This is a genomic window from Achromobacter sp. FW305-C-13, from assembly GCF_058783475.1.
On the sequence record NZ_JBYSYN010000004.1, the window covers coordinates 567,160 to 621,365 of the forward strand.

General features: G+C 66.1%; 58 protein-coding genes (1 of these 58 running past the window's edge). 38 read left to right on the top strand and 20 right to left on the bottom strand.

Annotated features, from left to right (window positions below; genetic code table 11):
* The 4 genes from AC3WMU_RS26155 to AC3WMU_RS26170 all read right to left on the bottom strand — a co-directional run.
* Positions 1 to 704: the 5' portion of an MFS transporter gene (locus AC3WMU_RS26155; RefSeq protein WP_006226717.1), read on the bottom strand. 694 nt of this gene lie to the left of the window's left edge; the window shows 704 of its 1,398 coding nt (coding positions 1-704); its start codon is at positions 702 to 704; its stop codon lies off the left edge, out of view.
* On the bottom strand, positions 704 to 2,077 hold the full coding sequence (gene glmU, locus AC3WMU_RS26160) for a bifunctional UDP-N-acetylglucosamine diphosphorylase/glucosamine-1-phosphate N-acetyltransferase GlmU (RefSeq protein WP_492283168.1): 1,374 nt from the start codon (positions 2,075 to 2,077) through the stop codon (positions 704 to 706). Before glmU ends, AC3WMU_RS26155 begins: the two co-directional genes overlap by 1 nt.
* A gap of 66 nt (positions 2,078 to 2,143) precedes the next feature.
* Positions 2,144 to 2,947 carry a PhaM family polyhydroxyalkanoate granule multifunctional regulatory protein gene (locus AC3WMU_RS26165; protein ID WP_424625670.1) on the bottom strand — a complete coding sequence of 268 codons (804 nt, stop codon included), beginning with the start codon at positions 2,945 to 2,947 and terminating at the stop codon, positions 2,144 to 2,146.
* 42 nt (positions 2,948 to 2,989) lie between these two features.
* Positions 2,990 to 3,637, bottom strand: coding sequence for a glycine zipper 2TM domain-containing protein (locus AC3WMU_RS26170; protein WP_454675989.1), 648 nt, complete (start codon positions 3,635 to 3,637; stop codon positions 2,990 to 2,992).
* A gap of 131 nt (positions 3,638 to 3,768) precedes the next feature.
* Here AC3WMU_RS26170 and AC3WMU_RS26175 point away from each other — a divergent pair, with 131 nt between their 5' ends.
* A complete protein-coding gene (locus tag AC3WMU_RS26175; protein ID WP_006224576.1) occupies positions 3,769 to 4,005 on the top strand; it encodes a DUF3717 domain-containing protein in 237 nt (78 codons plus the stop codon).
* On the opposite strand, the gene AC3WMU_RS26180 is transcribed toward AC3WMU_RS26175, so the two are convergent.
* The 5 genes from AC3WMU_RS26180 to AC3WMU_RS26200 all read right to left on the bottom strand — a co-directional run bounded on the left by AC3WMU_RS26180 (position 4,006) and on the right by AC3WMU_RS26200 (position 8,109).
* Entirely contained in the window at positions 4,006 to 4,611 is a 606-nt protein-coding gene (locus AC3WMU_RS26180; protein ID WP_006224575.1) for an SCO family protein, read from the bottom strand. It abuts the gene before it with no gap.
* 17 nt (positions 4,612 to 4,628) lie between these two features.
* Positions 4,629 to 5,522, bottom strand: a complete 894-nt coding sequence (gene cyoE / locus AC3WMU_RS26185; RefSeq protein WP_006224574.1) for a heme o synthase — start codon at positions 5,520 to 5,522, stop codon at positions 4,629 to 4,631.
* A 13-nt stretch (positions 5,523 to 5,535) separates the two neighbouring features.
* Complete coding sequence (locus AC3WMU_RS26190; RefSeq protein WP_006224573.1) at positions 5,536 to 6,570, bottom strand: COX15/CtaA family protein; 1,035 nt, start codon at positions 6,568 to 6,570, stop codon at positions 5,536 to 5,538.
* A gap of 69 nt (positions 6,571 to 6,639) precedes the next feature.
* Positions 6,640 to 7,221 (bottom strand): SCO family protein, encoded by a 582-nt coding sequence (locus tag AC3WMU_RS26195; protein WP_006224572.1) that lies wholly within the window; start codon positions 7,219 to 7,221, stop codon positions 6,640 to 6,642.
* 84 nt (positions 7,222 to 7,305) lie between these two features.
* The gene (locus AC3WMU_RS26200) at positions 7,306 to 8,109 is read right to left on the bottom strand and encodes an SURF1 family protein (protein WP_280027269.1); all 804 of its coding nucleotides are present in this window, start codon (positions 8,107 to 8,109) and stop codon (positions 7,306 to 7,308) included.
* 36 nt (positions 8,110 to 8,145) lie between these two features.
* Here AC3WMU_RS26200 and AC3WMU_RS26205 point away from each other — a divergent pair, with 36 nt between their 5' ends.
* Positions 8,146 to 8,346 carry a twin transmembrane helix small protein gene (locus AC3WMU_RS26205; RefSeq protein WP_006224570.1) on the top strand — a complete coding sequence of 67 codons (201 nt, stop codon included), beginning with the start codon at positions 8,146 to 8,148 and terminating at the stop codon, positions 8,344 to 8,346.
* Between the two features lie 127 nt (positions 8,347 to 8,473).
* Here the strand turns inward: AC3WMU_RS26205 and AC3WMU_RS26210 are convergent, their stop codons facing one another.
* The 5 genes from AC3WMU_RS26210 to coxB form a co-directional block, all read right to left on the bottom strand.
* Positions 8,474 to 9,349: a cytochrome c oxidase subunit 3 gene (locus AC3WMU_RS26210; protein ID WP_006224569.1), complete on the bottom strand. Its 876-nt coding sequence runs from the start codon at positions 9,347 to 9,349 to the stop codon at positions 8,474 to 8,476.
* A 37-nt stretch (positions 9,350 to 9,386) separates the two neighbouring features.
* A complete protein-coding gene (locus AC3WMU_RS26215) occupies positions 9,387 to 9,611 on the bottom strand; it encodes a DUF2970 domain-containing protein (protein WP_006224568.1) in 225 nt (74 codons plus the stop codon).
* Positions 9,612 to 9,620: 9 nt separating this feature from the next.
* Positions 9,621 to 9,746, bottom strand: a complete 126-nt coding sequence (locus AC3WMU_RS26220) for a cytochrome oxidase small assembly protein (protein WP_006224567.1) — start codon at positions 9,744 to 9,746, stop codon at positions 9,621 to 9,623.
* A gap of 31 nt (positions 9,747 to 9,777) precedes the next feature.
* A complete protein-coding gene (gene ctaD / locus AC3WMU_RS26225) occupies positions 9,778 to 11,385 on the bottom strand; it encodes a cytochrome c oxidase subunit I (protein ID WP_006224566.1) in 1,608 nt (535 codons plus the stop codon).
* Between the two features lie 102 nt (positions 11,386 to 11,487).
* Complete coding sequence (gene coxB, locus AC3WMU_RS26230) at positions 11,488 to 12,645, bottom strand: cytochrome c oxidase subunit II (protein WP_035213042.1); 1,158 nt, start codon at positions 12,643 to 12,645, stop codon at positions 11,488 to 11,490.
* 290 nt (positions 12,646 to 12,935) lie between these two features.
* Between coxB and AC3WMU_RS26235 the strand changes: the two genes are divergently transcribed.
* Positions 12,936 to 13,742 (top strand): NUDIX hydrolase, encoded by an 807-nt coding sequence (locus tag AC3WMU_RS26235; protein WP_492283169.1) that lies wholly within the window; start codon positions 12,936 to 12,938, stop codon positions 13,740 to 13,742.
* Between the two features lies 1 nt (position 13,743).
* Here the strand turns inward: AC3WMU_RS26235 and AC3WMU_RS26240 are convergent, their stop codons facing one another.
* Positions 13,744 to 16,467, bottom strand: a complete 2,724-nt coding sequence (locus AC3WMU_RS26240) for a cation:proton antiporter (protein WP_492283170.1) — start codon at positions 16,465 to 16,467, stop codon at positions 13,744 to 13,746.
* A gap of 242 nt (positions 16,468 to 16,709) precedes the next feature.
* Between AC3WMU_RS26240 and AC3WMU_RS26245 the strand changes: the two genes are divergently transcribed.
* A complete protein-coding gene (locus AC3WMU_RS26245) occupies positions 16,710 to 17,501 on the top strand; it encodes a phosphodiesterase (RefSeq protein ID WP_492283258.1) in 792 nt (263 codons plus the stop codon).
* A gap of 317 nt (positions 17,502 to 17,818) precedes the next feature.
* On the opposite strand, the gene rpoH is transcribed toward AC3WMU_RS26245, so the two are convergent.
* From rpoH to fghA, 3 genes are all read right to left on the bottom strand, one after another.
* Positions 17,819 to 18,739, bottom strand: a complete 921-nt coding sequence (rpoH, locus tag AC3WMU_RS26250; protein WP_377785555.1) for an RNA polymerase sigma factor RpoH — start codon at positions 18,737 to 18,739, stop codon at positions 17,819 to 17,821.
* 155 nt (positions 18,740 to 18,894) lie between these two features.
* Positions 18,895 to 19,584, bottom strand: a complete 690-nt coding sequence (locus AC3WMU_RS26255) for a hypothetical protein (protein ID WP_006224560.1) — start codon at positions 19,582 to 19,584, stop codon at positions 18,895 to 18,897.
* A 99-nt stretch (positions 19,585 to 19,683) separates the two neighbouring features.
* Positions 19,684 to 20,550: an S-formylglutathione hydrolase gene (gene fghA / locus AC3WMU_RS26260; protein ID WP_492283171.1), complete on the bottom strand. Its 867-nt coding sequence runs from the start codon at positions 20,548 to 20,550 to the stop codon at positions 19,684 to 19,686.
* A 232-nt stretch (positions 20,551 to 20,782) separates the two neighbouring features.
* On the opposite strand from fghA, the gene AC3WMU_RS26265 reads away from it, so the two are divergent.
* From AC3WMU_RS26265 to AC3WMU_RS26290, 6 genes are all read left to right on the top strand, one after another.
* Positions 20,783 to 21,541 (top strand): hypothetical protein, encoded by a 759-nt coding sequence (locus tag AC3WMU_RS26265; RefSeq protein WP_006224558.1) that lies wholly within the window; start codon positions 20,783 to 20,785, stop codon positions 21,539 to 21,541.
* A gap of 414 nt (positions 21,542 to 21,955) precedes the next feature.
* Positions 21,956 to 26,695: a glutamate synthase-related protein gene (locus tag AC3WMU_RS26270; RefSeq protein WP_492283172.1), complete on the top strand. Its 4,740-nt coding sequence runs from the start codon at positions 21,956 to 21,958 to the stop codon at positions 26,693 to 26,695.
* An 8-nt stretch (positions 26,696 to 26,703) separates the two neighbouring features.
* Positions 26,704 to 28,170, top strand: coding sequence for a glutamate synthase subunit beta (locus AC3WMU_RS26275; RefSeq protein ID WP_006224556.1), 1,467 nt, complete (start codon positions 26,704 to 26,706; stop codon positions 28,168 to 28,170).
* Positions 28,171 to 28,293: 123 nt separating this feature from the next.
* Entirely contained in the window at positions 28,294 to 28,866 is a 573-nt protein-coding gene (locus AC3WMU_RS26280) for a chromate transporter (protein ID WP_006224555.1), read from the top strand.
* Positions 28,863 to 29,390: a chromate transporter gene (locus tag AC3WMU_RS26285; protein WP_280027264.1), complete on the top strand. Its 528-nt coding sequence runs from the start codon at positions 28,863 to 28,865 to the stop codon at positions 29,388 to 29,390. Before AC3WMU_RS26280 ends, AC3WMU_RS26285 begins: the two co-directional genes overlap by 4 nt.
* Before the next feature lie 135 nt (positions 29,391 to 29,525).
* A complete protein-coding gene (locus tag AC3WMU_RS26290) occupies positions 29,526 to 30,164 on the top strand; it encodes an OmpW/AlkL family protein (protein ID WP_006224553.1) in 639 nt (212 codons plus the stop codon).
* Here the strand turns inward: AC3WMU_RS26290 and AC3WMU_RS26295 are convergent.
* Entirely contained in the window at positions 30,161 to 31,024 is an 864-nt protein-coding gene (locus tag AC3WMU_RS26295; protein WP_280027263.1) for a LysR family transcriptional regulator, read from the bottom strand. The genes AC3WMU_RS26290 and AC3WMU_RS26295 overlap by 4 nt on opposite strands.
* Before the next feature lie 64 nt (positions 31,025 to 31,088).
* On the opposite strand from AC3WMU_RS26295, the gene AC3WMU_RS26300 reads away from it, so the two are divergent.
* The 26 genes from AC3WMU_RS26300 (at position 31,089) to AC3WMU_RS26425 (ending at position 51,287) form a co-directional block, all read left to right on the top strand.
* Entirely contained in the window at positions 31,089 to 32,312 is a 1,224-nt protein-coding gene (locus tag AC3WMU_RS26300; RefSeq protein ID WP_492283173.1) for a YbfB/YjiJ family MFS transporter, read from the top strand.
* 25 nt (positions 32,313 to 32,337) lie between these two features.
* Positions 32,338 to 33,315 (top strand): Bug family tripartite tricarboxylate transporter substrate binding protein, encoded by a 978-nt coding sequence (locus AC3WMU_RS26305; RefSeq protein WP_280027260.1) that lies wholly within the window; start codon positions 32,338 to 32,340, stop codon positions 33,313 to 33,315.
* 17 nt (positions 33,316 to 33,332) lie between these two features.
* Positions 33,333 to 34,394 (top strand): NAD(P)H-dependent flavin oxidoreductase, encoded by a 1,062-nt coding sequence (locus AC3WMU_RS26310; protein ID WP_492283174.1) that lies wholly within the window; start codon positions 33,333 to 33,335, stop codon positions 34,392 to 34,394.
* 283 nt (positions 34,395 to 34,677) lie between these two features.
* Positions 34,678 to 35,514 (top strand): ABC transporter ATP-binding protein, encoded by an 837-nt coding sequence (locus tag AC3WMU_RS26315; RefSeq protein ID WP_006224548.1) that lies wholly within the window; start codon positions 34,678 to 34,680, stop codon positions 35,512 to 35,514.
* Positions 35,511 to 36,299, top strand: a complete 789-nt coding sequence (gene mlaE / locus AC3WMU_RS26320; RefSeq protein WP_006224547.1) for a lipid asymmetry maintenance ABC transporter permease subunit MlaE — start codon at positions 35,511 to 35,513, stop codon at positions 36,297 to 36,299. The genes AC3WMU_RS26315 and mlaE overlap by 4 nt, the downstream gene beginning before the upstream one ends.
* 12 nt (positions 36,300 to 36,311) lie before the next feature.
* Positions 36,312 to 36,812 carry an outer membrane lipid asymmetry maintenance protein MlaD gene (gene mlaD / locus AC3WMU_RS26325; protein ID WP_006224546.1) on the top strand — a complete coding sequence of 167 codons (501 nt, stop codon included), beginning with the start codon at positions 36,312 to 36,314 and terminating at the stop codon, positions 36,810 to 36,812.
* An 80-nt stretch (positions 36,813 to 36,892) separates the two neighbouring features.
* On the top strand, positions 36,893 to 37,693 hold the full coding sequence (locus tag AC3WMU_RS26330) for an MlaA family lipoprotein (protein WP_280027257.1): 801 nt from the start codon (positions 36,893 to 36,895) through the stop codon (positions 37,691 to 37,693).
* Between the two features lie 38 nt (positions 37,694 to 37,731).
* Positions 37,732 to 38,361, top strand: a complete 630-nt coding sequence (locus tag AC3WMU_RS26335; RefSeq protein ID WP_006224544.1) for an MlaC/ttg2D family ABC transporter substrate-binding protein — start codon at positions 37,732 to 37,734, stop codon at positions 38,359 to 38,361.
* A 173-nt stretch (positions 38,362 to 38,534) separates the two neighbouring features.
* On the top strand, positions 38,535 to 39,347 hold the full coding sequence (locus tag AC3WMU_RS26340) for an ABC transporter ATP-binding protein (protein ID WP_006224543.1): 813 nt from the start codon (positions 38,535 to 38,537) through the stop codon (positions 39,345 to 39,347).
* The gene (locus tag AC3WMU_RS26345; protein ID WP_492283175.1) at positions 39,344 to 40,156 is read left to right on the top strand and encodes an ABC transporter permease; all 813 of its coding nucleotides are present in this window, start codon (positions 39,344 to 39,346) and stop codon (positions 40,154 to 40,156) included. The genes AC3WMU_RS26340 and AC3WMU_RS26345 overlap by 4 nt, the downstream gene beginning before the upstream one ends.
* A 5-nt stretch (positions 40,157 to 40,161) precedes the next feature.
* Positions 40,162 to 40,407 carry a BolA family protein gene (locus tag AC3WMU_RS26350; protein ID WP_006224541.1) on the top strand — a complete coding sequence of 82 codons (246 nt, stop codon included), beginning with the start codon at positions 40,162 to 40,164 and terminating at the stop codon, positions 40,405 to 40,407.
* Positions 40,407 to 41,675 carry a UDP-N-acetylglucosamine 1-carboxyvinyltransferase gene (gene murA, locus AC3WMU_RS26355; protein WP_006224540.1) on the top strand — a complete coding sequence of 423 codons (1,269 nt, stop codon included), beginning with the start codon at positions 40,407 to 40,409 and terminating at the stop codon, positions 41,673 to 41,675. Before AC3WMU_RS26350 ends, murA begins: the two co-directional genes overlap by 1 nt.
* A gap of 151 nt (positions 41,676 to 41,826) precedes the next feature.
* Positions 41,827 to 42,501, top strand: a complete 675-nt coding sequence (gene hisG / locus AC3WMU_RS26360) for an ATP phosphoribosyltransferase (protein WP_006224539.1) — start codon at positions 41,827 to 41,829, stop codon at positions 42,499 to 42,501.
* Positions 42,502 to 42,554: 53 nt separating this feature from the next.
* Complete coding sequence (hisD, locus tag AC3WMU_RS26365; protein WP_492283176.1) at positions 42,555 to 43,859, top strand: histidinol dehydrogenase; 1,305 nt, start codon at positions 42,555 to 42,557, stop codon at positions 43,857 to 43,859.
* Complete coding sequence (gene hisC, locus AC3WMU_RS26370) at positions 43,856 to 44,962, top strand: histidinol-phosphate transaminase (RefSeq protein WP_492283177.1); 1,107 nt, start codon at positions 43,856 to 43,858, stop codon at positions 44,960 to 44,962. Before hisD ends, hisC begins: the two co-directional genes overlap by 4 nt.
* A gap of 1 nt (position 44,963) precedes the next feature.
* Positions 44,964 to 45,551: an imidazoleglycerol-phosphate dehydratase HisB gene (gene hisB / locus AC3WMU_RS26375; protein ID WP_006216836.1), complete on the top strand. Its 588-nt coding sequence runs from the start codon at positions 44,964 to 44,966 to the stop codon at positions 45,549 to 45,551.
* Between the two features lie 33 nt (positions 45,552 to 45,584).
* Positions 45,585 to 46,283, top strand: coding sequence for an imidazole glycerol phosphate synthase subunit HisH (hisH, locus tag AC3WMU_RS26380; protein WP_280027253.1), 699 nt, complete (start codon positions 45,585 to 45,587; stop codon positions 46,281 to 46,283).
* Positions 46,284 to 46,339: 56 nt separating this feature from the next.
* Entirely contained in the window at positions 46,340 to 47,080 is a 741-nt protein-coding gene (gene hisA, locus AC3WMU_RS26385) for a 1-(5-phosphoribosyl)-5-[(5-phosphoribosylamino)methylideneamino]imidazole-4-carboxamide isomerase (protein WP_006224535.1), read from the top strand.
* A complete protein-coding gene (hisF, locus tag AC3WMU_RS26390; RefSeq protein ID WP_006224534.1) occupies positions 47,077 to 47,898 on the top strand; it encodes an imidazole glycerol phosphate synthase subunit HisF in 822 nt (273 codons plus the stop codon). Before hisA ends, hisF begins: the two co-directional genes overlap by 4 nt.
* 1 nt (position 47,899) lies before the next feature.
* Positions 47,900 to 48,304 (top strand): phosphoribosyl-AMP cyclohydrolase, encoded by a 405-nt coding sequence (gene hisI / locus AC3WMU_RS26395; protein ID WP_006224533.1) that lies wholly within the window; start codon positions 47,900 to 47,902, stop codon positions 48,302 to 48,304.
* On the top strand, positions 48,301 to 48,651 hold the full coding sequence (locus AC3WMU_RS26400; RefSeq protein WP_427958389.1) for a phosphoribosyl-ATP diphosphatase: 351 nt from the start codon (positions 48,301 to 48,303) through the stop codon (positions 48,649 to 48,651). The genes hisI and AC3WMU_RS26400 overlap by 4 nt, the downstream gene beginning before the upstream one ends.
* A 17-nt stretch (positions 48,652 to 48,668) precedes the next feature.
* A complete protein-coding gene (locus tag AC3WMU_RS26405; RefSeq protein WP_006224531.1) occupies positions 48,669 to 49,037 on the top strand; it encodes a histidine triad nucleotide-binding protein in 369 nt (122 codons plus the stop codon).
* Between the two features lie 14 nt (positions 49,038 to 49,051).
* Entirely contained in the window at positions 49,052 to 49,279 is a 228-nt protein-coding gene (tatA, locus tag AC3WMU_RS26410) for a Sec-independent protein translocase subunit TatA (protein WP_006216828.1), read from the top strand.
* Between the two features lie 72 nt (positions 49,280 to 49,351).
* Positions 49,352 to 49,996: a Sec-independent protein translocase protein TatB gene (gene tatB / locus AC3WMU_RS26415; protein WP_424625676.1), complete on the top strand. Its 645-nt coding sequence runs from the start codon at positions 49,352 to 49,354 to the stop codon at positions 49,994 to 49,996.
* A complete protein-coding gene (tatC, locus tag AC3WMU_RS26420) occupies positions 49,993 to 50,787 on the top strand; it encodes a twin-arginine translocase subunit TatC (RefSeq protein WP_006224529.1) in 795 nt (264 codons plus the stop codon). Before tatB ends, tatC begins: the two co-directional genes overlap by 4 nt.
* An 83-nt stretch (positions 50,788 to 50,870) precedes the next feature.
* Complete coding sequence (locus AC3WMU_RS26425) at positions 50,871 to 51,287, top strand: helix-turn-helix domain-containing protein (protein ID WP_280027250.1); 417 nt, start codon at positions 50,871 to 50,873, stop codon at positions 51,285 to 51,287.
* Between the two features lie 20 nt (positions 51,288 to 51,307).
* On the opposite strand, the gene AC3WMU_RS26430 is transcribed toward AC3WMU_RS26425, so the two are convergent.
* Positions 51,308 to 52,477, bottom strand: coding sequence for a trypsin-like peptidase domain-containing protein (locus AC3WMU_RS26430; RefSeq protein ID WP_006224527.1), 1,170 nt, complete (start codon positions 52,475 to 52,477; stop codon positions 51,308 to 51,310).
* 20 nt (positions 52,478 to 52,497) lie between these two features.
* On the opposite strand from AC3WMU_RS26430, the gene AC3WMU_RS26435 reads away from it, so the two are divergent.
* Both AC3WMU_RS26435 and AC3WMU_RS26440 read left to right on the top strand, forming a co-directional pair.
* On the top strand, positions 52,498 to 53,274 hold the full coding sequence (locus AC3WMU_RS26435) for a Nif3-like dinuclear metal center hexameric protein (protein ID WP_492283178.1): 777 nt from the start codon (positions 52,498 to 52,500) through the stop codon (positions 53,272 to 53,274).
* Between the two features lie 274 nt (positions 53,275 to 53,548).
* Positions 53,549 to 54,175: a glutathione S-transferase family protein gene (locus AC3WMU_RS26440; RefSeq protein ID WP_492283179.1), complete on the top strand. Its 627-nt coding sequence runs from the start codon at positions 53,549 to 53,551 to the stop codon at positions 54,173 to 54,175.
* Positions 54,176 to 54,206 lie beyond the last annotated feature (31 nt).

Here is a 54,206-nt window from a genome sequence, read left to right on the forward strand (position 1 = left end):
TCCACGCCCGAAATGAAGACGCCCAGCGTCGCCATGCACAGCAGGGCGCTGACCCAATCCAGTCTCACGTCGTTGCGCGGCACTTCGGGCAGATGGCGCAGGCCGAACATGGCCAGCACGCAGATCGGCAGGTTTACCGCGAAAATCCACGGCCAGGGCGCCACCGACAAGATGGCGGACCCGATGGTGGGGCCCAGCACCGACATCACGGCCACCGTGGTGGCGTTGATGCTGATGCCCCGGCCCAGCATTTTCAGGGGATAGATATTGCGCACCAGGCCGCCGAACATGCACATCAGCGTCGCCGCGCCCACGCCCTGGAAAACGCGCGCCGCGGTCAGCTGCCACAGCGTGCCGGCCAGCGCGCACCCCAGCGAAGCCAGGGTGAACAGCATCAGGCCGAAGGTGAACATGCGGCGAAAGCCGATGCGCTCGGCCAGCGCCGACAGCGGCAGCAGCGTCATCACCACCGCCAGGTTGTAGGCGTTGACGACCCAGACGGCTTCGGCGGGCGAGGCGTGCAGATCGACGGCAATGGTGGGCAGGGCCACGTTGGCGATGGTGGTGTCCAGCACCGACAGGCTGATGCCCGTCATCACCGTGGCCGCCGCCCAATACCGGCGCGGGGCCGGCAAACCGTCGGGCGGGGCGGGTTTGGCGCCGCCGCCCTGGGGCGTGTCCTTTGCGGCGTCGTTCTCCGCCATCACGACTTCTTGACCGGACGCTGCCAACCCTCAACGGTGAGCTGTTTCGCGCGCGACACGGTCAGCTTGTCGGCCGGTGCGTCGCGGGTCAGGGTAGTGCCGGCGCCCAGGGTCGCGCCACGGCCCACGCGCACGGGCGCCACCAGCTGCGTATCCGAGCCGATGAAGGCGTCGTCCTCGATGATGGTGCGGTGCTTGTTGACGCCGTCGTAGTTGCAGGTGATGGTGCCGGCGCCCACATTCACGCGCTCGCCGATGTCGGCGTCGCCGATGTAGGCCAGGTGATTGGCCTTGCTGTCGGCGCCCAGCACGCTCTTCTTGATCTCGACGAAGTTACCGACGTGGCTGCGGTCGCCCAGCTCGGCGCCCGGACGCAGGCGGGCATACGGACCCACGCGCGCGTCGCGGCCCACTTCAGCCTGCTGCAGATGGCTGAACGCTTCGATCTGCGTGCCCGCGCCGACGGTCACGTCGCGCAGGACGCAGTGCGGGCCCACGCGCACGCCATCAGCCAGCGTCACGGTGCCTTCGAACACGCAGCCCACGTCGATGAACACGTCGCGTCCGCAGGACAGCGTGCCGCGCACGTCAAAGCGCGCCGGGTCGGCCAGCGTGACGCCGGCTTCCAGCTGGCGGCGCGCCTGCTCACCCTGCCAGCGGCGTTCCAGTTCGGCTTGCTGCACGCGGCTGTTCACGCCCAGCGTTTCCCAGCCCGCGCCGGGTTGGGCCGCGCCCACCGGCACGCCATCGACGACTGCCAGCCCGACCACATCGGTCAGGTAGTACTCGCCCTGGGCGTTCTTGTTGTCGATGCGGGTCAGCCAGTCTTTCAGCTTGGCGGTCGGCGCGGTCAGGATGCCGGTGTTCACTTCCTTGATGGCGTGTTCGGCTTCCGAGGCGTCTTTGTGTTCGACGATGCGGCACACGTTGCCCTGGGCGTCACGCACGATGCGGCCGTAGCCGGTGGAGTCCGCCAGCACTTCGGTCAGTACCGCTGCGCCCGAAGCGCGCGCGGCCAGCAGGCGTTGCAGCGTGTCCGGCTGCACCAGCGGCACGTCGCCATACAGCACCAGGGTCACGTCGTCCTTGCCATCGCCTTCCAACAACAGCGGCACCGCCTGCTGCACGGCGTGGCCGGTGCCTTGCTGCGGCTGCTGGAGCACGAAGTGCAGATCGGCCTGGCCCTCGAACGCCTGTTTGACGCGGTCGGCGCCATGGCCCACCACGACGATGATGCGCGCCGGCTTCAGTTGGCGCGCGCTGTCCAGCACATGGGCCAGCATGGGCTTGCCCGCCAGCGTGTGCAGCACTTTGGGAAGGTCGGACTGCATACGTTTGCCCAGTCCGGCGGCAAGGATCACTACATTAAGCATAAGTTCCAGGAAAGGTTGGGACAGTCGAGCGGCCTTGCGGCCGTCTCGTGTGTCGATTGAAAAGGGTCAGGGCTTGCCGTCGGCAGGCCCCGTTTTCTTGGCGGTCTTGGCCGCAGATTTGGCGGCGGGCTTGCGTGCCGCGGGCTTGGACGCCTTGGCCTCGGTCTTCGCGGCGGACTTGGATTCGCCGGGTTTGGCCTTGGCATCCGCCCCCGGGTCCGCGCCGGGCGCGGCGGGATTGGCCGGCATGGACGCCGCGGTGGCCGAAGCGATCTGGTTGAACTGCTGCTGCAGCAGGTCCCACCAGGCCTTGGACGCCGATTGCGCGGCGGCGCCCATCTGTTCGCTCATGCCTTGCATGGCCGATTCCGGCCCGGCCTTGTCCGCGGAGGCGTCCGCCTCCTTGCCGTCCGGATCCTGCTGGGCCTTGTCTTGCCCAGACGGCGGATTCGATGCCGGCTTGGCGGCGGCCTTGGGCGCGGGTTTCAAGCCCAGCACCACTTCCAGCGGAGACGCTGCGCCGCTGTCACGGACCGCGCCCAGGTCCATGTTGGCCGCGCTATCCACAAACGCGCGCAGCGTGCTGATGGTGGAGCGCTGCACTTCCATGCCCTGGATGGTGGAAGACAGCATCGACAGATTCATGCGCAGCCAGTTTTCCACCGAGCGCAATTCGGCGATGCGGCGGTCCAGGTCTTCAAGGTTCATGGGAGGCGCCATCGGCAGGCTGCTGGCCAGGCCGCCCGGCCCGGTCAGGCCGGCCCAGGCCTGGCGCATCATTTCCATGCTGGCCAGAAGGGGATTGCCCGACAGGTCGGAGTTCTGTCCCATGCCAGGAAGGACGAACGGATTCGTGAATTGGTCGCTCATGCCAGGTCTCCCCAAATACGGATGGTTTCCGCCGGCCGCCGGTCAACCCGGCAGCAGCTGATTATTCTCCACGCGCACACGGTCGCCCGAGGCAAAGGCGAACGGCTGCGCGCTACGGAACTGGCGCGCACTACCGTCGCCCATGCGGACCGTGAGTTCATAGTGCGTCACCGTTTGTTGCTGTCTGATATTACGCTCAACTTCACGGCCTGCCAAAGCGCCGCCGACCGCGCCCAGCACGGTCAGCGCCGTCTTGCCGCTGCCTCCGCCAAACTGATTACCCACAACGCCTCCCACCACCCCGCCACCGATGGTGCCGACCAGATGATCGCTATTGTCCTTCACAGGCACCTGCACCTGGCGGACCGATTCCACCACGCCGCAGCTCTGGCAAGCCTGCTGAGCCGGTGCAGGGGCCGCAGGACGGGGCGCCGCAGCCGAGGCCGGGCGGCCGGTCTGCGCCGGGGCGGGCGCGGGCGGCACGGCGGCCTGGGGCGCAGGCGCCAGGTTGGCGCTTTCCGGGCCGGCGCCCGCCACGGGCGCATCCGCATGCGGATTGGCCGACGGCGAAGGCAACCAGCCCAACACCGCGGCCACGCCCACCGCGCACATGACAATCACGGCAATCGCCGCCGCCGCGACCAGCGGATGCAGGCCGCGGCGCGGGTTCTCGATTCGGGTGGTATTCATGAAGAAGCTCCATCGTAACTAACCGGCATCGGTATAGCACCCGGGCGCGGTTTCGGCATGTTGCGATGGTGACGCTTCTTTGCAGGCGCAAGCCCGGTGGACAGGCCATCCCATTCGTGGACAATAGGCGCATGGATTCCATTTCCCTGCCCCAGCTCGAACAGGCGATCAACTATTGGCGCAACGTCTCGCCGTCGGTCGGCGAGGAATCGCGCCTGTGCCCCGAAGCCGCGGCACTGGCCACGCCCTACGCCTTGATGATCATTTCGCACCGGCACGACATCGCGGTCGCCGAACTCAATGAAAAAGCCCAGGCGGCGCTGGCCGGCTGGGCTGCTTCAGGCGCGCGCGCCCCGTCCAATCCCTGATCAGCCTTTGAGCAGCGCCTTGATGTCGTGCGTCAGGGCATCCACGCCCAGGTTGTTGTTGGCCAGCACGCGGGATTCGCCCTTGCCGTCCAGCAGGTAGAACGCGGCGGTGTGGTCCATCGTGTAGTTGCCGTCCTTGGTCGGCGCCTTGGCGTAGTACGCCTTGAACGACGCGGCCGCCTTCTTGACCTGGTCCGGCGTGCCGGTCAGGCCCAGGAAGCGCGGATCGAAGGCCGTCACGTACTGCTTGAGCACTTCCTGCGTGTCGCGCTCGGGGTCCACCGTGATCAGCAGCACCTGCACGCGATCGGCGTCCGGACCCAGATTCTTCATGACTTCGGTCAGTTCGGCCAACGACGTGGGGCACACGTCCGGGCACTGCGTGAACCCGAAGAACACCACGACGACCTTGCCGGCGAAGTCGGACAACTGGCGCGTCTTGCCGTTGGTGTCGGTCAGCTCCATGCCGCGGCCCAGCTGGGTGCCGCTGATGTCGCTGCCTTTGAACGTGGGCGCGCTTTCACCGCAAGCGGCAAGAGCGGCGGCGAAGGCGGCAGCAGCGCCGAAGCGCAGGGCCAGCCGGCGGCTGGCGGAAAACACGGACATCAACAACCTCCAGGGGGTCAGCGCAGCAGGCCGACCCAGTGGTCCACCAGCAGGGCGCCGAACAGCAGCGCCAGGTAGAGAATGGAAAAACGGAACATGCTGCGCGCCAGCTGGTCGCTGTAGGCGCGGTACAGGCGCCACGCATACGAGACGAACATGCCGCCCAGCACCAGGGCCGACAACAGATACAGCTCGCCGCTCATGCGGATGGCGTAGGGCAACAGCGTCGTGGCCACCAGCGCAACGCTGTACAGCAGGATATGCAGGCGTGTGAACTGGTTGCCGTGGGTGACCGGCAGCATAGGCAGGCCGGCCTTGGCGTAGTCATGGTTGCGGTACAGCGCCAGCGCCCAGAAGTGCGGCGGCGTCCAGATGAAGATGATCAGCACCAGCACCCAGGCCTCGGCCGGCACCGAGTCCGCCACGGCGGCCCAGCCCAGCGCCGGCGGCATCGCGCCCGACAGCCCGCCGATCACGATGTTCTGCGGCGTACGCGGCTTGAGGATGACGGTGTAGATGACGGCGTAGCCCACAAAAGTGGCGAAGGTCAGCCACATGGTCAGGGGGTTCACCAGCGTATACAGCACGAACATGCCCGCGCCGCCCAGCAGGCCAGACAGGCTCAGCACCTGGAAGGCCGAGATGGTGCCCTGGGCGGTGGCGCGGCGCGCGGTGCGCAGCATGCGCGCGTCGACTTCCTGTTCGATCAGACAGTTGATGGCGAAAGCGGCTGCGGCAAGCAGCCAGATGCCGAGCGTGCCGAACAGCACGCGGCGCATATCGGGAATGCCCGGTGCGGCAAGAAACATGCCGATGACTGCGCAAAACACCGCCAGCTGCGTGACGCGCGGCTTGGTGAGTACGAAGTATTGGCGGAACAATCCGGGTTGAGGAGCGGCAAGACTGGTCATAGTGGACCCTATTTTAAACGCGCACCGAATTGGGGCCATAGCCCCCCGCCGGTGCGCGTCCCGCCGTGGACAAACGCACCATCAGCACCACCGCAGCCAAGGTCAGCCCGGCGGCGCCCCCATTGTGCAGCACGGCGATCAGCAGCGGCCACTGGAAGAAGATGGTGGTCAGGCCGGTGAACAACTGCGCGACCAGCAGCGCCAGCATCAGCGTGGCGGGGCCGCGTAGGCCGGGTTCGGCCCGCAGCCGCCAGGCCAGCGTGCCCAGGTACAGGAACACGACGAAGGCGAAGTTGCGGTGCACCCAGTGGATCGCGGTCAGCGCCGGCTGCGAGATCATCTCGCCCGAGGGCAGTTCGCCCAGGCCGCGGATCACCGAATAGCCGCCGTGGAAGTCCATGTCCGGCACCCACTGCCCGTGGCACATGGGGAAATCCATGCAGGCCAGCGCGGCATAGTTGGTGCTGACCCAGCCACCCAGCGTCACCTGCACCAGCAACAGCCCGAAGCCGACTGCCACCCACGGTTTCCACCGGGCAGCCGCGGCGCCGATGGCCAGATGCGGGCGTTCGCGGGCCGATAGCCACGTCATCAGCGCCAGCACCGACAGCCCGAACACCAGATGGGAGGTCACCACGGCCGGCATCAGCTTGTGCGTGACGGTCCAGGCGCCGAACGCGCCCTGCACGCACACGGCCACCAGCGTCGTGATGGCCAGCGCGGGCGAACGGCCCAGTTCGCGGCGATAGCGCCACGCCATGTAGACGATGCCGATGATGAGCATGCCCAGGATGGTTCCGACGTAGCGGTGGATCATTTCGATCCAGGCCTTGGACATCGTCACCGGCCCGAAGGGCATCGCCTGGGACGCCTGGTGGATGTCGCCCTGCGCGCCCAGCGGCGTCACGCTGCCGTAGCAGCCCGGCCAATCAGGGCAACCCAGGCCCGAATCCGTCAGGCGCACGAAGGCGCCGAACATGATCAGGTCCAAGGTCAGGAACCAGGTGAAAAAAACAAGTTTGCGGTACCGCGCTTTGATACGTTCCATTTCCCTAAACCATGACTCTGCCGCGCCGCGCGGATCCCGCGGCACTCGGCCATCCCACTATCGGTGGGGTCACCCTATCCTCGAGTTATAGACCAGCTTGCTGATGTCCTTGCGCACTTTCACGCCATCGGCCTCGGCAGGGTACTGCATCATGAGGTTGCCCAGCGGGTCGATCACCCAGATCGGCTCCGGCAGCCCCGGCTGGCCGGCGGCCGCATCCCGCGCCAGCAGGTAGCGCGCCAGCTGGTCCGGGTCGGCGCGCAGCATGACCGTGCCCTTGTAGGCTTCCAGCACCTTGTCCGGCACCGGCGCATTGTCGGTGATGAACCAGACGCGCGCCAGGCGGTCCACGTTCTTGCCCTGGCTGGCGTGGCTGTTGCGCGTGATGTAGAGCTTGCGGGCGCAGCTTTCCGGGCAGGCCGCGCCGTCGGCCGTCACCAGCAGCCACTTGCCTTTCAGGCTTTGCAGGTCGAACGGCTTGCCGTCCAGCGTCGTCAGTTTCAGGTCGCCCGCGGCCGGCATGGGGCGCTGCGGCGACACCAGGGTGCCGTAATTGCTGGAATCCGCCGGCCACCACTGCGGGTTCATGTACACCACGAAGGCGGCCACGATCGGCGCCAACGAACACAGGAACACCAGCAGCATGGGCATCAATGAGCGCTTGCGTGCCGGTTTGTCAGGTGAAATTTCGCGAGCCACTTTATATCCTGGATGATTCATTCATTGACGTGCGCATCAGGCCCGAGGGCCGCTCTGCGCGCGTTGGCGCATGCGCTTGATGGCGCCCCCCAGCACCACCAGCCATGCGATGGCGGCTATCAGACCAAACGCGAACCACTGCACGGCGTAAGACGTGTTCTTCTGGAAATCCACCGACGGCTGCGGCCAGTCGCGGACCAGGCCGTCGGCGGCGGCCGGGTCTTGCCCGGTCTGGCTGAGCACGACCGGCAACAGGTTCAGCCCGGTCGCGCGGGCATAGTCGGCAAGCGGCAGGTTCTGCACCTGCGGCACGCTGCCGCCCGCCACGGGCAAGGCGCGAGGCAACGCGGACTGGTCCTGCCCGCCCATCGACCACAGCTCAAACATGCGTGGCACGCGGTCGGAGAGTTCGCCGGTGATGGTCTGCATGCCTTCTGGCGTGGCCGGAAGCTGCGGTTCGCCCTGGCCCTGGATCACCCGCGGCAGCCAGCCGCGCAACACCACCACCGCCTGCCGCGACGACACGTCCAACAGCAGCGGCGTGGCCAGCCAATAGCCGGGCCTGCCGTCGTGGTTGCGGTTGTCCAGCAGTACACTGAATTGCGGCAGCCACGCGCCGCTGGCCTGGGCCACGCGCCACGCGGTCATGTCGTCGGAAGGCGTTGCCGGGGTCAGCATCAGCGGCGCCTGCTTGCGGCCCGCCTCGATCGCCGCCAGAATGGCGCGTCGCTCGTCGCTGCGACGCAACTGCCATTGCCCCAGCGACACCAGAATCACCACGGCGATGCCAAGCAGGAGTAGGGCGGCTACCGTGTAGCGGGTTGAATGCGGTCGGGCCATGTATCGTTGCTAACTCTGTTTTGTCCGGAGACCACCATGCGCGTTTTCGTCGTACTGGCCTTCATCGGCATTCTGGCCAGCCTGGCATCCGCCCTGGTCTACCTGATGCGGGACAAAGGCACTACCAGCCGTACCGTCAATGCGCTGACGGTGCGCATCGGGCTGTCGGTCGCCCTGTTCCTGTTCGTGCTGTTCGCCCATCACATGGGCTGGATCGAAAGCACCGGGCTTAGATAGGCCCGCGGGGCATCGGTTCCCGCCCCCATCGCAACAAAGCGCGATCGGCGCCCGGCATTGTCGCCGCCTGGCCCCCTATCGCGCTTTACCCGCCCTGCGCCGCAGAGCGGATCCGTGCCCCCCTGCGTCAGAACCAGTAGACGAACAGGTACAAGCCCAGCCACACCACGTCCACAAAGTGCCAGTACCAGGCCGCGCCTTCAAAACCGAAGTGGTGGTCGGCGGTGAAATGGCCCCGGATCAGGCGGATCAGGATGACGGTCAGCATGGTGGCGCCCAGGATCACGTGGAACCCGTGGAAGCCTGTCAGCATGTAGAAGAGCGAGCCGTACGCGCCCGAGTTGAACTTCAGGTTCAGCTCCGTGTACGCGTGGTGGTATTCGGCGGCCTGACAGGCCACGAAGATGAAGCCCAGGATGACCGTGGCGGCCAGCCAGAACATCGTCTTGCCGCGGTGGTTCTCGCGCAGCGCATGGTGGGCGATGGTCAGCGTGACGCCAGAGGACAGCAGCAGCGCGGTGTTGATGGTGGGCAGCCAGAACGGGCCCACCGTCTGGAACTGTTCGACCACGCCGGCCGGACCGAAGTTGGGCCAGGCGGCCTTGAAGTCGGGCCACAGCATCAGGCGGTGATCGATGTCGCCCAGCCACGGCGTGGTGATCGTGCGCGTGTACCAGAGCGCGCCGAAGAACGCGGCGAAGAACATCACTTCCGAGAAGATGAACCAGCTCATGCCCCAACGGTACGAACCGTCGATGCGCTTGCTGTTCATGCCGGCTTCGGATTCCTGGATGGCGTCGCCGAACCAGTAGTACAGCACGACGATCAGCCCGATGAATCCCGCCAGCACGGACCATTTGGCCCAGCTGACGCCGTTGATCCAGGCTGCGGCGCCCAGCCCCATGAACAGCAGCGCCACCGCCGTACGCACGGGGTGCCCCGAGTCGGCGGGCACAAAGTAGTACGGTGCCTCTTTACCTTGAACCGAGTGGCTTGCACTCATGGCTTTCTCCCTGGTACAGATTTTTAGATTAAGTGATTCAAGTCAGGCTGGAAACCGCCCAACGCACAATTAATACCAGCACAGTAACGAAGATTGCCGCTGCCAGCAGCCCGGCCACGATCACGTGCACCGGGTTCAGCCTGGCGCTGTCTTCCCGGTAGCCCGCGCCCTTGCGCACGCCGAAGAACCCCCACGCCACCGCCTTCATCGTCTGAAGGAAACTCAGCTTGCGCCGAGTGGTTTCGTGCAGGTCGTCGCTCATGGCCTTGGCCTAGCCGACCGCGTTGCCGGTCAGCAGCGCCGAACCCCGCAACACGGTCCAGGCAAACACAGCAAGGACGAAGGCCAGCAGAACGAGTCCTGCGATTTTGTTGCGGCGGCGCTGCTCGGGTGTCATTGCTGTGCTACCTGGAACATGAAAGGCGGGTTCACTTCACTTCGGGCGGGGTTTCGAAGGTATGGAACGGGGCGGGCGACGGCACCGTCCATTCCAGCCCTTCGGCGCCTTCCCACGGTTTCGCGGCGGCGACTTCGCCCTTGCCCATGTAGCAGCGCAGGATCGCCCACAGGAAGATCAGTTGCGACAGGCCGAACCAGAACGCGCCAATGGTGGCCATCTGGTGGAACGTCGTGAACTGCGCGGCGTAGTCGGCATACCGGCGCGGCATGCCGGCCAGACCCAGGAAGTGCATCGGGAAGAAGGTCACATTGAACGAGATCAGCGTCGACCAGAAATGCAGCTTGCCCAGCTTTTCGCTGTACATGCGGCCGGTCCACTTCGGCACCCAGTAGTAGGCGCCGGCAAACAGCGCGAACAGGGAACCCGCCACCAGCACGTAGTGGAAGTGCGCCACCACGTAATACGTGTCGTGGACCTGGATGTCGATCGGGGCCACCGACAGGATCAGCCCCGTGAAGCCGCCCATCGTGAACACGAAGATGAAGCCGATCGAGAACAGCATCGGGGTCTCGAACGTCATCGAGCCGCGCCACATCGTGGCGACCCAGTTGAACACCTTCACCCCGGTGGGGATGGAGATGAGCATGGTGGCGTACATGAAGTAGAGCTGACCCGTCACCGGCATGCCCGTCGTGAACATGTGGTGAGCCCACACGATGAACGACAGCACAGCGATGGAGGCGGTGGCGTACACCATCGAGGCGTAGCCGAAGAGCTTCTTGCGGGCGAACGCAGGCACGATGGCCGACACGATCCCGAACGCCGGCAAGATCATGATGTAGACCTCGGGGTGCCCGAAGAACCAGAACACGTGCTGGTACAGGACGGGGTCGCCGCCGGCGGCCGCGTTGAAGAAGCCCGTGCCGAAGTGGCGGTCGGTCAGCACCATGGTGATGGCCGCGGCCAGCACCGGCATCACGGCCAGCAGCAGGAACGCGGTGATCAGCCACGTCCAGCAGAACAGCGGCATCTTCATCAGCGTCAGGCCGGGTGCGCGCATGTTCAGGATGGTCACGATGATGTTGATCGCGCCCATGATCGAGGACGCGCCCATGATGTGCATCGCGAAAATGCCGAGGTCCATGCCCGGACCCATCTGCAGGGACAGCGGCGCATACAGCGTCCAGCCGGCGGCGGTGGCGCCGCCCGGCACGAAGAACGACGCCGTCAGCATGATCGCGGCCACCGGCAGCAACCAGAAGCTGAAGTTGTTCATGCGCGCGAACGCCATGTCGGATGCGCCGATCTGCATCGGGATCATCCAGTTCGCAAAGCCCACGAACGCCGGCATGATGGCGCCGAACACCATGATGATGCCGTGCATGGTCGTGAACTGGTTGAACAGTTCGGGGCGGAAGAACTGCAGGCCCGGCTCGAACAGTTCGGTGCGCAGCAGCAAGGCGAGCGTGCCGCCTTCCAGCAACATGGCAAACGAGAAGATGAGATACATCGTCCCGATGTCTTTATGGTTCGTGGCGAATAGCCAGCGGCGCCAGCCCGTGGGCATGGCGTGGTGGTGGTCATCGTGACCGTGGCCGTGGCCCGGCGACACGTGGTCTACAGTGACGCTGCTCATGATGGACTCCTTCCTGCTGAGTGCCGCCCCCGTTCCACGGGGACGGCAGGGTATCTCTAACTAAACGGAACCGGTTCTAACGGTGGGAACGTGGGTGCGCGATCAACGCGCAGCCGCAACGTCCTTCGGTAGAACCGTCGGGTCCTGCCCCTTGCCTGCATTGCTCCAGGCATGGCGCGTATAGCTGATGACCGCTGCGATCTCGACATCATTGAGCTGCCCGCCGAATGCCGCCATCGCGGTGCCGGGCTTGCCCTTCAGCACGGTGTTGATCTGGTCCGCCTTGGGGCCCAGAACAACCTTGTCTCCGTCAAGCGGTGGGAAGCTGCCCGGAATGCCCTTGCCGTTGGCCTGGTGACAGGCTACGCAATTGGCGGCGAAAACCTTCTCGCCACGGGCAACCAGTTCGGCTTCCGTCCACTCTTTATTAGGATCGTCGGCGTTTGCCGCCATCTTCTTTTTCTGGTCTTCAACCCACTTATCGTAGTCGGCTTGCGCCAGGACTTCCACGACGATGGGCATGAAGGCGTGGTCTTTGCCACAGAGCTCCGCGCACTGGCCGCGATAGATACCAGGCTTTTCCGCGCGGAACCAGGCGTCGCGCAGGAAGCCGGGGATGGCATCCTGCTTGACGCCGAAGTCGGGGATCATCCAGGAGTGGATGACGTCGGCCGCGGTCAGCACGACCCGGACCTTCTTATCCACGGGGACGACCATGTGGTTGTCCACTTCCATCAGATAGAACTCGCCCTTGGGCTCGCGGTTCTCGATCTGCGCGCGGGGCGTGGACAGCGTGGACAGGAACTTGACGCCGGCGGCAGAGCCGTCGAGGTATTCGTAGCCCCACTTCCATTGATAGCCCGTGACCTTGATGGTCAGGTCGGCGCTTGAGGTGTCTTTCATGGCCACGACCGTCTTGGTGGCCGGTAGCGCCATGGCGATGACGATGATGAAGGGGATGACCGTCCAGGCGACTTCCACGCCCAGATGCTCATGGAAGGTCGCGGCCTTGTGCCCCCGGGACTTCCGGTGTGCCCAGATGGAGTAGAACATCACCCCGAACACACCGATGAAAATCACGATACAGATCGTGAGCAGCAACCAATGCAGCCACATGATGTCGCGCGAAATCGCCGTGACACCTTCATGCAGGTTCAGCTGATTGACCTTCGGGCCGCCGGGCATGTCTTGCACCTGAGCGCTGGCCACGCTGCCAATCAGCATCGCACAAGCCCCCAGTATCCCTCTCCACTTCTTCATGCTTACCTCGAAACACGGCGCGAGGGCCCTTGTCGCCTAGTGGCACGAGTGTCACTTCAACAGGACTACGCGCAATTATTAGATGGCAGGGCTAGGCAGGGAGATAGAGCGGCCCCCGCATTCCCACTCGAAATCACAAAGAAACTGGCGGATTATAGCGGACACGCAAACAGATGTAAGACGGGCCTCTTGATTTCATGGGGCTCGCCCCCATCTGCACGCGCCCCTTGACCTCACGCCATAAACAGGGTGGCATAAAATCACCGCCAACCTCATCACGGCGCCCGACGATGCCCAAGCAGTTGCCCGATTTGTATGCCGACCTGTGCGCCCGCGCGCAGGAACCCGCCCCGGAGGGCGCGCACGCTTTATATATTGCGGGCCGCCGCTGCGGCTGGGCCACGCACGCGGCGTGCGACGCGCTGCGCGATGCGCCTGGTGTTGTCTGCGACGACACGACCCTGCGCATCGGCCAGGACCTGACCCCGGGCGCCGCGCTGAACGCCGTGCTGGAAAATGCCGCGGAACTGTTGCGCCAGGCCAACTGCCTGCGCGGCTGGCGCGACGAACTCCTGGACGTGATGGACGGCGAACAGCCGCTGGGCGTGATCGAACGCGCGGCGGTGCGGCCCCTGGGCCTGCTGACCAAGGCGGTGCACCTGAACGCCTGGACGCCCGACGGGCGGCTGTGGGTCGCGCGGCGCGCGCTCAGCAAGTCCACTGATCCCGGTATGTGGGACACCCTGGTGGGCGGCCTGGCAGGCTGCGGCGAAGACCTGGAATTGGCGCTGCTGCGCGAATGCGGCGAAGAAGCGGGCCTGGACGCGCCCGACCTGGCCCAGCGCACGCCCCTGCGCACCATCCTGCGCATCCACCGCCGGCTGCCCGAGGGCTATCAGGTGGAAGACGTGCTGACCAGCACCTGCGTGCTGGCGGCGGACGCCCGCCCCGCCAACCGGGACGGCGAAGTCATGCAGATCGCCACGGTAGACGTGGCGACCACCATCAAGCAGGTCGCTGACGGCGAATTCACGCTGGAAGCGGCGCTGGTGATCATCGAAGACATCATGCAACGCCAGGCCGCCGGCCAGATCTGAATCAGCGGGGGGCAACCCCCGGCTCGCCCAGCATGCCGGACGACGGCTCCGGTGAGTCGGATGGGTCGGCTTTGGCGGCAGGCTGCGGATGAGGACCTGCCACCTTGACGTCAGATTCGTCCGATACCTTCGGTGCCGGCGCCTCGGCGCCCGCGGCTTCCGCCGCTTCGGCAGCCTGGGCCGGGCTTGGGACCGAGACCGGCGCGGGGGTCGGCGCGGCTGCCGCGGCGGACGCCTGCGAGAACTGCTTCCAGACCTCGATCGCGCGCAGGCGCTGCTTGGCCACGACCTGGATGCGCTCGCGCAAGTGCTCGTCGCGCGCCAGCAGGGCGTGGAAATCGCGTGAAGACAGCATCAGCAGCTTGCTGTAGCCCAGCGACGTCACGTCCGGCGTGATCTGCTGCTCGCCCAGCAAGCCCAATTCACCGAAGAACTCGCCACTGCCCAGTTCGATCATCGTGTGGTCGGGCAGATGCACGGCCACGGCGCCAGACGCCACAAAGCACATCTCTTCGCCATGGCGGCCCTGGGTCAGCACGCGCTGATCGGGCAAGGACAGCCGCGGCTTGAGCAGCTTGCTGATCGCGCGCAGCGAATCGGGCGACAGGCCTTCGAACAGCGGTACGCGCTTGATCAGTTCGGCCGCGCTCATTTCGATATCCAGCGGCGGGTGCGTGTCGATATGCGCCCAGCGGCTCTTTAACTGCGCCATCAGGTCCGCATAGACCTCGCCGCTGATCAGGAACTGCTCAAGCATGTCGCGGTAGCGGATGCGCTCGAGTTCGCGCGCCACGCGGCCCAGATAGCTTTCCTGCAGCCACTGTGCGTACGAGGGGTACTGCAGGTTCAACGCCTGCATGGCGCTTTCAATCAAGTCCAGGCGGCGCTGGTGCAGCGACACGATGCGCTGGGTGGCCGCTTCGCCCAGCAGGGGCGTGACCTGCTCGCGCGCAAACACGATCAGCCGCTGCGCGACGGAGCGCTTGCTCATCAGGTTGGCGAACCGCTGGCCCAGTTCGCGCGCCAGCCAGCCCTGAAAGCCAAACAGGTAATGCATGCGCAGCGCCAGGCGAAAGCCCGTGGAATAGCGCACGTCCGCCACGATGGCGCGTTCAAAGCCGGGCACGCCGCCCAGGCGGATGGCGTCCTCCAGCCGTTCGGCCCGCGCCAGCAGGGCCTCGGCCATGCGCCAGTCCACGATCTGCGCTTTCAAAATGTCGAAGAACATTTCCTCTTCGCGCTGGGCCACGATGGCCAGGCCCACAGCCACGCGCTGCTCGTCGCTCATCTGGCCGACCTGGCCGTCATGCACGCTGGTCAGGCTGGCGTCGAACACGGCGCGGATGCGGTCACGGACCTCGGTGCCGATGTGCTCGGTCTTGGCCACTTCGTCGGTCTTGCCTTGCAGGTCTTCCAGCGCCACGGCCAAGGCCTGGTTGCGGATGGTGCGTTCCACCGACGACAGCTGATTCAGGCCCAGCATGCGAATCAGCGGCCGCAGGCTGATACCGTTGATGAACAGGGTAAGCAACACGTAGCTGGTCGTGGCCACGGCGATGAACTGGCGCGCCTCTTCAGGCACCCCGGTCTGCTCCGTGACCGCCAGCGCCAGCGCCAGCGACACGGCCCCGCGCAGTCCGCCCCACAGCATCACCACCTTGTACGGGTTACTGACCTTGGTGCCCAGCCGGGTCAGCCCCAGCAGCGGCAGCAGGCCGAACACCACGATGGCGCGCGCGATCAGCGTCGCGACGAACACCACGGCCACCAGCACCAGTTCCTGCCAATCGGCGGCGGCCATCAGCTTGGGAATCAGCATGGCCGCGAACAGGAAAATCAGCGAATTAGCCCAGAACCCGAACTGTTCCCAGGCGCTGGACAGGTATTCGAAGGTGGTGGGCGACATGCGCGTGCGGCCCGTCGACCCCACGACCAGGCCCGCGATCACGGTGGCGACCACGCCCGACACGTTCAGGTAGTGCTCGGAAATGAAGAAGGACAGGTAGGCCAGCGTCAGGGTGAGCGTGATCTCGGCCGTGGGAAAGCCGCGCAGCCACGCGAACAGAAAGCAGGCCAGCCGCCCCATCGCAAAGCCGGCCAGGCCGCCCCCGATGAAGTGCACGATGAAGTCGTTGAAGATGCCGCTGACGGTCAGTTCGCCGTGGCCGCTCAGCACGGCCAGCAGCACGGAGTACAAGGCGATGGACGCCGCGTCGTTGAACAGGCTTTCGCCTTCGACCAGCGTCGTCAGCCGCTTGGGCGCGCCGACTTCGCGGAAGATGCCCACCACCGCGACCGGGTCGGTCGTGGCGACGATGGCGCCCAGGAGCAGGCAGACCACCAGGCCGTAGGGCGAGATCGCGTCCAGCGTCACCCCGACCACCACTGTACATACCACCACGGCCACGATGGCCATCATCAGGATGGGGCCGATGTCGTCCATCAGGCGGCGCACATTCATCGACAGCGCCGTCTCGAACAGCAGCACCGGCAGGAAGACCATCAGGAAGGTTTCAGACGAGATCTCGAAGCGTTCCAGCGAATCGAGGAAGTCGCCGATCCAGCTGGGCGCCCAGCCGTGCACGTGAATGATGATGCCCAGCAGACAGCCGACGATAGCCAGCAGCACCGAGTACGGCAGCTTGAGGCGGCCGGCCAGCGGTGGCATGAAGCAGACCAGTGTGAGCAAACCGGCCAAGCCGAAAACAAGAAAACCTACATCCATGGATAGCGCCGCGTCCCGATCATGAAGCGTGTGTGAAGTTCCCCAAGAATAGCGGCTTTTTTCCCAGGCTCCTGCCGGCAAACGAAGGAGAATCATGAAGAACGCACGTTTCGTTACCCCGAACCGGGCAAGAAATATGCGCCACGCCCTGTTTTTTAGGTAATGTGCAAACGGTATCCACTTCGCAGGAGCGGCACTTGCCCCGCGTCCATTCCCTGGCCCGGCGCCAACACGCGCCCGCCATGCTCGTCCAGCTGACCGACAGCCATTTGTTCGGCGAACCCGACACCGCGATGCTGGGCGTCAATACCGATGCGAGCCTGCGCGCCGTGCTGCGCCAGATCGAGGCCGACAGCAAGCACCCCGACCTGTTGATGGCCACGGGCGACCTGTCGCAAGACGGGGAAGCGGCTTCTTACCGGCGCTTTGCCGCCATCCTGGGCGAGTCCGAGGCATTGGCCCGCGCGCAGATCCGCTGCCTGCCGGGCAATCACGACCAGCCGGCCGTGCTGCGACAGGAATTGCCGCAATGGTCGGCGCCGGTAACCGACGTCGGCGCCTGGCGCGTCGTGGCGCTGGACACCACGGTACCCGGCTCCAATGCCGGCCACTTGCCCGACAGCCAGCTGGACCTGCTTGAGGCCGCCCTGGCGGACGCGCCCGGCCGCCACACCCTGGTCGCGATGCATCACAACCCGATGCAGATAGACAGCCACTGGCATGACTCGATGATGATCGACAATCCGCAGGCGCTGTTCAAGCGCCTGGCCCGCTTTCCGCAGGCGCGCGTGCTGCTGTGGGGACATGTGCATCATGAGTTCGACCGCCGCCGCCACAACCTGCGCATGCTGGCCACGCCGTCGACCTGCTTTCAGTTCAGCATCCGCGACGGCAAGCACGTGGTCGACAACATGGCGCCCGGCTACCGCTGGATCAAACTCTATGAAGACGGGTCGATGGCCACCGGCGTGCGTCGCGTGCAGGACGCACTGTGGCATACGGCGCTGGCGCCGGACGACGCGCAAGCCGCATAACGAGCGGGCATAAAAAACGGGGCACCAAGATATGCATGGTGCCCCGCAAGCATCCGTCTCATAGGGGAGGGGAAAGAGGAGAAGCCGAGACGGATGACAAGACTGCTAACCGAAGTTCGCGGTCTACATGAAGTTAGTCGGCGCGATCCCCATTAAGTTTCTGCAATCACGCAAAATTAAGGGCCAAATTTGTATCAATTTATTGATCGATTGTGGCGCCTTTGCCGCCGCAACATGCCCTGGCGGTCGCGTGCAAAGAAAAGGGCCGCTTGCGCGGCCCTTCTTGCTGATTGATGCAGCGGGTAGAACCCGGCGGATCAGGCGGCCAGGTTGCCGCGCATCTTCTTCAAGGCAGCGGCTTCGATCTGGCGGATGCGTTCGGCCGACACGCCGAATTCCTGCGCCAGTTCGTGCAGCGTGGCGCCGCCGTCGTCCTGCAGCCAGCGGGCCTCGACGATACGGCGCGAACGGGCATCCAGCGCTTCCAACGCGGTATTCAGCCCCGTGCTCTGCAACTCGTCGCGCGCAGCGCGTTCCAGCACCCGCGTGGGTTCCTGGCGGCCGTCGTCGGACAGGTAGGCGATGGGCGCATAGCTATCGTCGTCGTCGTCCTGGTTTTCCAGCGACATGTCGCGGCCGGACAGGCGCACTTCCATTTCGCTCACGTCTTCGCGGCGCACGTTCAGTTCGCGCGCGATGTGATCGACCTGTTCCGGGTCCAGCGTCTGGCCATCGGGGCGCATGCTGCGCAGGTTGAAGAACAGCTTGCGTTGAGCCTTGGTGGTAGCCACCTTGACCAGGCGCCAGTTGCGGATGATGTATTCGTGGATTTCAGCCTTGATCCAGTGCACGGCGAACGACACCAGGCGCACGCCGCGCTCGGGGTCGAAACGCTTCACGGCCTTCATCAGGCCGACGTTGCCTTCCTGGATCAGGTCGGCGTGCGGCAAGCCATATCCGAGATACTGGCGAGCAACCGACACCACCAGGCGCAGGTGAGACAGAATCAGCTCGCGCGCCGCGCCCAGGTCTTCCTGGTCACGCAGGCGGCGGCCCAGCTCGGTTTCACGCTCGGCGGACAGGACCGGCAGGCGGTTGACCGAAGAGATATACGCGTCGATCGTGCCAAGTGCGCCCGGATTGGCAATGGCCAACGCCAGGGCGTTGCCGGAAGCGGCCAACGAGGTACTGGGTTGTTTCATAGCGGGGGTCTCCGGAAAGCGAAGGGGTAACGACATGGATTCGATGTTAGCACTCTAGTAAAGGGAGTGCTAATTCGACTATTGCGGTGCGTCAAAGTTTCACCGGGACATTGTGTCCCTGTTTATTTTTTGCTCGTCCATTTGCACGACACCTCAGGCGTGGGCAGCCTGTGGGTGCCTGTGCGACGGCCCTACCAACCCAGGCGCTTCAGGCCTTCTGCGGTCGCTTCGCCGTCCGGGCGGACGAACAGGGCGCCGCGGGGGTCCATGAACACCTGGTATTTCGCGCCATCGAACAGCGGCATGTAGGCCCCGCTTCCAAATTGGACATCGACAAAGGGGAACCAGTTCGGAAAACTTTTCTTCAAGGAGCCCAGGTCGGGCGCCGGCCAGTCATCCAGCGCATGGACCGAGCGGGTCGCCGACGCCTCGCGCGCCGTATCGCTATAGCGTCCTGACAAGCGCTCCAGACGGTACAGCGGCGGCACGCCGGCCATCAGCGCGGGCAGTTTCCAGCGCACGACCCGGGCGTCGATCTGCCACTGGTCGCCGTACAGCACGTATTGCTTGGGGCTGATGCCCGGCGCCGTGGCCGTGACCTGGAACTGGCCTTCGGCCTGCTGGCGCACCTCGATGCGGGCCACGGATTCGTCCGTGGTCAGGCGGAAGAACTGGACCAGCGACAGCGCCAGCAACCCCGACACGCATCCCAGCAACACCAGCATCAGGCCGAACAGGCGCCGCACCGGCCGGAACTGGAACATCTTGCGGCCGCGTTCGTCGCGGGGGCCGCCCCGGCCCAGCAGCATGGCCAGGCCCGGCAGCAGGACGACGACGGCGCCCAGAAGGATCCAGACGAAGGGAGCGATACCGTTGATCAAATCAGGCGTTCCTATTCAAGGAAACCGCGGGTCCCAGCCCGGCGCGCGCAGGGCGCCCCGAGCCTGCCGCGGCAGGCTCCCCAGTATAGAAGCGCGTTTTCAGGCTGCCGGTTTTCCAAGCCGTTCGACGTGAAACCGGATGTGATCCTCGATATAGGTCGAGATGAAGTAGTAGCCATGGTCGTAACCGGCCTGGCGGCGCAGTGTCAGCGGCTGATCGGCGGCGGCGCAGGCCGCCTCGAATACGTCGGGATACAACTGCTCGGCCAGGAATTGGTCTGATTCGCCTTGGTCGATCAGGATGCCGTCGGGGAAGGGGCGGGTCAGACCGCGCATCAGGGCAGACGCGTCGTACGCGGCCCAGTCCTGGACGTTGTCGCCCAGATAGGCGCCGAACGCTTTTTTGCCCCACGGGCACAGGCTGGGCGCGGCAATGGGTGCAAACGCCGACACCGACCGGAACTTGCCGGGGTTGCGCAGCGCCAGCACCAGCGCGCCGTGGCCGCCCATGGAGTGGCCGAAAATGCCCGTGCGCGACGCGTCGCCGGGCAGGGAGCCGCCGGTGACGATGCCATGCAGTTCGTCAGTGACGTAGCTGTACATGCGGTAGTGGTCGCGCCAGGCGGGCGTGGTGGCGTCCACGTAGAAACCGGCGCCCGTGCCCAGATCCCAGCTTTCGTCTTCGCCGGGCACATTCGCGCCGCGCGGGCTGGTGTCGGGCGCAACCAGCATGACGCCCAGTTCGGCCGCCAGGCGCTGGGCGCCTGCCTTGATCATGAAGGTCTCTTCCGTGCAGGTCAGCCCGGCCAGATAGAACAGCACCGGCACCGGGCCATGCTCGGCTTGCGGCGGCACGTAGACCGAAAAACGCATGGGCAGGCCGATGGCGGCGGAGTCATGGCGGTAGTAGCGCTGCGTGCCGCCAAAGCACCGATGTTGGGAAATGAGTTTCAAGGCCACAGGCATGGATTTTCTCCGGTCAGGGGGTGAAAAAAACGTCTGCGGGTTAGGGTATATCCACGGTACGACGTTCCGTCGCCAAATGTTAACCTGCCCCTCATACGGGCCCGGCGGTAAAAAAAGAAACGATTCCGTGCCCATATTGTGATCACGGGACTTGACCAGCGCCCACCGTGGCACTATTTATATACCGTGAGCGAAGACAACCCGTTCTTCCAGATACGCAAGCCCTGACACTATGGCCCGTCTGCCCCGTCTGTACGCCCCCGGGCTGCCCCAACTGGTGCAGGCCAACTTCATTTCGCCGCTGGCCGCGCCATCGCAGCCCGCGCCCGCCGATATCCTGAACCAACTGGCCACGTGGCTGGGCGAATCCGCCCAACGCCATCGGGTCTCGGTTCACGGCTGGCTGCTTGCCAACGACCGCATCCTGCTGCTGGCCACACCGGCCGACGAAGAAGGCCTGCCCAGGCTGATGCAGACGCTGGGCCGCAATCTGGCGGCGCGTTTGCGCGGCGGCCGGGTGTTCGCGGGCCGCTACCGATCCGCGCTGCTGGAACCTGGTGCATGGGTCTTGCCCGCGCTGGTCTGGCTGGAAACCTACCCGGTGCGCAGCGGCGCCTCGCAAGATCCCGATTCGTGGCCCTGGTCCTCGGCGGCCAGCCACACCGGCAATACGACGGCGGCGCCCGCGCAGTGGCAATCTGATCACGCCGATTACTGGGCGTGCGGCAATACCCCGTTCGACCGCCAGGCCAATTACCGCAAACGCCTGCAGGACGGTTTGTCGCGCGAGGAAACGCAGCGCATCGATCAAGCCGTTTCGGGCCAATGGGCGCTGGGTGGCGCAAGCTTCATCGCAAGCCTCGCCCATACGGCCAGCCGGCGCGTCGCACCCGGCCAGCGTGGCCGGCCGCGCAAGAAGCCGGCTGCCCCGGCGGACGCCGAGTCCGGCTCCGCCGCCCCGCCGACATCCACGCCGACCACAACCTCCTGACAACCGACCCGCCTTCATGGCGGGTTTCTTTTTGGCGGGTTTTCTTTTTGGCGGGTTTTCTTTTTGGCGGAGTTCTTTCCAGCGTCGTCTTTCAGCGCCGCCGGGACGAGGCTGTGCATTTTTCGCCACATCGCGCGCTTGATATTTCGCAGCCAAACACCCCATTTAAATGGGGACGAATGAGGCGAAAATTGGGGATTCCACTAGGTCCGACTGGACCGAGCCTGACACCCCTCCGTGGCAAGCCAATAACGGCGCGCCTGTTGTTATGTCCCTATATTTATGCCCTATGATGGAGCATCAATATAAATAGGGTCATACCCTATTTGTTCTTATTGCACCCTACTTGCAGCGGGGGTATTGTCCGTCTCCTGCACTGCAACATTACGACGCAGGCCCACTGCGGAGCGCGCCATGCCCCAAATTACCCCGATCGAATCCTGTCCCACCGCCAAGGCGACCCCCATCGATGCCAGCCGCATCGGTCTGCCTTCGGCCCAGGGCCTGTACCACCCCAAGAATGAGCATGACGCCTGCGGCGTCGGTTTTGTTGCGCACATCAAGGGCAAGAAAAGCCACGCGATCATCCAGCAAGGCCTGAAGATCCTGGAGAACCTGGACCACCGCGGCGCGGTCGGCGCAGACAAGCTGATGGGCGACGGCGCGGGCATCCTGATCCAGATCCCGGACACGCTCTACCGCGACGAACTGAGCCAGCAAGGCATCATCCTGCCGCCTCCGGGCGAGTACGGCGTGGCCATGGTGTTCCTGCCCAAGGAAACCGCCTCGCGCCTGGCTTGCGAACAGGAACTGGAACGTTCCGTGCGCGCCGAAGGCCAGGTCGTCCTGGGCTGGCGCAATGTGCCGGTGGACGTCGACATGCCCATGTCGCCCACCGTGCGCGACTGCGAACCCGTCATCCGCCAACTGTTCATCGGCCGTGGCGCCGACGTGATGGTGCCCGACGCGCTGGAACGCAAGCTGTACGTGATCCGCAAGACCGCCAGCCACGCCATCCAGGCCATGCATCTGGCCCACGGCAAGGAATACTTCGTGCCGTCGGCCTCGGTGCGCACCGTGGTCTACAAGGGCCTGCTGCTGGCCGACCAGGTGGGCCGCTACTACCGCGACCTGGCCGACACCCGCACGGTGTCCGCCCTGGCGCTGGTGCACCAGCGCTTCTCGACCAACACGTTCCCCGCCTGGCCGCTGGCCCACCCGTACCGCATGATCGCCCACAACGGCGAAATCAACACGGTCAAGGGCAACTTCAACTGGCTGCGCGCCCGTGAAGGCATGATGCAGTCGGCCGTGCTGGGCGACGACCTGAAGAAGCTGTACCCCATCGTCTACGAAGGCCAGTCCGACACCGCCACGTTCGACAACTGCCTGGAACTGCTGGTGAATTCGGGCTATTCACTGGCCCACGCCATGATGATGATGATCCCGGAAGCCTGGGAGCAGCACACGCAGATGGACGAGTCGCGCCGCGCGTTCTACGAGTACCACGCCGCCATGATGGAGCCGTGGGACGGCCCCGCCGCCGTCGCGTTCACCGATGGCCGCCAGATCGGCGCCACGCTGGACCGCAACGGCCTGCGTCCCGCCCGTTACCTGGTCACCGATGACGATATGGTCATCCTGGCCTCGGAAGCCGGCACGCTGTCGATCCCCGAGAACCGCATCGTCAAGAAGTGGCGCCTGCAACCGGGCAAGATGTTCCTGATCGACCTGGAACAGGGCCGCATCATCGACGACGCCGAGATCAAGTTGCAGCTGGCCAACAGCCGCCCGTACCGCCAGTGGATCGAACGCCTGCAGATCAAGCTGGAATCGCTGCCGGCGCCGCGCCAGGTTGCGGTCGCCACGCAGTCGGCCGTGTCGCTGCTGGACCGCCAGCAGGCCTTCGGCTGGACCCAGGAAGACTACAAGTTCATCCTGGAACCCATGGCCTCGACCGGCGAGGAAGTCATCGGCTCGATGGGCAACGACGCCCCGCTGGCCGTGTTGTCGGACCGCGCCAAGCCGTTCTACAACTACTTCCGCCAGTTGTTCGCCCAGGTCACGAACCCGCCGATCGACCCCATCCGCGAACAGCTGGTGATGTCGCTGGTGTCGTTCATCGGCCCCAAGCCCAACCTGCTGGACATCAACAACGTCAACCCGCCGCTGCGCCTGGAAGTGTCCCAGCCGGTGCTGGACTTCGCCGCCATGGCGCAGATCCGCGACATCGAGCAGGTCACGGGCAAGAAGTTCCGCAGCTTTGAACTGGACATCACGTACCCCGCCGCCTGGGGCCCCGAGGGCATCGAAGCCCGCGTGGCCGCGCTGTGCGCGCGCGCCGTCGATGCGGTGCAAAGCGGCTACAACATCCTGATCGTGTCGGACCGCCTGGTCGACAGCGAGCGCGTGGCCATTCCCGCGCTGCTGGCAACCTCCGCCGTCCACCAGCACCTGATCCGCGCCGGCCTGCGCACCAACACCGGCCTGGTCGTGGAGACCGGTTCGGCGCGCGAAGTGCACCACTTCGCGCTGCTGGGCGGCTACGGCGCCGAAGCCATTCACCCCTACCTGGCGCTGGAATCGCTGGGCAAGATGAATGACCCCGAAAAGGCCGTGAAGAACTTCATCAAGGCGATCGGCAAGGGCTTGAACAAGGTCATGTCCAAGATGGGCATCTCGACCTACATGTCCTACACCGGCGCGCAGATCTTCGAAGCGGTGGGCCTGCAAAGCGCCCTCGTGAACAAGTACTTCACCGGCACCTCGTCCAACATCGAAGGCATCGGCATCTTCCAGGTGGCCGAAGAAGCGCTGCGCCAGCACCGCGCGGCGTTCAGCACCGACCCGGTGCTGGCCAACGATCTGGACGCCGGCGGCGAATACGCCTACCGCGTGCGCGGCGAAGAGCACATGTGGACGCCGGATTCCATCGCCAAGCTGCAGCACGCCTCGCGCGCCAACAACTACCGCACGTATAAGGAATACGCGCAGATCATCAACGACCAGAGCCGTCGCCACATGACCCTGCGCGGCCTGTTCGAGTTCCGCTTCGACCCGTCGCGCGCCATCCCGCTGGACGACGTCGAATCGGCCAAGGACATCGTCAAGCGCTTTGCCACCGGCGCCATGTCGCTGGGTTCGATCTCGACCGAAGCGCACTCGGTGCTGGCCGTGGCCATGAACCGCATCGGCGGCAAATCCAACACCGGCGAAGGCGGCGAAGACGAGCTGCGCTACCGCGCCGAAATGCGCGAAGGCAAGAGCACCATCAAGGACGGCGACACGCTGGCCTCGCTGCTGGGTTCCGACCGCATCGAAGCCGACGTCGTGCTGAAGAAGGGCGACTCGCTGCGCTCGAAGATCAAGCAGGTGGCGTCGGGCCGTTTCGGCGTGACCGCCGAGTACCTGTCGTCGGCCGACCAGATCCAGATCAAGATGGCGCAAGGCGCCAAGCCCGGCGAAGGCGGCCAGTTGCCCGGCCACAAGGTGTCGGAATACATCGCCAAGCTGCGCTATTCTGTGCCGGGCGTGGGCCTGATTTCGCCCCCGCCGCACCATGACATCTACTCGATCGAAGACTTGGCCCAGCTGATCCACGATCTGAAGAACGTGAATTCCAAGGCCTCGGTGTCGGTCAAGCTCGTGTCCGAAGTGGGCGTGGGCACGGTCGCCGCCGGTGTCGCCAAGGCCAAGGCCGACCACGTCGTGATCGCCGGCCATGACGGCGGCACGGGCGCGTCTCCGGTGTCGTCCATCAAGCACGTGGGCACGCCGTGGGAACTGGGCCTGGCCGAAACGCAGCAGACGCTGGTGCTGAACCGCCTGCGCAGCCGCATCCGCGTGCAGGCCGACGGCCAGATGAAGACCGGCCGCGACGTCGTCATCGGCGCGCTGCTGGGCGCCGACGAATTCGGCTTCGCGACCGCCCCGCTGGTCGTCGAAGGCTGCATCATGATGCGCAAGTGCCACCTGAACACCTGCCCGGTGGGCGTGGCCACGCAAGACCCGGTCCTGCGCAAGAAATTCCAGGGCAAGCCCGAGCACGTCGTGAACTTCTTCTTCTTCATCGCCGAAGAAGTCCGCGAAATCATGGCCCAGCTGGGCATCCGCAAGTTCGACGACCTGATCGGCCGCGCCGATCTGCTGGACATGCGTTCGGGCGTCGAGCACTGGAAGGCGCAAGGGCTGGACTTCGCCCGCGTGTTCCATCAAACGCAGTCGGATGCCGACGTGCGCCAGACCGAAGAGCAGGACCACGGCCTGGCCGGCGCGCTGGACCACCAGTTGATCGACCGCAGCCGCCCCGCGCTGGAACGCGGCGAAAAGGTGTCGTTCATCGTGCCGGTGCGCAACCGCAACCGCACGATCGGCGCCATGCTGTCGGGCGCCGTGGCTTCGCGCTACGGCCATGACGGCTTGCCGGACGACACCATCCACATCCAGTGCAACGGCACCGCCGGCCAAAGCTTCGGCGCGTTCCTGGCGCACGGCATCACGATGGACCTGGTGGGCGAAGGCAACGACTACGTCGGCAAGGGCCTGTCCGGCGGCCGCATCATCGTGCGCTCGCCCAACGACTTCCGCGGCTTCGGCCCCGACCACATCATTGCCGGCAACACCGTGCTGTACGGCGCGCTGGCAGGCGAAGCGTTCTTCAATGGCGTGGCCGGCGAACGTTTCGCGGTGCGTAACTCCGGCGCCGCGACGGTCGTGGAAGGCACGGGCGACCATGGCTGCGAATACATGACGGGCGGCACGGTCGTGGTGCTGGGCGCGACGGGCCGCAACTTCGCGGCCGGCATGTCGGGCGGCGTGGCGTATGTGTGGGATCCGGAACGCACGCTCAAGCACCGCGTCAACCTGTCGATGGTTGAACTGGAAGGCGTGGCACCGCATGCGGAACAGCAGGCGGGCAACAACATCGACATCTGGCACAGCGCGCAGCGCGGTGGCGAACGCGAGACGGATGAAACCATCCTGCGCCGCCTGGTGGAAGACCACTTCCGCTACACCGGCAGCTACCGCGCCCGCGAGATCCTGGGCGACTGGGAAGCCTCGCGCGGCAAATTCGTAAAGGTCATGCCGACGGACTACCGTCGCGCATTGGGTGAAATGTGGCGTGCAGCCAACCAGCAACAACTGGCTGCGTGAGGGATACCATGGGAAAGATTACCGGCTTTATGGAATTTCAGCGTCTGCAGGAGGCCTCCGAGGCCCCGCAGAAGCGGCTGAAGAACTGGCGCGAATTCGTGCTGCACCTGACCGATGACCAGGCCAAGCAGCAAGCCGCGCGCTGCATGGACTGCGGCATCCCGTTCTGCAACAACGGCTGCCCGGTCAACAACATCATCCCGGACTGGAATGACCTGGTGTACAAGCAGGACTGGCGCCGCGCGCTGGACGTGCTGCACTCCACCAACAACTTCCCCGAGTTCACCGGCCGCATCTGCCCGGCGCCGTGTGAGGCCGCCTGTACCTTGAACATCAACAGCGACGCTGTCGGCATCAAGTCCATCGAACACGCGATCATCGACAAGGGTTGGGCCGAAGGCTGGGTCGCCCCGCTGGTGCCGGCCAAGAAGACGGGCAAGAAGGTCGCGGTCGTGGGCTCCGGCCCCGCCGGCATGGCGTGCGCGCAGCAACTGGCGCGCGCCGGCCACTCCGTGACGCTGTTCGAAAAGAGCGACCGCATCGGCGGCCTGCTGCGCTACGGCATCCCGGACTTCAAGCTGGAAAAGCACCAGATCGACCGCCGCATTTCGCAGATGGAAGCCGAGGGCGTGGAATTCGCGCCGTCGACCTACATCGGCAACCCGAAGGACCCCGTGGCCGATGGCCTGACGGTGCGCACGCCGGATTCGCTGAAGGCGGAATTCGACGCGATCGTCATGACGGGCGGTTCCGAAACCCCGCGCGACCTGCCGGTGCCGGGCCGCGAACTGTCGGGCGTGTACTACGCGATGGACTTCCTGCGCCAGCAGAACAAGGCCGTTGCCGGCGACCGCCTGACCGACCAGACGCTTGCGAAGGGCAAGCACGTGGTCGTGATCGGCGGCGGCGACACGGGTTCCGACTGCGTGGGCACGAGCAACCGGCACGGTGCGGCTTCGGTCACGCAATTCGAACTGATGCCTCAGCCGCCCGAGTCCGAAAACAAGACCATGACGTGGCCGTACTGGCCGCTGAAGATGCGTACGTCCTCCTCGCACGAAGAAGGCTGCGACCGCGACTGGTCCGTGACCACCAAGCTGCTCAAGGGCAGCAACGGCAAGGTCGAAAAGCTGGTCGGCGCCCGCGTCGAATGGTTCAAGGACGACGCCACCGGCCAGATGAAGATGCGCGAAGTCGAGGGCTCGGAATTCGAGATCAAGGCTGACCTCGTGCTGCTGGCCATGGGCTTCGTGTCGCCGGTGCAGACGGTGCTGGACGCTTTCGGCGTGGACCGGGATGCGCGCGGCAACGTGCGCGCCAACACCGACGACTACCGCACCAACGTCGAAAAGGTATTTGCCGCGGGCGATATGCGCCGGGGCCAGTCGCTGGTGGTCTGGGCCATCCGCGAAGGCCGCCAGTGCGCGCGTTCGGTGGATGCCTACCTGATGGGCGCGAGCGAACTGCCGCGCTGATCCTTTTCTTCTGAAAAGCCCCGTTCGCCGCCTTCGCGCCCCCGCGCCAAGGCGGCGAATGCATTCAGGCAGGCGACATTCGCGTTTCCGTAAGATGCGCCATCGCCCCCTCCCTTGCCCGCCATGTCCTCCGACGCCGCCACCGCTCCGCCCACCTTGCCGCAGATCTTCCTGGCGTTCACCAAAGTCGGGCTGACGAGTTTCGGCGGGGGCTTGAGCGGCTGGATGATGCGGGAATTCGTGCAGCAGCGGCGCTGGATGTCGGAATCCGATTTCCTGTCCGGGCTGGCCCTGGCGCAGTCCTTTCCCGGTGTGAACGTGGTGAACCTGGCCATCTGGATCGGCTTCCGGCTGCGCGGCGGGCCCGGCGCCTTGCTGGGCGGCCTGGGCATCACCGTGGCGCCCATGCTGATGGCGATTGCGCTGGCGGCGCTGTTCGCCAGCATGGCGCAGTCGCACGGCCTGCACGTGGCGATGGCCGGCGTGGCCGCCGCCGCGGTGGGCGTATCGCTGCAGACGGGCTTGCGCGCCGCGCGGCGGGCCTTGATCGGACGGGTGCCCGCCGCCATCATGCTCTGCACCTTCATCGCCATCTTCCTGTTACGCCTGCCGCTGCTGTGGGTGGTGGGCGTGATAGCGCCGTTGTCGATCTTCATTGCGTACACGCGCATCCGCCGGCAGGAGCCGCGCAAATGAACCTGGCGACGCTGCACGACCTGTTCGCGGTGTTCACGCCGCTGTCATTCCTGACCGTGGGCGGCGGCCAGAGCATCCTGCCGGACATCCATCGCCAGGCGGTGGACAGCTACGGCTGGATCAACGATGCGCAGTTCCTGGACTACTTCGCGCTGTCGCGCATCACGCCCGGACCGGCCTCGCTGCTGGTGACCCTGATCGGCTGGCACGTGGGCGGCTGGGCCGGCGCGATCGCGGCGTCGATCGCCATCTTCCTGCCGTGCTCGCTGCTGATCTACGCGCTGGCGCGGGTCTGGGCGCGCTACCGGCATACCGCCTGCATTCGTTCCATCGAAGCCGGGCTGGTGCCGGTGGCCGCCGGCATGATCCTGGCCTCGTCATGCACGATCCTGCGCGCAGCCGAGGGCGGCGCGTGGGCCTGGGCCGTGGCGGCCGCCTCCACCGCGGCGCTGGTCTATACGCGCATCAGTCCTTTCATCATGCTGGGCCTGGGCGCCGGCGTTTTTTTGTTGGCGCTTGCATAGGAACTGTCTGATTCCTGTTGCCGGGCCGCCACGGCGACTTCCGCATCTTTTCACGGTTTGACACATATCAACCGGGCCCTGCGCCAGGTTTGAGAACCTGTGGTCTCACCCTCATGGAAAGATCGGAGAAGAAAAATGTTTTCGCTGAACGGGCGTTTCCGCGCCACCGCCATCGCCGGCCTGATCGCCGCCGGCGCACTCGCCGCTCCCGCGCATGCCCATGAGGCAGGCGACGTGCTGTTCCGGGTGGGCGTGACGCAGGTCCGTCCTTCATCCAACAACGGGTCGGTGCTTGATGGCAGCGTCAAGCTCGACGTCAACAACAACGTGCGCCCGAGCTTCACGCTGGGCTACATGGTCACGCGCAACATCGGCATCGAACTGCTGGGCGCCTGGCCGTTCGAACACGACGTCAGCGGCAGCGGCCTGGGCAAGATCGGCTCCAGCAAGCAACTGCCGCCCACGCTCAGCCTGCAATGGCACATCCTGCCCGACAGCATGATCCAGCCCTACATCGGCGTCGGCATCAACTACACGCACTTCTTCGACACCAAGGCCGAAGGCGCGCTGAAGGGCTCGAACCTGAAGCTGGGCGACTCGTGGGGCGTGGCCGCGCAATTGGGCGCGGACTTCAAGATCAACGAACGCTGGTTCATGAACGCCGACATCCGCTACATCGACATCAAGTCGAAGGTGAAGCTGGACGGCCAGCACATCGGCACCGCACGCATCGATCCGTGGGTGGCCACGCTGGGCGTGGGCTACCGCTTCTAAGCGATCAACTGCTGGCGCAACGCCTGCAGCGCAGGCGTATCGTCATCCGCACGCCAGACCAGCTGGGTCTGCGCGTGCGCATACGAGCCGGACAGCGCGCTGACGCAGACCGAATGTTCCGCACCCAACACCGCCAGCACCGAACGCGGCACGATGGCGACACCTGAGCCTGCCGCCACGCACGCCACGATGGCGTGATACGACGCAAACTCCATCACCCTGCCTGGCGCCAGGCCTTCGTGGTTCAACCACGATTCCAGGATGCGCCGATACGAACACCCTGCCGCAAACGCGATGACCGTGCGGTCGCCAAGATCCCGGGCGCTGGTGATTGCTCCCCAGGCCAGCGGCGAAATCAGCGTCAGCTCTTCTTTGAAGGCATCGATGGCCGCCAGGCCGTCCGCCGAAAACGGCTGGGCCACGAACGCCGCATCGATGTCGTAGTTGCGTACCTTGGCCGCCAACGCGCCGGACGTGCCCGTGACCAATTCGATTCCCACCTGCGGCCACGCCGCGTGATAGGCCGCCAGGATCGGCGGCAGGCGCGCGGCTGCCGTGCTTTCCATCGTGCCGATGCGCAACACGCCTTGCGGCGCGCCATCGCGCACCGCAGCCTGCGCCTCGTCCGACAGGCGCAGCAGACGGTCGGCGTACGACAGCAGCACGCGCCCCTGGTCCGACAACACCAGACGGCGGTTCTGGCGCCGAAAGAGTGGGGCATTCAGCGAGGCTTCCAGCTGCTTTAACCGCGTCGAGACATTGGACTGCACTCGGTTCAGGTGCTGGGCCGCGCGCGCCACGCCGCCCTGATCGGCCACCGCCTTGAAGATCTGCAACGCGTCGAGATCCAAGTTTCTCATTTCAAGAACCTATGTTCTTAATAATTCACTATTAAAGATATTAGTACAGCCGTAGAGTGGATGCATGTCAACGCCTGCTTACCCTTCCGTTCCCGACTCCCGCAGCGCCGCCAGCCTGGCCTGGCCCGCCGCTCTGGCGCTGGCCGCCGCCATGGGGATCGGCCGTTTCGCCTTCACCCCGGTCTGGCCGCTGATGGCGCAGGAAGGCGGCTTGTCTTTGGCGCAGGGCAGCTGGATCGCCTCGGCCAACTATGCGGGCTATCTGCTGGGCGCCCTGGCGGCCGTCGTCTGGCCGGTGCGCCACCCGCGCGGCCAATTGGCGCTGAGCCTGCTGGCGGTAGCGCTGCTGACGCTGGCCATGCCGCTGATCCATGACGTCGCTTTCTGGTGCGCGCTGCGGCTTGCGGCGGGGTATGCCAGCGCCAGCGCCTTCATCTGCGTGGCCAGCTCGCGGCCCGTGCCGGCGGGCGACCCGCGCGAGCCCGCGGCGTCGGGGCTGACCTATGCCGGCGTGGGCGCGGGCATCGCGCTGACGGGGCTGGCCTGTCTGGCGCTGATGGCCTGGGGCGTCCGGGCCGACGGCATGTGGCTGGCCCTGGGCGGGTTGACGCTGGCCCTGTCCGCCATCGCCTGGCCGGGGCTGAACCGACCCGCCGTCTCCGCCCGGCCATCGGCCGCCGCCGCGCGACCCGCCCCGATGTCCCCCGCGATTCCCCGGCTGGCGCTGCACTACGGCGTATTCGGCGTGGGCTACATCATTCCCGCCACCTTCCTGCCCGCGATGGCCAAGGAGGTCATCTCCGACCCCGCCATCTTCGGCTGGGCCTGGCCGCTGTTCGGGTTGGCCGCGGCGGTTTCCTGCCTGCTGGTTCCCAGGCTTGCGCGCGGTCGTGACGACAAGCGCGTCTGGCAGGGCGCCCAGGCGCTGATGGCGCTGGGCATGCTGGCCGTGGCGCTGTGGCACCACATCGCCGCCGTGATCGTGGCCGCGTTGCTGGTGGGCGGCACCTTCATGGTGATCACGCAGGCGGGCATGCTGACCGCCCGGCGCGCCGCCAGCGCCGCTGCCCCCCGGGCCGCCGCCATCATGACCGCCGCGTTTGCCGCCGGACAGATTCTGGGGCCGCTGCTGGCCTCGTGGGCCGCGCACTGGGGCGCGGGCCTGCCGCAAGTGCTGGGCGCCGGCGCGGGCCTACTCGCGCTCTCGGCCTGGCGCTTGGGAAAAATCACGACAGAAGACAAAGGCGCTGGGCATAATGCGATCGGCCCGCAGGGCTGCACACATTAGAGAAAAGAACGAGGAGTCACCCAGCATGAAATCTTTGCGCCCCCTGATCGCCGCGTTGGCGGCCGTTGCCGCTTTCAGCGGCGCCGCCCAGGCCCAGACCGCCGACTGGCCCGCCAAACCCATCACCATGATCGTTCCCTACGCGCCGGGCGGCTTTGCCGACACACGCGTGCGGCTGCTGGCGCGCAAGCTGGGCGAATCGCTGGGCCAGCCCATCGTGGTCGAGAACAAGGCAGGCGCGGGCGGCGTGGTCGGCACCAACCTGATCGCCAAGGCTGCCCCGGACGGCTACACCATCGGCACGGGCAACCTGGCCCCCATGGCGGTGAACCCGTCGCTGATGAAGGAAATGCCGTACAACCCGCAAAAGGACCTGGCGCCCATCGTCCTGATCGAAAACAGCCCGCTGGTGCTGAGCGTGAATAACGAGCTGCCGGTCAAGACGCTGGCCGACTTGATCGCGCTGGCGAAGAAGCAACCCGGCAAGCTGTCCTTCGGTTCGTCTGGCGTGGGCGGCGCGCACCACCTGTCGGGCGAAATGTTCCGCGAACAGGCCAAGATCGACATCGTGCACGTCCCTTACAAGGGCGGCAGCCTGGCCGCGACCGACCTGATGGGCGGCCATATCTCGATGATGTTCGAAATGGGCTATTCCGCGCTGCCCGCCATCCAGGGCGCCAAGATCCACCCCATCGCCGTCACGTCCGCCAAGCGCCTGGACGTGCTGCCTGACGTGCCGACGATGGCCGAATCGGGCCTGCCGGGCTTCGAGTCCTACAACTGGCAGGGCATCGTGGCGCCGGCGGGCACGCCGGCGCCGATCATCGCCAAGTTGAACGCCGAATTCAACCGCATCCTGAAGGAACCGGATGTGCAGAAGGCCATCGCCGACACCGGCAGCCAGGCCGGCGGCGGCACGCCCGAAGAATTCGCGGCCTTCATCAAGAGCGAAACCGAGAAGTGGGCCCACGTCATCAAGGCTGGGAACATCCAGCTTCAATAACCCCTAGGAGTCTTCCCATGGCCACCCGTCTGCTTGACCTTCTGAAGTTGGACCATCCCATCATCCAGGCCCCCATGGCGGGCGGCGCAACCACGGTGGAGCTGGTGTCCGAGGCGTCGAAAGCGGGTGTCCTGGGGTCGCTCGGGGCGGCCTACATGAGCCCTGAGCAGATCGAGGCGGCGGTGGCGGACATCCGTGCCCGCACGCCGCGCCCGTTCGCCATCAACCTGTTCGCATCCGTGCCGGAGCAGCCCACCCAGGGCGACACCGGCCGCATGCTGGCCCTGATGGCCCGCTACCATGAACAATTGGGCCTGCCGGCCCCCGCCGCGCCCGGCCCGCAGGCCGACCCGCTGCCCGGACAGATCGACGCCGTCCTGCGGCTGCGCCCGGCGGTCTTCAGCTTCACCTTTGGCCGGATCCCGGGCGACGTGCTGGCGCGCTGCCGTGAACTGGGCATCCTGACCGTCGGCACGGCCACCACCGTGCGCGAGGCGGTCGCGCTGGAGCAGGACGGGGTAGACGCCGTCGTGGCCCAGGGGGCCGAAGCGGGCGGGCACCGCGGCACCTTCCTGGACGATTTCGAACAATCGCTGATCGGCACCATGGCGCTGGTGCCGCAGATGGCGGACGCGGTTTCCGTGCCGGTGATCGCCTCCGGGGGCATCATGGACGGCCGCGGCATCGCCGCCGCGCTGGCGCTGGGCGCCGAGGTGGCGCAAATGGGGACGGCCTTCCTCACAACAGACGAGTCGGGCATCAGCGACGCCTACAAGGCCGTGCTGCCGGCATCGCGCGCCGAACAATCCCGCGTGACCCGCGCCTTCTCGGGCCGGCCCGCGCGCGGCATCTCCAACGCCTTCATGCGCGACGCCGACGCCATCGGCGCCGACATCCTGCCGTATCCGCTGCAGAATGCGCTGACCCGCCCCATGCGCACGGCGGGCGGCAAGGCCGGCAATATCAACGTGCTGTCCCTGTGGGCAGGGCAGGCCGCCCCGCTGGCCCGGCGCGAACGCACGGCCGACCTGGTCGACCGCCTGGCCCGGGAAACCCTGGCGGCCCAGGCGCGCCGCTGAGCGCCGGTCAGGTCCCGCCCGGCGTCCGGCGCCGGGGCGGGCGATTGTCCCTGATACCGAAAACACTGTTCCACTGGCGACCTATCGCATTGTGATTACAAAGCGTCGGGCTACAATGGCGCCTCGCCGCTGGGGGCCAGAGTCCGTCTTGGTCCCCCGCACCTGAGATAACCGGGCGCTTCCCGACGCAGCCTGTCTTGCCCGCGCCGCCCCGGTTAGCCGTCCTGCGTGTCGACAAGGCAACAGGGCAAGCTCCGCCACCGAAACACCCATTTCGTTGCCCATGCCCGCTCAAACAAGCAGCACCCCGGAATTCGCCCTGCGCCTGGAAGGTGTGGCGCTAGGCTACGGTGATTTCACCGTCTTGCGCGATATCTCCATGGACGTGCGCGCGGGCCAAGTGGTCGCCGTCATGGGCGGCTCGGGTTCGGGCAAGACCACGCTGTTGCGGGCGGCCACCGGCCAGCTCGTCGCGCAGCAGGGCCAGGTCCTGGCGTTCGGCCAGGACATCGGCCGCGCCAGCCGCGCCGAACTGCAATCCTTGCGCAAGCGCATGGGCGTGCTGTTCCAGCAGGGCGCGCTCTTCACCGACCTGAATGTGTTCGAAAACGTCGCGTTCCCGCTGCGCGAACACACCAAACTGTCCGAATCCGACATCACCGACCGCGTCCTGGACAAACTGGACGCCGTCGGCCTGCGCGCCGCGGCGCACTTGAAGGTGGCCGAGATCTCCGGCGGCATGGCGCGCCGCGTCGCGCTCGCCCGCGCCGTGGTGCTGGAACCCGAACTGATCCTGTACGACGAACCCTTCGCCGGGCTGGACCCGATCTCGCTGGGCATCACCGCCCGCCTGATCCGCAGCCTGGCCGACCGCCTGGGTTGCGCCTCGGTGCTGATCACCCACGACGTGCAGGAGTCCTTCGCCATTGCCGACCAGGTGTACCTGGTGGGGCAGGGCAAGCTTGCCGCCGCCGGCACCCCGGAATCGCTGTCGGCCTCGCAAGACCCGTATGTCCAGCAATTCCTGAAAGGCGAACCCGACGGCCCGGTCGCGTTCCAGTATCCCGAAACGCCCGCTTTCCAGAAGTGGCTTTCCGAACAGAAAGGGCGCAAAGCATGAGCGGATCCCACAATCCCGTGAGCGCGCTGGGCGGTTGGGTGCGCAACCTCGTCTCCGGCATCGGCTACTTCACCCGCTTCTTCGGCGGCATGCTGGCACGCAGCGGCATCGTGTTCTCGCGCCCGCGCCTGGTCTCGCAACAGGTCCATTTCATCGGCAACTATTCGCTCCTGATCATCGCCGTGTCCGGCATGTTCGTGGGCTTCGTGCTGGGGCTGCAGGGCTATTACACGCTGAACCGCTATGGGTCCGAAGAAGCGCTGGGGCTGCTGGTCGCCCTGTCGCTGGTGCGCGAACTGGGTCCAGTCGTGACGGCGCTGCTGTTCGCGGGCCGCGCGGGCACGTCCCTGACCGCCGAAATCGGCCTGATGAAGGCCGGCGAACAACTGTCGGCCATGGAAGTCATGGCCGTCGACCCGATCCGCCGCGTGCTGGTGCCGCGCCTGTGGGGCGGCATCATCGCCATGCCCATCCTGGCGGCAGTGTTCTCCATGGTGGGCATCCTGGGCGGCTGGGTCGTCGGCGTCCTGATGATCGGCGTGGACGCGGGCGCGTTCTGGTCGCAGATGCAAAGCGGCGTCGATGTCTGGAACGACGTGGCCAACGGGGTCATCAAGAGCCTGGTGTTCGGCGTCACGGTGACGCTGGTGGCGCTCTATGAAGGCTGGCAGGCTCGGCCCACCCCCGAAGGCGTCGCCCGCGCCACCACGCGCACCGTGGTCGTGGGCTCCCTGGCGGTACTTGGGCTGGACTTCCTGCTCACCGCCTTGATGTTTGGAAATTGAAACGGATCGATCATGTCACGCGAAAAAACCGACTTCTGGGTAGGCCTGTTTGTACTGCTGGGCGCGATCGCGCTGGTGTTCCTGGCGTTGCGCGCTGGCAACCTCAGCACCTTTTCCTTCGCCCCGACCTATACGCTATCGGCCAATTTCGATAACGTAGGCGGCCTCAAGCCGCGCGCCGCGGTCAAAAGCGCTGGCGTCGTGGTGGGCCGCGTGTCCAGCATCACCTTTGACGACAAGACTTTCCAGGCGGTCGTATCGGTGAATCTGGAGAAGGCCTACCAGTTTCCCAAGGACACATCGGCGTCCATCCTCACGTCCGGCTTGCTGGGCGAACAGTACCTGGGCCTGACGGCGGGCAGCGAAGAAGAGAACTTTACCGACGGCGGAAAAATCCGCTATACACAAAGCGCGGTTGTGCTTGAACAGCTGATCAGCCAGTTCCTGTACGGCTCCGCGGAGAAGCAGGGCGCGGCCTCAGAACCCGAACCCGCCGCGAAAGCGCCAAATTGAAGACGATGCGAAAGAAGCCGTAACAGGCTGCACTTGGCCATCGCAATATCATAAGAATCGTCGATAGGAATGCCCTGATCATGAACAAGAACGCAATTTCCCGAATTGCCACCATCGCAGCGGCGGGTGCGCTGATGGCCGGCTGCGCCGCGCCGCAGAACCCGGATCCGCGCGATCCGTGGGAAGGCTTCAACCGGGGCGTCTACAAGTTCAACGACACGGTCGACCGCGCGGTATTCAAGCCGGTCGCTCAGGCCTATACCTTCGTCACGCCGCAGCCCGTTCGCAGCTGCGTGCACAACATCTTCAGCAACGTCGGCGACCTCTGGTCCGGCGCCAACAGCTTCCTGCAGGGCCGCGGCCACGACTTCGTGAACACGCTGGGTCGCTTCCTGTTCAACACCACGATGGGCGTGGGCGGCTGCTTCGACGTGGCCTCGGCCAACGGCGCGCGCAAGATCCCCAATGACTTCGGCACGACGCTGGGCGTATGGGGCTTCGGCCAGGGCCCGTACCTGGTGCTGCCGTTCTTCGGCTCGTCCACGGTGCGCGACGGCGCAGGCCTGGTCGGCGATTTCTACGGCACGACCTACGGCTACATGGGCGTCGACTCCATCGACAACGTGCGCCTGCGCAACTCGCTGTGGGGCCTGCGCCTGGTCGACACGCGCGCCAGCCTGCTGAACGCCACCGACACGATCGACCGCGTCGCGCTGGATCCGTACAGCTTTATCCGCGACGCCTACCTGCAACGCCGCAACGCCATGGTGCTGGGCCACCGCGTGGAAGACGAAGGCGCCCTGCCCAACTACGAAGACGACGAGGGCGATGCCCCTGCCGCCGGCAAGGCCGCCCCCGTGCCGGCACCCGCAACCAAGTAAGCTGTGGCTTGCGTTCATCGGTACAGTAAGGAGTTTTGATGCGATTTGCTTTTGTTTCCCTGTTGCAGCGCCTGACTTTCGCGGGCCTGCTGGGCCTTGCCGCCGCCGGCGCCGCGCAGGCCAAACCCGACCCCAACGGCTCGCCCGACCAGTTCGTCCTCGCGACCGCCAATGAAGCGCTGGACGTGCTCAAGGCGGACGGGGCCGTCAAGGCCGGCAACACCACTCGCATCAACGAAGTGGTCAACCAGCACATCCTGCCCTACGTCAACTTCCAGAAGACGACGCGCCTGGCCGCAGGCCGCTACTGGCGCCAGGCATCGGAACAGCAGAAGACGGCCCTGGCCGATGCGTTCCGCGGCACGCTGGTGCGCACCTATAGCGGCGCACTGACCCGCGTCACGCCCAGCACCACCGTCAAGGCCCTGCCGTTCCGCGGCGACCCCAAGGCCGACGACGTGGTCGTGCGCACGCTGATCAGCCAGGCCAACGGCCAGCCGACCGGCGTGGACTACCGCCTGGAAAAAACGCCGCAAGGCTGGAAGATCTACGACATGAACGTCGAAGGCATCTGGCTGATCGAGAACTACCGCAACCAGTTCGCGCAGCAGATCAACCAGAACGGCATCGACGGCCTGATCAAGGCCTTGAACCAGCGCAACCAGTAATTCCCCGGTTCCGGCTGCTGTCGGCCCGGCGCGCCCTTAGTGGCCCGCCGGGCCAATTATTTAAGGGACGGATGATGCCTCCATCCCTACGCCGCCCGGGGCCATAGGCGCTTGCCGCCACGGCGCGCTTATATAATGATCAATTCGCTCTTTCCGGGCACCTCCCCGCCGTCATGTCAGCCGTCAGTCTAGAAAACGTCTCCAAGGTCTACTCGCCGCGCCAGCGCGGCTGGCAGAAGCTGCTCGGGCGCACGCCCGCTCCCGGCTTCCAGGCGCTGGACCATGTCAGCCTGAACATCGAGCACGGCGAGTTCTTCGGCCTGCTCGGCCCCAACGGCGCGGGCAAGACCACCCTGATCTCCATCCTTGCCGGCCTGGCGCACGCCTCGTCCGGGCGCGCCACCGTCTGTGGCTACGACGTCGTGGCCGACTACAAGTCGGCGCGGCGCGCGCTGGGCGTGGTGCCGCAAGAGCTGGTCTACGACCCGTTCTTCACGGTGCGCGAGACCCTGCGCATCCAGTCCGGCTACTTCGGCCTGCGCAACAACGACGACTGGATCGACGAGATCCTGTTCAACCTGGGCCTGGCCGACAAGGCCGACAACAACATGCGCGCGCTGTCCGGCGGCATGAAGCGCCGCGTGCTGGTGGCGCAGGCGCTAGTGCACCGTCCCCCCGTGATCGTGCTGGACGAACCCACCGCGGGCGTGGACGTGGACCTGCGCCGCACCCTGTGGGAATTCATCTCGCGCCTGAACAAGGCCGGCCACACGATCATGCTGACCACGCACTACCTGGAAGAAGCGGAAGCCCTGTGCGGCCGCATCGCCATGCTCAAGCGCGGCCGCATCGTGGCCCTGGACACCACGCAGGCCCTGATGGCCCGCGTCGGTGGCGTCGACCTGGAAGACGCGTTCGTGCGCATCATGCATCAGGGCGACGAGCCCGCCACGCCCGCCCTGCAACCCGAAGAGATTTCGTCATGACGCCGCCCACCGCGACCGCCAGCCAGCCGCTGGTGCAGCCCCGCCTGGATGCGGGCTCCGGTTTTCCGACCCTGCTGCGCAAGGAGCTGCTGCGCTTCTGGAAGGTCGGTTTCCAGACCATCGCCGCCCCCGTCATCACGGCGCTGCTGTACCTGCTGGTGTTTGCGCACGTGCTGGAAGGGCGCCTGATGGTGTACGGCACCGTGCCCTACACCGCGTTCCTGATCCCCGGGCTCATGATGATGAGCATGCTGCAGAACGCGTTCGCCAACCCGTCCTCGTCGCTGATCCAAAGCCGCATCACGGGCAACCTCGTCTTCATGCTGCTGCCGCCGCTGTCGCACCGCGACATCTTCGGCGCCTTCGTGCTGGCGGCCGTCGTGCGCGGCCTGGCCGTGGGCCTGTGCGTGTGGGCGGTGGCGCTGTTCTTCGTGTCGCTCGTCCCCGCCAACCCGCTGTGGCTGCTGGTGTTTGCCGCGCTGTCCTGCGGCATCATGGCCGTGCTGGGCGTGGTGGCGGGCCTGTGGTCTGAAAAATTCGACCAGCTGGCCGCCTTCCAGAATTTCCTGATCATGCCCGCGACGTTCCTGTCCGGCGTGTTCTATTCCATCCACACGCTGCCGCCCTTCTGGCAGAGCGTGTCCCACTGGAACCCCATCTTCTACGCCATCGACGGATTCCGCTACGGGTTCTTCGCGGTGTCGGACGTCTCGCCCTGGCGCAGCCTGGCGGTGGTGACGGCGGTGTTCCTGGCGCTATCGCTGTATGCGCTGCGGCTTCTGGCCAGCGGCTACAAACTCAGGAACTGACGTCCATGCTTCCCACTCCCGCGCAAGTCCGCCAATACATCGCGGACGGCCTGTCCTGTGAACATCTCGACGTGCAAGGCGACGGCTCGCATTTCGACGCCGTCATCGTCAGCACCGCCTTCGAAGGCAAGCGCCTGATCCAGCGCCATCAGCTGGTCTACGCCGCGCTCGGCGACCGCATGAAGGCCGAGATCCACGCGCTGTCGATGCGCACGCTGACCCCCGCCGAATACCAGCAAGCAGGCAAGTGATGGATAAACTCCGCATCACGGGCGGTGCGCGGCTACACGGCGAAATCTCGATTTCCGGCGCCAAGAATTCGGCGCTGCCGATCCTGTGCGCGGGCCTCTTGACTGCCGATGCGCTGACCCTCACCAACGTGCCGCACCTGAACGACACGGCCACCATGCTGCGCCTGCTTGGCCGCATGGGCGTGCGCGCCGAACGCGGCACGGACGGCGTGGTGACGCTGCAGGCCGACCGCGTCGACAACCTGGAAGCGCCGTACGAGCTTGTCAAGACGATGCGCGCCTCCATCCTGGTGCTGGGCCCGCTGCTCGCCCGCTTCGGCGAAGCGCGCGTCAGCCTGCCCGGCGGCTGCACCATCGGCCAGCGGCCGGTGGATCAGCACATTAAGGGCCTGGCCGCGCTGGGCGCCGACATCAGCATCGAACACGGCTTTGTCGTCGCGCGCGCCAAGCGCCTGAAGGGCGCGTCCGTGCGCACCGACATGGTCACCGTCACCGGCACCGAGAACCTGCTGATGGCCGCTGTGCTGGCCGAAGGCCGCACCGTGCTGGAGAACGCCGCGCGCGAACCCGAAGTGGTGGACCTGGCCGAACTGCTCATCAAGATGGGCGCCCGCATCCAGGGGCACGGCACGGACCGCATCGTGATCGACGGCGTTGCCAGCCTGCACGGCGCCGAACACCGCGTCATTTCCGACCGCATCGAAGCCGGCACCTTCCTGTGCGCCGTGGGCGCGGCAGGCGGCGACATCCTGTTGAAGAACACCGACGCCAGCATCCTGGGTGCCACGCTGGACAAGCTGGCCGAAGCCGGCCTGACCATCGAGACCGGCCCGGACTGGATCCGCGGCGCGATGTCAGCGCGCCCGAAAGCCGTGGGTTTCCGCACGCATGAATACCCCGGCTTCGCCACCGACATGCAAGCCCAGGTCATGGCCCTGAATGCGGTCGCCGAAGGCACCTCGGTCATCGCCGAGACGATCTTCGAGAACCGCTACATGCACGTGCAGGAACTGCGCCGCATGGGCGCCGACATCGACATCGACGGCCACACCGCCGTCGTGCGCGGCGTCACGCGCCTGTCGGGCGCAACCGTCATGGCCACCGACCTGCGCGCCTCGGCCAGCCTCGTCATCGCCGGCCTGGCGGCCGACGGCGACACGCTGGTCGACCGCATCTACCACCTGGATCGTGGCTACGACCAGATGGAAGTCAAACTACGCGCCCTGGGCGCGAATATCCAACGCGTTACCGGCAAGGAACAGGCATGAAACACAATAGCCCCCACGCTGCGCCTTCGGCTTGCTGCCCCCCGAGGGGGCTGCCCCGCCTTGGGACGGCCCGGCGGCAAGGCGGCCCCCACGCTGCGCCTTCGGCTTGCTGCCCCGCGAGTGGGCCCGTTCAATTTGAGGCGGCTCGGCAATGAACAATGCCACGACGAAACCCCTGACCCTGGCGCTGTCCAAGGGCCGGATCTTTGAAGAAACCATGCCGTTGTTGGCCGAGGCCGGCATCGAAGTGACGGAAAGTCCGGAAAGCTCGCGCAAGCTGATCCTGCCGACCAGCGACCCTGGCCTGCGCCTGATCATCGTGCGCGCCTCCGACGTGCCGACCTACGTGCAATACGGCGCGGCCGACCTGGGCATCGCGGGCAAGGACGTGCTGATCGAGCACGCCAAGGAACAGCCCGGCGGCCTGTACCAGCCCATCGACCTGAACATCGCCAAGTGCCGCCTGGCCGTGGCGGTGCGCAACGGCTTCGACTACGAAGGCGCCGTGCACCAGGGCGCGCGCCTGCGCGTGGCCACCAAGTACGTCCACTCAGCCCGTGAACACTTTGCGGCCAAGGGTGTGTACGTCGATATCATCAAGCTGTATGGTTCGATGGAACTGGCGCCGCTGGTCGGCCTGGCCGACTGCATCGTCGACCTGGTGTCCACCGGCGGCACGTTGCGCGCCAACGACCTGGTCGCCGTGGAAGACGTCATGCCGATCTCGTCGCGCCTGATCGTCAACCAGGCCGCGTTAAAGACCCGCGGCGCCCGCCTGCAACCGCTGCTGGACGCCTTCGAAAGAGCCGCCTCCCGCAACGCCTGACCCCCGCCCGCCGCGACGCGCGGCGGCCGCTTTCCGCTTTGCTGCATGACGCCATGGCCCTGATCAATCGTCTCGACTCCCGCGATCCCGGATTCAAATCCGCCCTGTCCAAGCTGCTGGCCTTCGAGGCCACCGAGGACGAGTCCATCGACCGCGCCGCCGCCGGCATCCTGGCCGACGTGCGCACCCGCGGCGACGCCGCGCTGGTGGAATACACGCAGCGTTTCGACCGCATGCCGGGCGCATCGGCCGCCACGCTGGAAATCCCCAAGGCCGACTGGCATGCCGCGCTTGCCACGCTGCCGGCCGCCCAGCGCAATGCGCTGGAAGCCGCCGCCGACCGCGTGCGCAGCTACCACGAACGCCAGCGCGCCGAGACCTGGACCTACACCGACGCCGAAGGCACGATGCTGGGCCAGCAGGTGACCCCGCTGGATCGCGTGGGCCTGTACGTGCCGGGCGGCAAGGCCGCCTATCCGTCGTCGGTACTGATGAACGCCATCCCGGCCAAGGTCGCGGGCGTGCCGGAACTGATCATGGTCACGCCCACGCCCGACGGCGTGCGCAACCCGATCGTGCTGGCCGCGGCCGCCATCGGCGGCGTGGACCGCGTGTTCGCCATCGGCGGCGCGCAGGCCGTGGGCGCACTGGCCTACGGCACCAGCACCGTGCCGGCCGTGGACAAGATCGTTGGCCCGGGCAACGCCTATGTCGCCGCCGCCAAGCGCCGCGTGTTCGGCACGGTCGGCATCGACATGATTGCCGGCCCCAGCGAAATCCTGGTCATTTGCGACGGCAAGACGCCGGCCGACTGGATCGCCATGGACCTGTTTTCGCAAGCCGAGCACGACGAACTGGCGCAGTCCATCCTGCTCTGTCCCGACGCCGCGTTCATCGAGGAAGTCGAAGCCGCCATCGCGCGCCTCCTGCCCACGATGCCGCGCGCCGACATCCTGCGCGTCAGCCTGGCCAACCGCGGCGCGCTGATCCAGGTCCAGAGCCTGGACGAGGCCTGCCAGATCGCCAACGACATCGCGCCCGAGCACTTGGAAATCTCCACCGAACAGCCCGAGATCTGGACCGCCAAGATCCGCCACGCCGGCGCGATCTTCATGGGCCGCTTCAGCTCGGAAGCGCTGGGCGATTACTGCGCGGGCCCGAACCACGTGCTGCCCACGTCCCGCACGGCGCGCTTTTCGTCGCCGCTGGGCGTGTATGACTTCCAGAAGCGCTCCAGCCTGATCCAGGTCTCGCACGCGGGCGCCCAGACGCTGGGCCGCATCGCCGCCGAACTGGCGCTGGGCGAGGGCCTGCAGGCGCACGCCGCCAGCGCCCAGTACCGGATCGACAAGCCATGAGCGCGGCCCCGGCGGCAAGCGTCGCCGGCCGCATCGCCGGCACGGTCCGCGCCGATATCCGCGAACTGGCCGCGTATCCGGTGGCCCACGCGGAAGGCTGCATCAAGCTGGACGCGATGGAATGCCCCTACGAGCTGCCCGACGCCGTCCGCGACGACATCGCCCGCACCGTGCGCGACACGGCGCTGAACCGCTATCCGGCGGCGGACCTGTCCGCGCTGCAGCAGGCGGTTAAGGCCAGCTTCGGCGTGCCCGATGGCGCCGACGTGCTGTTCGGCAACGGTTCGGACGAACTCATCCACATCGTCGTGCAGGCCTGCTGCAACCCGGGCGATACGGTGATGTCGCCCTGGCCGTCGTTCGTCTATTTCGACATGGCGGCCCGTTTCGACCACGCTCGCTTTGTCGGCGTGCCGCTGACCGATGATCTGACCCTGGATTTGCCGGCCATGCTGGCCGCCATCCGCGAACACCAGCCCAAGGTTGTGTTCCTGGCCGTGCCCAACAACCCCACCGGCGGGCTCTGGTCCGACCACGACGTGCAGGCGATCATCGCCGCCGCCCCCGGCCTTGTGGTGCTGGACGAGGCCTACCAGCCCTTTGCCGAGCGCAGCTGGATGCCCCAGGTGCTGGACGCGCCCAACGTGGTCGTCATGCGCACGGTCTCCAAGATCGGCCTGGCGGGACTGCGTTTCGGCTACATGGCCGGCCATCCGGACTGGATCGCCGAACTGAACAAGGTGCGCCCGCCCTACAACCTGGACGTACTGACCCAGGCCACGCTGATGACGGTCCTGCGGCACAAAGACGTGCTGGACGAGCAGGCCGCGCGCCTGCGCGCCGACCGCGAACCGCTGGCCGCCGCCCTGGCCGCCTTGCCCGGCGTCAGGGTATTCCCTTCCGCCGGCAACTTCATACTCGCGCGCTTTTCCGGCAAGCTGGACGGCAACGCCGTGCATCTTGCGCTGAAAACGCGCAAAATATTGATTCGTAACTTCTCCAACGCCCATCCGCTCCTGGCCAACTGCCTGCGCATCTCGGTGGGCGCCCCGGCTGAGAACGCCGCCTTGCTGGCTGCCCTGCAAGAGATTTTGAGTGCTTAACATGCGTACCGCAGAGATCACCCGCAACACCAACGAAACCCGCATCCGCGTGGCCATCAACATCGACGGCACCGGCAAGCAGACGATCGACACGGGCGTGCCCTTCCTGGACCACATGCTGGACCAGATCGCGCGCCACGGCCTGATCGACCTCGACATCAAGGCCGAGGGCGACCTGCACATCGATGCGCACCATACGGTGGAAGACGTGGGCATCACGCTGGGCATGGCGATCGCCAAGGCCGTCGGCACCAAGGCCGGCCTGCGCCGCTACGGCCACGCCTACGTGCCGCTGGACGAAGCGCTGTCGCGCGTCGTGGTGGACTTCTCGGGCCGCCCCGGCCTGGAATACCACATCCCGTTCACGCGCGCCCACATCGGCAATTTCGATGTAGATCTCACGCGCGAGTTCTTCCAGGGGCTGGTCAACCACGCGCTGATCACGCTGCATATCGACAACCTGCGCGGTTTCAACGCCCACCACCAGGCGGAAACCGTGTTCAAGGCCTGTGGCCGCGCCCTGCGCATGGCCATGGAAGTCGACCCGCGCATGGGCGACGTCGTGCCCTCCACCAAGGGCGTGCTGTAACGTTCGCCAACCCCACCGCACCAGGCAAAAGAAGTGACCACTATCGCCATCGTCGACTATGGAATGGGCAATTTCCACTCCGTCGCACGCGCCCTGAAGTTCGCCGCCCCCGATGCGGACATCCGCATCTGCAACCAGCCCCAGGACATCGACGCGGCTGACCGCGTGGTGTTTCCGGGCCAGGGCGCCATGGCGGACTGCATGCGCACCCTGAATGAATCCGGCCTGCGCGAAGCGGTCGTGCGCGCCGCGCGCAACAAACCCCTGCTGGGCGTCTGCGTGGGCGAACAGATGCTGTTCGACTCCTCTGAAGAGGGCGGCACGTCCTGCCTGGGCCTGTTCCCCGGCGTCGTGCGCCGCTTCTCGGGCCCGCGCTTTGCCGACCTGATCGCCGCCGACGACGAAGCCTGCCTGGCCGACACCGGCGCGGCCGGCGCGGTCGATACGCGCCCGGAACGGCTGAAAGTGCCGCACATGGGATGGAACAAAGTTCGCCAGACGCGCTCTCACCCTATCTGGGACGGCATTCCGGACGACACGCACTTCTATTTCGTCCATAGTTACTACGCCGACCCGGACGATTCCGGCCTGACTGTTGGTGAAACCGATTATGGCGTCGCCTTTACCTGCGCAGTGGCGGCAGCTAACATTTTCGCGGTGCAGTTCCACCCCGAAAAGAGCGCCGAGCACGGTTTGCGCCTGTATCGCAATTTTGTAGACTGGCAGCCGTAGGCCTAGAGCCTGCTGCGCCAGCCCATTCAACCCCTCTTTCTTTTTTGCTGCCCACCATGCTGCTGATCCCCGCCATCGATCTTAAAGACGGGCGCTGCGTGCGCCTGCGCCAGGGTGACCTGGACGATGCAACGGTGTTCTCCGAAGACCCCGCCGCCATGGCCACCCGTTGGCTTGACCAGGGCGCGCGCCGCCTGCATCTGGTCGACCTGAACGGCGCCGTTGCCGGCAAGCCGAAGAACGAAGCGCCCATCAAGGCCATCCTGGACGCCGTCGGCGACGACATCCCCGTCCAGATCGGCGGCGGCATCCGCGACCTCGACACCATCGAGCGCTACCTTGACGCCGGCATCTCCTACGTGATCATCGGCACCGCCGCGGTCAAGAACCCGGGCTTCCTGCAAGACGCCTGCGGCGCTTTCCCCGGCCAGATCATCGTCGGCCTGGACGCCCGCGACGGCAAGATCGCCACCGACGGCTGGAGCAAGCTGACCCGCCACGACGTGCTCGACCTGGCCAAGAAGTTCGAAGACTACGGCTGCGAAGCCATCATCTACACCGACATCGGCCGTGACGGCATGCTGTCGGGCGTCAACGTCGAAGCCACGGTCCGCCTGGCCCAGCACGTGCGCATCCCCGTGTACGCTTCGGGCGGCATCGCCGGCATCCAGGACATCGAAGCCCTGTGCGCCGTCGAGGAAGAGGGCGTCGAAGGCGCCATTCTGGGCCGCAGCATCTACGAAGGCACGCTTGATTTCCAGGCAGCCCAGGCTCGCGCCGACGAATTGGCAAAATGACCACCTCCAGCAGCACCCCCGGGGCCGGCGCGCCCGTCCAGAGCGCGCTGACCCGCCGCATCATCCCTTGCCTTGACGTCACCGCCGGCCGCGTCGTCAAGGGCGTGAACTTCGTCAACTTGCTGGACGCCGGCGACCCCGTCGAGATCGCCCGCCGCTACAACGAGCAGGGCGCCGACGAACTCACCTTCCTGGACATCACCGCCACCAGCGACGGCCGCGACCTGATCCTGCCCATCATCGAGCAGGTGGCCTCGCAGGTCTTCATCCCGCTGACGGTGGGCGGCGGCGTGCGCCAGGTGTCCGACATCCAGCGCCTGCTGAATGCCGGGGCCGACAAGATCAGCATCAACAGCGCGGCCGTGGCCAATCCGGAACTGGTCCGCGCCGCCTCCGACTACCATGGCTCGCAATGCGTGGTCGTGGCCATCGACGCGCGCCGCGTGTCGGCGGCCGGCGAGCCCGCGCGCTGGGAAGTCTTCACGCACGGCGGCCGCAAGGCCACCGGGCTGGACGCCGTGGCCTGGGCGCGCCGCATGGCCGCCTATGGCGCGGGCGAGATCCTCTTGACCAGCATGGACCGCGACGGCACCAAGTCGGGCTTCGACCTGGAACTGACCCGCGCCGTGTCGGATGCCGTGCCGGTGCCCGTCATCGCCTCCGGCGGCGTCGGCAATCTGCAGCATCTGGCCGACGGCGTCACCACCGGCCGCGCCAGCGCCGTACTGGCCGCCAGCATCTTCCATTTCGGCCAGCACACCGTTGGCGAATGCAAACGCTTCATGGCCGAACAAGGTATTGCAGTAAGGTTGGACTGATATGAGCAATGAACCCACCTGGATGGCCGACGTCGTTTTCGACGAAAACGGCCTGATTCCCGCCATCGCGCAAGACTTTGAAAACGGCCAGATCATGATGGTGGCCTGGATGAACCGCGAAGCGCTTGCCGAAACCGCCGCCACCGGCCGTGCGGTGTACTGGTCGCGCTCGCGCCAGCGCCTGTGGCGCAAGGGCGAGGAATCCGGCCACGTCCAGGAAGTGCATGAACTGCGCCTGGACTGCGACGGCGACGTCATCCTGCTGAAAATCCACCAGGAAGGCGGCATTGCCTGCCACACCGGCCGCGCCAGCTGTTTCTACCGCCGCCTGGAAGGCCAGACGGACCAGGCGTCCTGGGTCACGGTGGACCCGGTGCTCAAAGACCCGGAAATGATCTACAAATGACCGATCAAGCCTTAAGCGCCGCCGATATCCTGGCGCGCATCGCCGACACGCTGGAAACCCGCCGCCCCGAAAACGGCGGCGACCCCGCGGCATCGTATTCCGCCAAGCTGCTGGCCAAAGGCCCCGATTCCTTCCTGAAGAAGATCGGCGAAGAAGCCACGGAGCTGGTCATGGCCGCCAAAGACGGGGTGCCCGAGCGCATCGTCAGCGAAACGGCCGACCTGTGGTTCCACTGCCTGGTCGCGCTGACCCATTTCAACCTGCGGCCGGAAGACGTGCTGGCCGAATTGGCCCGCCGCGAGGGCCTGTCGGGCCTGGCCGAGAAGGCAAGCCGCCCCAAAGACTGACCACGGAGCCCCGGAAAATGAGCGACAACTGTCTTTTCTGCAAGATCGCCGCTGGCGACATCCCGTCCAAGAAGGTCTACGAGGACGAGGACTTTGTTGCATTCCACGATATCAATCCGGCCGCACCGGTGCATTTACTGCTGATCCCTCGACGTCATGTCACATCCATGCAGGATATTACGGGTGAGGACGCAGGTTGGTTGGGTAGAATGATGTCGTTGGCGCCGCGGCTAGCAGCCGAAAACGGTTGCCGTCCGGGCCCTGATGGCGGATTTCGCATCATGATCAACTCTGGCGTCGAAGGCGGCCAGGAAGTCCCGCATTTGCATTTCCACATCATCGGCGGCTCGCGGCCCTGGAAAGGGCGCGTAGCCCCCACCGCGTAATTCGGAGAAACATCATGGGTAGTTTCAGCATTTGGCATTGGTTGGTCGTTCTGGTCATCGTGGCGCTGATTTTCGGCACCAAGAAACTGCGCAACATCGGCTCGGACCTGGGTGGCGCGGTGAAGGGTTTCAAGGAAGGCATGAAGGACGCCAACGGCGAAAAGCCGGCCGACCCGATCGCGCAGCAGCGCGTTTCCGGTGAAACCATCGACGTGCAGGCCAAGGAAAAGACCAACTCCTGAGCCCCGGCTCGTCTCCCGGGCCTGCCCTGAACGGGCCGGCCCTTATTGCTTCAATTCCCGAGCGGCCGTCGAATGTTTGATGTCAGCCTCACTGAACTGATGGTGATCGGCGTCGTCGCCTTGATCGTCATTGGCCCCGAACGCCTGCCCAAGGTAGCCCGCACCGTCGGCCACCTGCTTGGGCGCGCGCAGCGTTACGTCAATGACGTGAAGTCCGATATCCAGCGCGAAATCGAACTCGACGAACTGCGCAAGTTCAAAAACGAGATGGAAGACGCCGCGCAAGGCGTGCAGCAGTCGCTGAACGACACGCACGCCTCGCTGCAGGAACCCGTCCAGCAATTCCGTGCGGAACTCGACGAAGTCGCCCGCGAAGCCAGCGGCAAGGTCGCGCCGGTGATCGTGGGGGATGCCTCGGCCGGGAACGCCTCCACGGCCAACGCCCCCGCCGAAGCCGCCCGCACCATCGCGCCGCCGGGACAGAATCACAGCCTGGATCTGGGTCTGCCTGAGGTGTCCGAACGCAGCCCCGCGCCGGCCACTCTCCCTACCTCGGCTTCCGCGTCCGCCCCCGCTACCGTCCCGGCTCCCGCTACGGGTCCGGTCCACGGCCCGGTGATCGCACCCGCTGCCCCCCGACAACCCGCCCCGGCGCCCAGCGCGCCCAAGGCTGACGAGGCCGCCCAGCCCGTCACGCCCTCCGGAACACCGACGTGACCCAGGACGCCTCCCAAGAAGAAGGCCAGCAAGAGACCTTCATCTCTCACCTGGTCGAATTGCGCACCCGCCTGCTGCGCGCCGTAGGCGCCGTGGTGGCCGTGTTCATCGTATTGTTCATCTACCCCGGCGCATCCGCCATCTATGACGTGCTGGCCGCGCCCATGCTGGCCTCGCTGCCCGAAGGCACGCGCATGATCGCCACGGGCGTCATCACACCGTTCATGGTACCCGTCAAGGTCACGATGATGGCCGCCTTCATCGTGGCGCTGCCGGTGGTGCTCTACCAGGCCTGGGCCTTCGTCGCGCCGGGCCTGTACCGGCACGAAAAGCGCCTGGCGCTGCCGCTGATCATCTCCAGCACGTTCCTCTTCATCGCGGGCATGGCGTTCTGCTATTTCGTGGTGTTCCGCACGGTCTTTCACTTCATCGCCACGTTCGCGCCGCAATCCATCACGCCGGCACCGGACATCGAGGCCTACCTGAGCTTCGTCATGACGATGTTCATGGCCTTCGGCATCACCTTCGAAGTGCCCGTGGCCGTCGTGCTGCTGGTGAAGATGGGCATCGTCGAACTGTCCAAGCTGAAGGCGGCGCGCGGCTATGTCGTGGTCGGCGCCTTCATCATCGCCGCGGTCGTCACGCCGCCCGATGTGGTCAGCCAGTTCATGCTGGCGGTGCCGCTGTGCCTGCTTTACGAAGTGGGGCTGATCTGCGCGCGCATGGTGTCGCCCAAACCAGGTGCCGCCACCGACGAAGAAACCGCGGATTCCCTGACCGAACGGCACTGATCCTGCGGCTGGCGGGGATGGCAGGGCAAGATAGGACTGATTGACTCTTGCCCGCTCCTTGCCTGCAATCCTACATTGCAGGCATGTCGCTTGCCCAAAGGCTGCGCGCCCTGATGCGGTGGCGCGGCATCCACAGCCAGAATCAACTGGCACGCATCTCCCGCGTGCCGCAATCCTGCATCCATCGCATCCTTACCCGCGAAGACCGCTATTCGCCGTCTCGCGGCACGCTGCTGCGCCTGGCCACCGCGCTTGAGACCAGCGTGCCCTGGCTGACCGACGGCGTGTTGAGCGGCGCCGAGCCCGGCCCCCACGGTTTATCCACCGGCAAGGACGGCTTGCACCCCGCCACGCAAACTATCACGCCGGCCATCGACGGCTACTGCGCGGAAATCTGCGCCCTGCTGCGGGAACAGCCCGACAGCACGAAGAAAACCGTGCTGTCGGTAGTACGGCTGCTGGTGGAGGGGCCCGGGCCCGGTCCCGGTCCCGCGCCCTGACCGCTTAACGGCCTAGGGGTTTAACGGGGCTGGCCCGGCCGCGTGCCCACCACGATGGACACGTCCTGCGGTTTGCCCCCGCGCAAAATGCCCAGGGTGGCGCGCTGGCCTGGAGGCTGCTGCGCAATTTCCGCCAGAAGCTGGGCCGTATCCGTCATGCGCTTGCCATTGACCGACTGCACGATGTCGCCCACGCGCAGGCCGCCGCGCGCCGCGGGGCCGTCGCGCATCACGCCCGCGATGATCGCGCCTTTCGCATCCGCGCCCAGCCCGAAGGCCCGCGCCAGTTCGGGCGTGACGTCCTGCGGCTCCACGCCTAGCCAGCCCCGCTTGACCCCGCCCGTCTTGACGATGTCGTCCATGACCTTGCGCGCGATCTCGATGGGCGTGGCAAAACCGATGCCCATCGATCCGCCCGATTCGGAATAAATGGCCGTGTTGATGCCGACCAGATTGCCCTCGGCGTCCACCAGCGCGCCGCCAGAGTTACCGGGGTTGATGGCGGCGTCCGTCTGGATGAAGTTCTCGTACGTGTTCAGGCCCAGCCCGTTGCGGCCCAGCGCCGACACGATGCCTTGCGTGGTGGTCTGCCCCACGCCGAACGGATTGCCGATCGCCAGCACCACGTCGCCCACGCGCAGCCCCCGGTCGGGCGCCAGCGTGGCGGCGGGCAGGGCGCGCAACGTGCTCAGCTTCAGCACCGCCAGATCGGTGTCGGGGTCGGCGCCCACCACCTTGGCGGTGTCGCGGCGTCCGTCGGTCAAGGCCACCTCGATCGCGTCGGCCGCCTGCACGACGTGGTAGTTCGTCAGCACGTGGCCGTCCTGGTTCACGATGACGCCAGAGCCCAGGCTGGTCGTGGCCTGGCGGCGGCTGACGCCCGGAACCTGGCCGAACAGCTGGCGCAGCACGGGATCGTCGGGTAGCGGAATCAAGGGCACGTTGACGTGCTTGGTCGTGTAGACGTTGACCACCGACGGCGCCGCGCGGGCAACGCCGTCGGCGTACGACACCGGCCCCACGCCGCTGCCCGCGGGCGCACGGGCCGCCGCCGAGGCGGCCACCGCGGCGGGCGGTGACGCCCCCGGCCCCGCCAGGCGCAGCAGGTCAGGCCGCAGGGTCGTGACCACGAATAGAATACCCAGGCAGACCGTGACGGCCTGAGCAAAGATCAGCCAATATCGGCGCATGATTCTAGATAGGACAAGCAATGAAAAAAGTGGACTCCCACGTGCTGGCCAGCTGGCTGGACGACACCCTGCAAGCGGCGCGCTTCAAGGACTACTGCCCCAACGGCTTGCAAGTGGAAGGCCGATCTGAAGTCGGACACATTATCACCGGTGTCACCGCCAGCGAAGCCCTGTTGCGCACGGCGGTCGAACGCGGGGCCGACGCGGTGCTGGTGCATCACGGCTGGATGTGGCGCAACGAAGACCGCCGCATCATCGGCACGCGCCGCACGCGCATGGCGCTGGCCTTGAAGAACGACCTGAACCTGTACGCCTATCACCTGCCGCTGGATGCGCACCCGACGCTGGGCAACAACGCACAACTGGCTCGCGTGCTGGGACTGACCCCGGAACGCCGCGACGACGGCTCTGCCCGCACCTGTGGCCAGGACAACCTCGTCTGGCTGGGCGAGGCCACCGGCGTGCAGACGCTGGGCCAACTGGGCGCGCGCGTGGCCGAACGTCTGGGCCGGCAGCCGCTGGTCGTGGGCGATCCGGACCAGCCCGTGTCTCGCGTGGCATGGTGTACCGGCGGCGCGCAAGGCATGCTGGGCGATGCCGTGGACGCGGGCGTCAGCGCCTACATCACGGGCGAAGTCTCGGAGTCCACCGTGCACCTGGCGCGCGAGACCGGCGTGGGCTTCATCGCCGCCGGCCACCACGCGACCGAGCGTTTTGGCGCGCAAGCGCTGGGGCAGGCGGTCGCCGAGCACTTCGGCATCAAGGTGGAATTCGTCGACATCGACAACCCGGCCTAGCAAACGCCGCGCACGCCCCGTCATCCGCCCCCGAAAGGGGGCGTTTTTATTTCATGACGCCAACGTCGACATGGGCGTCGCAAGCCCCTGAATCCGCCGCACTCGGCTCCGGGAAAACCAGAGGGTGCGGTCAAAGCAGCGCCTGTGCGTCGCATCTGGTCAATCGCGGTTCTCTCCCTGTCAATTCTGGCCGCAGCCCCAGCCCTAGCATTCCATGCAGCCGCCCGCAGCCGATCTCCTTCCCGGCCGGGCCTCCTTCACACGGAGCCACTGAATGCTGACCCTCTACGACCACCCGCGCTCCGGCAACTGCTACAAGGTCCGCCTCTTTCTTGCCCTCATCGGCAAAACCTACCAACGCACGTTTGTCGACGTGTTGGCCCGCAAGAACCAGACGGCGGAATTCGAGCGCATCAGCGCCTTCCAGCAGGTCCCCGCGCTGATCGATGGCGGCACCGCCATCTGGGACAGCCACGCCATCCTGCTGCACTTGGCGCACCACTACGCCCCCGAATGGCTGGCGCCGCTGCCCAGCATCGGCGCCATGCACGCCTGGCTATCGGTATCCGCCAACGAAATCGCCAACAGCCTGCAACCGCTGCGCTTGACGCACGTGGTCAGCAACGCCGAAGCCGCGCACCACCTGGGCGTGAACGAAGCACTGCTCGACATCCCCGGCATGCAAGCCCGCACCGACCGAGTCCTCTGCCGCATGGACAAGCGCTTGACGGAACACCGGTGGCTGGCCGGCACCGATGTACCGAGCTTGGCCGACATCGCCTGCTACGGCTACGCGGCGCTGGCCGAGGAGGCCGCCATCGACATCACCGCCTATCCAGCCGTGGCAGCGTGGCGCGAACGCATACGGCAGTTGCCGGGATACGTGCCCCCAGGCCCCTGAGCCCCCGCACGCCACGACAAAAAACCAATAC

What these genes read in the sequence shown, in the direction of transcription:
- glmU (WP_492283168.1), bottom strand. Translation starts at nt 2,077, where the DNA reads ATGCTTAATGTAGTGATCCTTGCCGCCGGACTGGGCAAACGTATGCAG.
- AC3WMU_RS26165 (WP_424625670.1), bottom strand. Translation starts at nt 2,947, where the DNA reads ATGAGCGACCAATTCACGAATCCGTTCGTCCTTCCTGGCATGGGACAG.
- AC3WMU_RS26170 (WP_454675989.1), bottom strand. Translation starts at nt 3,637, where the DNA reads ATGAATACCACCCGAATCGAGAACCCGCGCCGCGGCCTGCATCCGCTG.
- AC3WMU_RS26175 (WP_006224576.1), top strand. Translation starts at nt 3,769, where the DNA reads ATGGATTCCATTTCCCTGCCCCAGCTCGAACAGGCGATCAACTATTGG.
- AC3WMU_RS26180 (WP_006224575.1), bottom strand. Translation starts at nt 4,611, where the DNA reads ATGTCCGTGTTTTCCGCCAGCCGCCGGCTGGCCCTGCGCTTCGGCGCT.
- cyoE (WP_006224574.1), bottom strand. Translation starts at nt 5,522, where the DNA reads ATGACCAGTCTTGCCGCTCCTCAACCCGGATTGTTCCGCCAATACTTC.
- AC3WMU_RS26190 (WP_006224573.1), bottom strand. Translation starts at nt 6,570, where the DNA reads ATGGAACGTATCAAAGCGCGGTACCGCAAACTTGTTTTTTTCACCTGG.
- AC3WMU_RS26195 (WP_006224572.1), bottom strand. Translation starts at nt 7,221, where the DNA reads ATGCCCATGCTGCTGGTGTTCCTGTGTTCGTTGGCGCCGATCGTGGCC.
- AC3WMU_RS26200 (WP_280027269.1), bottom strand. Translation starts at nt 8,109, where the DNA reads ATGGCCCGACCGCATTCAACCCGCTACACGGTAGCCGCCCTACTCCTG.
- AC3WMU_RS26205 (WP_006224570.1), top strand. Translation starts at nt 8,146, where the DNA reads ATGCGCGTTTTCGTCGTACTGGCCTTCATCGGCATTCTGGCCAGCCTG.
- AC3WMU_RS26210 (WP_006224569.1), bottom strand. Translation starts at nt 9,349, where the DNA reads ATGAGTGCAAGCCACTCGGTTCAAGGTAAAGAGGCACCGTACTACTTT.
- AC3WMU_RS26215 (WP_006224568.1), bottom strand. Translation starts at nt 9,611, where the DNA reads ATGAGCGACGACCTGCACGAAACCACTCGGCGCAAGCTGAGTTTCCTT.
- AC3WMU_RS26220 (WP_006224567.1), bottom strand. Translation starts at nt 9,746, where the DNA reads ATGACACCCGAGCAGCGCCGCCGCAACAAAATCGCAGGACTCGTTCTG.
- ctaD (WP_006224566.1), bottom strand. Translation starts at nt 11,385, where the DNA reads ATGAGCAGCGTCACTGTAGACCACGTGTCGCCGGGCCACGGCCACGGT.
- coxB (WP_035213042.1), bottom strand. Translation starts at nt 12,645, where the DNA reads ATGAAGAAGTGGAGAGGGATACTGGGGGCTTGTGCGATGCTGATTGGC.
- AC3WMU_RS26235 (WP_492283169.1), top strand. Translation starts at nt 12,936, where the DNA reads ATGCCCAAGCAGTTGCCCGATTTGTATGCCGACCTGTGCGCCCGCGCG.
- AC3WMU_RS26240 (WP_492283170.1), bottom strand. Translation starts at nt 16,467, where the DNA reads ATGGATGTAGGTTTTCTTGTTTTCGGCTTGGCCGGTTTGCTCACACTG.
- AC3WMU_RS26245 (WP_492283258.1), top strand. Translation starts at nt 16,710, where the DNA reads ATGCTCGTCCAGCTGACCGACAGCCATTTGTTCGGCGAACCCGACACC.
- rpoH (WP_377785555.1), bottom strand. Translation starts at nt 18,739, where the DNA reads ATGTCGTTACCCCTTCGCTTTCCGGAGACCCCCGCTATGAAACAACCC.
- fghA (WP_492283171.1), bottom strand. Translation starts at nt 20,550, where the DNA reads ATGCCTGTGGCCTTGAAACTCATTTCCCAACATCGGTGCTTTGGCGGC.
- AC3WMU_RS26265 (WP_006224558.1), top strand. Translation starts at nt 20,783, where the DNA reads ATGGCCCGTCTGCCCCGTCTGTACGCCCCCGGGCTGCCCCAACTGGTG.
- AC3WMU_RS26270 (WP_492283172.1), top strand. Translation starts at nt 21,956, where the DNA reads ATGCCCCAAATTACCCCGATCGAATCCTGTCCCACCGCCAAGGCGACC.
- AC3WMU_RS26275 (WP_006224556.1), top strand. Translation starts at nt 26,704, where the DNA reads ATGGGAAAGATTACCGGCTTTATGGAATTTCAGCGTCTGCAGGAGGCC.
- AC3WMU_RS26280 (WP_006224555.1), top strand. Translation starts at nt 28,294, where the DNA reads ATGTCCTCCGACGCCGCCACCGCTCCGCCCACCTTGCCGCAGATCTTC.
- AC3WMU_RS26285 (WP_280027264.1), top strand. Translation starts at nt 28,863, where the DNA reads ATGAACCTGGCGACGCTGCACGACCTGTTCGCGGTGTTCACGCCGCTG.
- AC3WMU_RS26290 (WP_006224553.1), top strand. Translation starts at nt 29,526, where the DNA reads ATGTTTTCGCTGAACGGGCGTTTCCGCGCCACCGCCATCGCCGGCCTG.
- AC3WMU_RS26295 (WP_280027263.1), bottom strand. Translation starts at nt 31,024, where the DNA reads ATGAGAAACTTGGATCTCGACGCGTTGCAGATCTTCAAGGCGGTGGCC.
- AC3WMU_RS26300 (WP_492283173.1), top strand. Translation starts at nt 31,089, where the DNA reads ATGTCAACGCCTGCTTACCCTTCCGTTCCCGACTCCCGCAGCGCCGCC.
- AC3WMU_RS26305 (WP_280027260.1), top strand. Translation starts at nt 32,338, where the DNA reads ATGAAATCTTTGCGCCCCCTGATCGCCGCGTTGGCGGCCGTTGCCGCT.
- AC3WMU_RS26310 (WP_492283174.1), top strand. Translation starts at nt 33,333, where the DNA reads ATGGCCACCCGTCTGCTTGACCTTCTGAAGTTGGACCATCCCATCATC.
- AC3WMU_RS26315 (WP_006224548.1), top strand. Translation starts at nt 34,678, where the DNA reads ATGCCCGCTCAAACAAGCAGCACCCCGGAATTCGCCCTGCGCCTGGAA.
- mlaE (WP_006224547.1), top strand. Translation starts at nt 35,511, where the DNA reads ATGAGCGGATCCCACAATCCCGTGAGCGCGCTGGGCGGTTGGGTGCGC.
- mlaD (WP_006224546.1), top strand. Translation starts at nt 36,312, where the DNA reads ATGTCACGCGAAAAAACCGACTTCTGGGTAGGCCTGTTTGTACTGCTG.
- AC3WMU_RS26330 (WP_280027257.1), top strand. Translation starts at nt 36,893, where the DNA reads ATGAACAAGAACGCAATTTCCCGAATTGCCACCATCGCAGCGGCGGGT.
- AC3WMU_RS26335 (WP_006224544.1), top strand. Translation starts at nt 37,732, where the DNA reads ATGCGATTTGCTTTTGTTTCCCTGTTGCAGCGCCTGACTTTCGCGGGC.
- AC3WMU_RS26340 (WP_006224543.1), top strand. Translation starts at nt 38,535, where the DNA reads ATGTCAGCCGTCAGTCTAGAAAACGTCTCCAAGGTCTACTCGCCGCGC.
- AC3WMU_RS26345 (WP_492283175.1), top strand. Translation starts at nt 39,344, where the DNA reads ATGACGCCGCCCACCGCGACCGCCAGCCAGCCGCTGGTGCAGCCCCGC.
- AC3WMU_RS26350 (WP_006224541.1), top strand. Translation starts at nt 40,162, where the DNA reads ATGCTTCCCACTCCCGCGCAAGTCCGCCAATACATCGCGGACGGCCTG.
- murA (WP_006224540.1), top strand. Translation starts at nt 40,407, where the DNA reads ATGGATAAACTCCGCATCACGGGCGGTGCGCGGCTACACGGCGAAATC.
- hisG (WP_006224539.1), top strand. Translation starts at nt 41,827, where the DNA reads ATGAACAATGCCACGACGAAACCCCTGACCCTGGCGCTGTCCAAGGGC.
- hisD (WP_492283176.1), top strand. Translation starts at nt 42,555, where the DNA reads ATGGCCCTGATCAATCGTCTCGACTCCCGCGATCCCGGATTCAAATCC.
- hisC (WP_492283177.1), top strand. Translation starts at nt 43,856, where the DNA reads ATGAGCGCGGCCCCGGCGGCAAGCGTCGCCGGCCGCATCGCCGGCACG.
- hisB (WP_006216836.1), top strand. Translation starts at nt 44,964, where the DNA reads ATGCGTACCGCAGAGATCACCCGCAACACCAACGAAACCCGCATCCGC.
- hisA (WP_006224535.1), top strand. Translation starts at nt 46,340, where the DNA reads ATGCTGCTGATCCCCGCCATCGATCTTAAAGACGGGCGCTGCGTGCGC.
- hisF (WP_006224534.1), top strand. Translation starts at nt 47,077, where the DNA reads ATGACCACCTCCAGCAGCACCCCCGGGGCCGGCGCGCCCGTCCAGAGC.
- hisI (WP_006224533.1), top strand. Translation starts at nt 47,900, where the DNA reads ATGAGCAATGAACCCACCTGGATGGCCGACGTCGTTTTCGACGAAAAC.
- AC3WMU_RS26400 (WP_427958389.1), top strand. Translation starts at nt 48,301, where the DNA reads ATGACCGATCAAGCCTTAAGCGCCGCCGATATCCTGGCGCGCATCGCC.
- AC3WMU_RS26405 (WP_006224531.1), top strand. Translation starts at nt 48,669, where the DNA reads ATGAGCGACAACTGTCTTTTCTGCAAGATCGCCGCTGGCGACATCCCG.
- tatA (WP_006216828.1), top strand. Translation starts at nt 49,052, where the DNA reads ATGGGTAGTTTCAGCATTTGGCATTGGTTGGTCGTTCTGGTCATCGTG.
- tatB (WP_424625676.1), top strand. Translation starts at nt 49,352, where the DNA reads ATGTTTGATGTCAGCCTCACTGAACTGATGGTGATCGGCGTCGTCGCC.
- AC3WMU_RS26425 (WP_280027250.1), top strand. Translation starts at nt 50,871, where the DNA reads ATGTCGCTTGCCCAAAGGCTGCGCGCCCTGATGCGGTGGCGCGGCATC.
- AC3WMU_RS26430 (WP_006224527.1), bottom strand. Translation starts at nt 52,477, where the DNA reads ATGCGCCGATATTGGCTGATCTTTGCTCAGGCCGTCACGGTCTGCCTG.
- AC3WMU_RS26435 (WP_492283178.1), top strand. Translation starts at nt 52,498, where the DNA reads ATGAAAAAAGTGGACTCCCACGTGCTGGCCAGCTGGCTGGACGACACC.
- AC3WMU_RS26440 (WP_492283179.1), top strand. Translation starts at nt 53,549, where the DNA reads ATGCTGACCCTCTACGACCACCCGCGCTCCGGCAACTGCTACAAGGTC.